The organism is Micromonospora sp. NPDC047521 (assembly GCF_055587305.1).
The window spans coordinates 1-50,499 of record NZ_JBVJGN010000025.1 but is presented as its reverse complement, the minus strand read 5'-3'; the positions used below and the strand labels follow the sequence as shown (position 1 = coordinate 50,499).

The window sequence follows — 50,499 nt, the reverse complement described above, 5'->3', positions numbered from 1 at the left end:
CCCACAAAACCCCCCCCCCCCCCCACACCCACCCCCCCCCCCCCCCCCGCCCCCCCCCCCCCCCCCCGGGCGGGGGGGGGGGGGCCGGCGGCGGCCGGGGGGGGGGGGGGGGGGCCCCCCCCCCCCCCCCCCCCCCCGCCGATCTGACCAGGGAGGATGGAACCCGTGCCACGCGGCGAACTGCGCATCTATCTCGGGGCGGCCCCCGGCGTCGGCAAGACGTACGCCATGTTGGAGGAGGCCCAGCGGCGGGCCGCGCGCGGCACCGACGTGGTGATCGGTTTCGTGGAGACCCACGGCCGTCAGCAGACCGCCGCGATGCTCGGCGACCTGGAGGAGGTGCCCCGTCGGGCGATGACCTACCGCGGCGCCGAGTTCACCGAGATGGACCTGGACGCGGTGCTGGCCCGCCGGCCGGAGGTTGCCGTGGTCGACGAGTTGGCGCACACGAACGTGCCCGGTTCCCGGCACGACAAGCGCTGGCAGGACGTCCAGGAGCTGCTCGACGCGGGGATCGACGTCCTGTCCACGGTCAACGTGCAGCACCTGGAGTCGGTGAACGACGTCGTCGCGCAGATCACCGGGACGACCCAGCGGGAAACCGTGCCGGACGAGATCGTCCGCGCCGCCGAGCAGGTGGAACTCGTCGACATGACCCCGGAGGCGCTGCGCCGCCGGATGGCGCACGGCAACATCTACCGCCCCGACAAGATCGACGCCGCGCTCGGCAACTACTTCCGGGTCGGCAACCTCACCGCGCTGCGTGAACTGGCGCTGCTCTGGCTGGCCGACAAGGTCGACGAGCAGCTCGACAGGTACCGCAGCCAGCAGGGCATCGCCGCCACCTGGGAGGCCCGGGAACGCGTCGTCGTGGCCCTGACCGGTGGGCCGGAGGGTGAGACGCTGATCAGGCGGGCGGCCCGGGTCGCGGCCCGCAGCAAGGGCGCCGACCTGCTCGCCGTGCACGTGGCCCGCAGCGACGGCCTGGCCGGCGCCGACCCGGCCCAACTCGCCCGCCAGCGGGTGCTTGTGGAGAGCCTGGGTGGCACGTACCACCAGGTGCTCGGCACCGACGTGCCGGCGGCGCTGCTGGACTTCGCCCAGGGCGTGAACGCCACCCAGCTGGTGCTCGGCGCCAGCCGGCGGGGCCGCCTCGCGCAGATCTTCGCCAGGGGAGTCGGGGTGACCACCACCGCGCTGTCCGGCTCGATCGACGTGCACCTGGTGACCCACAAGCAGGCCGGCAAGGGCCGCCGGGCGGCGGCAGTACCGGCGGCGCTGTCCCGACGTCGACGGCTGCTCGGCTTCGGCCTCGCGGTGCTGGGCATGCCGCTGCTCACCCTGCTGCTCAGGACCCTGCCCGACCTGACGCTCACCAACGACATCCTGCTGTTCCTCGCCGGAGTCGTCGGGGTCGCGCTTGTCGGCGGGGTGTGGCCGGCCCTGGTCGCCGCGCTCGGCGGAAGCCTGCTGCTCAACTGGTTCTTCACCCCGCCGTACCGGACGCTCACCATCGCCGAGGCCGACAACCTGCTCGCCCTGGCCGTCTTCGTCGGCGTGGCCCTCGCGGTGAGCTGGATCGTCGACGTGGCCGCCCGGCGTACCCGGGAGGCAGCGCGGGCCGCCGCCGACGCGCAGACCCTCGCCGCCGTCGCCGGTGGCGTCCTGCGCGGCGAACGTCCGCTACCGGCCCTGCTGGACCAGCTCCGGGAGACGTTCGGGCTGCGCGCGGTGAGTGTGCTGGAGCTGGCCGAGGAGGCCGGTGGTCGCCCAGAGCGGGCCCGCGAGGAGCACGCCTGGTGCGTCGTGGCAAGCGTCGGCGACCAGCCGGCCTGCACACCCGACGGCGGTGAGACGGCGGTACCCGTCGACGACCGGATCACCGTCGTGCTCAGCGGTCGACGGCTGGAGGCCGCCGACCGGCGGATCGTCGAGGCGTTCGCCGCCCAGGCCGCAGTCGCGCTGCGCCAGGAACGCCTCGCCGAGGAGGCCGCCACCGCGAGACCCCTCGCGGCGGCGGACCGGATGCGCACCGCGCTGCTCGCCGCGGTCAGCCACGACCTGCGTACGCCGCTCGCCTCGGCCAAGGCGGCGGTGACCAGCCTGCGCAGTCACGACATCGAGTTCGACGAGTCCGACCGTGAGGAGCTGCTGGAGACCGCCGAGGAGTCGCTGGACCGGCTCGCCCGGCTGGTCGGCAACCTGCTGGACATGAGCCGGCTCCAGGCGGGCGTCCTGGGCATCTCGGCGACGGCCATCGGCCTGGAGGACGCCGTACCCCTGGCGCTTGACGAACTTGGCCCGGCGGCCGCGACCGTCGCCACGGACATCCCGGCCGACCTGCCGGCCGCCACCGCCGACCCGGGCCTGCTGGAACGGGTGCTCGTCAACATCGTGGCAAACGCGCTGCGCTACAGCCCTCCCGACCAGCCACCGACGATCACCGCAAGCGCTCACGCCGGCCAGGTGGAGCTGCGCGTCATCGACCGGGGGCCGGGCATCCCGGAGGACCAGTGGGAGCACGTCTTCCTGCCGTTCCAGCGCCTCGGCGACCGCGACAACCAGACAGGTGTCGGTCTCGGGCTCGCCCTGTCCCGAGGGCTGGCCGAGGCGATGGGTGGCAGCATCACCCCGGAGACCACGCCCGGCGGTGGGCTCACCATGGTGCTGCGGCTGCCCGCTGCCGCGCAGACCAGCTCGGAGGGGCCGCAGGAATGACGCGCATCCTGGTCGTCGACGACGAACCGCAGATCCTGCGCGCCCTGCGGATCAACCTGCGTGCCCGCCGGTACGACGTGGAGGTCGCCGCGACAGGTGCCGCCGCGTTGAAGGCCGCCGCGAGCCACCCACCGGACCTGGTGGTGCTGGACCTCGGTCTGCCCGACATCGACGGCGTGGAGGTGATCCGGGGCCTGCGCGGCTGGACGACCGTGCCGATCATCGTGCTGTCCGGCCGGGCCGGCAGCGAGGACAAGGTGGCCGCGCTCGACGCCGGTGCGGACGACTACGTCACGAAGCCGTTCGGGGTGGAGGAGCTGCTGGCCCGCATCCGCGCCGTCACCCGGCGGCTCGGCGCGCCAAGCGAGGCCGTGCCCGCCCTGCGGATCGGCCGGCACACAGTCGACCTGGCCGACCACCGGGTGCTGCGCGACGACGGCGCCGAGGTCAAGCTGACCCCCACCCAGTGGAGTGTGCTGGAGAAACTGCTGCGGCACCCCGGCAAGCTGGTCAGCCAGCGCCAGCTCCTGCAGGACGTGTGGGGGCCGGAGTACCAGAACGAGACCAACTACCTGCGGCAGTACCTGGCCCAACTGCGGCGAAAGCTGGAGGACGACCCGGCCCGCCCCCGGCACCTCATCACCGAGCCGGGAATGGGCTACCGCTACCGGCCGTGACCCGTGGACACCCGTCGGCGGAGATTGAAGAATTTCTGTCGGCAGCGGCAGCTTCGGTAACCATCCTCGTCCGCGCCTGAGCGACGCGGGGCGCCGGGTCGAGCGGCGGTGCCACCAGCAGCGGGTCGACCTGGATCACGTCGATGCCGAGGGGGCGGAGCATGCCGCGCAACGCGGACTCGCACAGCTCCTCCCACAGCTGGTCCGCGCCCATCGCGGCGACCAGCAGGTCCGCTCGGGTGAAGGCGATGCCCACCCGCTGGCCCTGCGGCGAACGGCCGGTCCGCAGCGTCCGCACCAGCCGTCCCGGGATGTCGCGCACCGGAACGGCGTAGATGATCGGGGCCTCGGCCATGGTCGGGTCGGTCCTCTCCACTCGTGCCGCCCGTGCGGCGGCCGTCGGCAGGTGGCTCATGCGGCTCATGCGGCGGGCTCCGCCCACGCCGGTGCGCCGCCGCGCGTCGTGTCCAGATCGAGCGCGCGGAGGATGTGATTCGCCACCACCACCTCCACACCGGCGCGACGGCGCAGATCCGCCACGGCGCGGTGCAGCACGGTGATGCTGTCGGCGGAGAGTCGCACCACCGCGTCGACGTCGGCGGCGATCCACCACGCGGCGACGGCGCACGGCTCGTGCCGCAGGTACTCCACCAGGTGGCTGCCCGGCGCGGACGGGCCGAGCCGGACACTCACCAGCGCCTCGTGCCGCCGCTCCGGCCCGGCCGGGGTGGTGACGGGCTCGTCCGGGCCGCCGTCCGGATCGGCGCCGGCCGGAAGGTTCCCGCGTTCCCAGCGCGTCATCCGCCAAGGACTCATGGACCCATCGTCGCCAGCGGGCGGCGGCGCTGCGCCTGTCGATACGCCGTTTCGACGGGCCACTGCCGATTCTTGACGCCCTGTTCACACGGCTGCCGAACGGGCACACCGGCACGGCGGGTAACGTGCCAGACGGACCAAGATCGGCGTACGAGGAGGCTCGGTGCAGACGACGACTGTGGACATCCCGACCAGCGACGGGGTGGCGGACGCGTGCCTCACCCGGCCCGACGGCGACGGCCCGTTCCCTGGGGTGCTGCTCTTCATGGACGCCTTTGGGCCCCGACCGCGCCTCGTGGAGATGGCGGAGCGGATCGCCGCCCAGGGCTACCTGGTGCTGACGCCCCACCTGTTCTACCGGGCCGGCCGGGCACCCCTGTTCGACCTGTCCCGCCTCGGTGACCCGGACCAGCGCGGCGCGCTCTTCGCGAGGATCGGGCCGATGGCCCGCGCGTTGACCCCCGAGGCGATCAGCCGGGACACCGCCGCGTACCTCGACTTCCTGGCCGCCCGCGACGACGTCCGACCGGGCCCGGCCGCCATCACCGGCTACTGCCTCGGCGGTACGAACGCGCTACGGGCCATCGAGGCGCACCCGGACCGCATCGCGGCAGTCGCCAGCTTCCACGGGGGGCACCTCGTCACCGACGCGCCGGACAGCCCACACCTGGGTGTCGGCTCGATCACCGGCGAGGTGTACTTCGGGCACGCCGACGCGGACGCCTCGGCGACGCCCGAGCAGATCGCCACGCTGGAGAAGGCGCTCGACGCCGCGGGTGTGCGCTACCGCTCCGAGGTGTACGCGGGCGCCCACCACGGCTTCACGATGGCCGACACCCCCATGTACGACGAGCAGGCCACCGAGCGTCACTGGGCGGCGCTGTTCGACCTGCTGGGCCGTGCCCTGCCGGTCGACTGACATCGACCCGGGCCGCCCGTCAGCCGAGGTGGCCCGGGTCGTCCAGGTCGTCCCGAAGGCGGCCGGGCGTACGGGTGGTGACGCTGAAGGCGCCGTCGGACTCCATCCGCACCTCGCGGACCCTCGCGAGGTCGGCGATGCCCTGCTTGCGGAGCAGGGCGTGCAGTTCCTCGTTCGTGATCAGCTCCCGGCGCATGTTGTGGCGCAGGATCTGCCCGTCCCGCACCAGCACCAGCGACCCGGGCCGGATCAGTCGGGCCGCGGCCTGCCAGCGGTAGGCGATCGCGTTGAGCAGGTACGACCAACCGACGATCACCCCGACCAGCAGCACACCGTCGGTGATCGAGTTGTAGCCGCCGGACATGCCGTTCTGGGCGGCGTCCGCGAGCAGCACGATGACCAGCAGGTCGGTGACGCCTGTGGTGCCGCTCTCCCGCTTGAGGATGACCCGCAGCAGCGTGAAGAGCGCCAGGTACATGACGCTGCCCCGGACCACGATCTCCAGCAGCGGCGTGTCCGGGACGAACAGGGCTGTCCAGTCGGCCGCCCGACCGGCCATGCCTACCGGCCCCGCAGCAGCACCGGTCCGGCGTCGATGCGGGTGCGGAACAGCGCGTACGGGCGGCGCCGCAGGTCCTGGCCCCGCTGGTACTGCGCCTGCCGGTGCAGCTGGTTGGCGGTGACGTAGAGGTACCCGTCGGTCGCCACCGACATGGTGTCCGGCCAGAGCAGTCGGGGGTCGTGCACCAGGGTCTCGTACCCGCCGTCCGGCAGTCGCCGCAGCACCGCGTTGTGCTCGTACGAGGTGAGGTAGAGCCGCCCCGCGTCGTCGCTCTCCAACCCGTCCGAGGCGGTGCCCTTGTCGCCCTCGTCGACCACCGTCGCGGTGACCGTCTCCTGGGTGGCCGACGGGTCGGCCAGCGCCTCGGCGGAGACGCTGTACCAGTGCCGGGATGCCAGCGGGCAGTAGTACAGCCGGCTGCCGTCGGCCGAGATGGCGATGCCGTCGGAGCCCATGGAGACCGGCTTTGGCGGCCCGTCCGCCGGGCGTTCGAGGAACGGACGGCCCTCGACCACCGGGCGGAACGTCGTCAGCGGCTCCGCCTTGGTCGACGGGTGGTCGTGCAGCCGCCGCCAGGAGGCCCCGCTGGCCAGGTCCACCACGATGATCCCGTTCGGCCCGGCGTTCGCCGAGTCGGTGATGTACGCGACCCCCGACTCGCCGCGCCGCAGGTCGAAGCGGACGTCGTTGAGGTACGTCGTCGGCAGCGCCACGTCCGGCGGGAAGGTGATCACCTGGGCGACCGTGTCGGTGTCCAGGTCGACCCGGACCAGCTTCGGGCCACCCGGCTTCGTCGGCTGGAACATCGGGCTGCCGGTGTCCAGCACCCAGAGCCGGTCCGCCGGGTCGACCACGATGCTCTGCACCGACACGAACGCGCCCGCGTCGTCGTCACCCGACGGGTCGTTCCACGCCTGGTCGGGGAAGGGCACCTCCCGGCCGTCGCGCAGCTCGACGACCGTGGCCGGCACCTCGTCGCCCCACTTGGGGAAGTTGACGAAGATCCGACCGGAGTGCGAGACGCTCACCCCGGTCGGCATCGGGCCGGTGAAGGTGTGCACCAGCTCCAGCTCGCCTACCGGCTCGTCGCCTACCGGCCCGTTCATGACGTCCGTCCCACGGTGCTCATCGTCCCGCCCCCTGCCGGTCGGCTGCCGTCCTTGGGCGGACTATTCCCGCCCCGACGTCCGATATGCCTCCGGTCAGCTCGCGTCGGGCGCGGTGGCGTACGCGGCGGGCCGGCCGGGGACCTCGACGTCCACGGCGAGCAGCGCGCCGTCCGCCTCGCCCGGGGCGTCCAGGCCCACTCGGGCGGTGCCGATGAAGAGTCGGCGCAGGTCGGGGCCGCCGAGGCAGATGCCGGCCGGCTGGGTGGCAGGTAGCCGGATCTCCCGGTCGAGGGTGCCGTCGGGCCGGTAGCGGCGTACCGCCGAGCCACCCCACAGCGCGACCCAGAGGTGACCCGCCGCGTCGACAGTCATCCCGTCGGGGCCGCCGTCGGCCGGGGAGAGCCGCACGAACGGTTCCCGCCCGTGCAGGGCGCCGGTGGCGGGGTCGACGGTGAACCGGTCGATCTCGCCGCGTGGTGTGTCGGCCAGGTACATGGTGGTGCCGGGGGCGTCGAACGCCGGCCCGTTCGGGATGGTCAGCCCGGTCACCGCGGGCACCGGCTCGGCGCCCGGGGTCAGCCGGTACAGCGTGCCTCCGCCGGGCACCGCGGCGTACGTCATGCTGCCGGCCCAGAAGCGGCCGTGCCTGTCGGCGACCGCGTCGTTCATCCGGGTCGGCTCGGGCGCGTCACCGACGAGGTCGGCGACCGGTCGGGGGTCGCCGGCGGCGGGCAGCACCGTGACGCCGGTCCCGGCGGCGGCCAGCCATTCGCCCGGGCGGTCGGCCACCGGGGCGACGGCACCGAGCGGGACGTCGAGGCGGCGCAGCTCGCGCAGTGTGCCGGGGGCGTCGCCGTCGGTCTCCAGCAGGCGCCCGGCGAGCAGGTCGACCAGGACCAGCCGGTCGTCGACCCAGCGCAGCCCCTCGCCCAGCTCAAGCCTGTCGGTGCTCCAGACGGTCGGCTCGGTCAGCTCCATGGTGCTCCTCCAAAGGGGATCGTCAGCGGACCGTACCGCCGGGGCCGTGGTCGAGCAGCCCCAGTTCGGCACGGTCGGGCAGGCCCTCCCAGTCGCCCCTCGTGGCGACCGCGAACGCGCCTGTGGTGACCGCGCGGTCCAGTCGCGCCGGGCCGTCGAGGCCGTCCAACCAGCCGGAGAGCAGGCCGGCCACGAACGCGTCACCGGCGCCGACGGTGTCCACCACGGGCACCGTCCGGGCCGGCCGGTGCACCTCGCCGGTCCCGCTGTGGCTGGTCGCCCCGTCCGCGCCGTGCTTCACGACGACCTCGCGGACACCTGCCGAGAGCAGCGCCGCCACCGGGTCGGCGGCGTCGGTGAGCACGGCGAGTTCGTCGTCGGAGGCGACGACCAGGTCGATCGAGGGCAGCAACGGTCGTAGCGCGGCGGCGGCCTCGGTGACCGACCAGAGCCGACTGCGGTGGTTGACGTCCAGACAGACGGTGCCGCCGGCCGCCCGGGCACGCCGCACGGCCTGCGCCACCGCCGCGTACGGCTCGGCGCCCAGCGCGCAGGTGATGCCCGTGACGTGCAGCAGCCGGGGTGGCGCGTCGAGCGCGTCGAAGGCGTGGGTGACGTCGGACGGGCGCAGCCGGGAGCCTGCGGAGCCGGCGCGGTGGTAGGTGACCCGGTTGATGTCGGCGACCCGGGCCTCGAAGAGGATCAGCCCGGTGGGCGCGGCCGGGTCGACCCGGGCCCAGGTCAGGTCGACGCCCTCGGCGCGCAGCGTACGACGGACCAGCTCACCGGGCTCGTCCGCGCCTGTCACCCCGACCCAGGCCGCCCGGTGGCCGAGCCGGGCCAGGCCGATGGCCACAGTCGACTCGGACCCGGCGACGGAGATCCCGGCGGTGCCGCCCAGCCGCAGCGGCCCGGTGGTGCGGAAGGCAGCCATCGTCTCGCCGAGGGTGAGCAGGTCGGTCACTGCCGTACCGCCGCGAGGAAGGCCGCGGCGCGCTCGCGCAGCGCCGCCTGGTCGCCGCCGCGGACGGCGTCGCCGAGCAGCGGGGAACCGACGCCCACCGCCACCGCCCCCCGATCCAGGTAGCGCCGTGCGCCGTCCGCGTCGACCCCGCCGACCGGCACGAAGGCGGTGCCGGGGAACGGGTCGCGCAGCGCGCCGAGGTAGTCGGGGCCGCCGAGGGAGGCCGGGAAGAGCTTGACGGCGGCGGCTCCACCGCTCGTCGCCTGCACCACCTCGGTGGGGGTGAGTGCGCCGGCGAGCACCGGCAGCCCGAGACGGCCGCCCTCGGCGAGGCTCGGCGCGAGCGCCGGGGTGACCAGGAATCCGGCGCCCGCGTCGGCCGCCGCCCGGGCGTCCTCGGCGCTGAGCACGGTGCCGGCGCCCAAGGCGTAGTCGGCCCCGAGGGCCGTCCGGGCGCGCCGGATGACGCCGAGCGCGTCGGTGCTGGTCAGGGAGACCTCGACAAGCGCCACGCCGCTCTCGGCGAGGGTGAGCACGGCGGTCAGGGCGGCGGCCGGGTCCGGGCCGCGCACGATGGCGAGCAGTCGATGGGTACGCAGCTCGTCGAGCAGGTTCATCCGGGTGTCCTCAGTAGAAGCGGTGGGCGGAGATGACGAGTCGCCAGGCGACCTCACCGGTGGGCGGGACGATCGCCGCGTCGGCGGGGCCGGCGTCGGCCAGGTCGAAGGCGGCGCCGAGCATCGGCTCGATCCCGAGGCTGCGGTAGGGGGCGTCGGCCGGCCAGCCGCCCAGGTTGCGCCAGAGGGCGGTGCCGCGGGGCTGGCCGTCGCACTCCAGCTCCAGGGTCAGCCGGTCGGCCTCGTCGACCACCTGGACGCGGGGGCAGTCGAGCAGCACCGCGCCGACAGCAGTGCCGTCGTCCGCGCCGAGGGTGTCCAGGGTCAGGCCGGCCGGGGACGGCCACGGCCCGGTGAGCCACGGGGCGCCGGCCGGCCAGGTGCCCGGTGGCAGCAGCGCGGCGGCCTCCGGGTGCAGCCGGGTCGGGGTGCCGGCGGGCGCGACGAGGCGAGCCGCGGGGGAGAGGCCGAACAGGGCGTGCGCGGCCCACACGAACCGGTACCCCGGGTCTGCGGACAGCCGGTAGTCGGCGACCACCACGCCGTCGGAGTCGCTGATCCGGCGGGTCAGGACGAACGTCGGCCGCTTGATGACGACGACGCCGGGGCCGGTGCTGCGCCAGGGGCGTGACCACACCTCGCCGTGGTCGGGGAGGCCACGCACGGTGGGCAGGCACTCCTCCAGACCGCCGGCGTCGACGAACGTGTCGTCGGGGCGTACCTCGTTGCGGCCGGGCTGCGGGCCGCGCCAGAGCCACTGGCGGTCGCCGCCGCGCAGGCTCGTCCACCGGCCGCCGTGCGCGGCGTCGTACGCCACGCGCAACGGCACCGCCTCCGCACCGGTCACCATTCGGCGAACGACCCGTCGGCGTGCTGCCACACCGGGTTGCGCCAGGCGTGCGGGGTCTGCGCGGCCTCGCGGACCGCCGCCTCGTCCACGGTGATGCCCAGCCCGGGCCTGTCGAAGCGGACGATGTGACCGTCGACGAACCGGAACGGCTCCCGGTCGACGAGGTAGTCCAGCAACTCGGAACCCACGTTGTAGTGGATGCCGATGCTCTGCTCCTGGATCAGGAAGTTCGGCGTCGCGAAGGCCACCTGGAGGCTGGCCGCCAGGGAGATGGGGCCGAGCGGGCAGTGCGGGGCGAGCAGCGCGCCGTACGTCTCGGCAAGCGCGGCGATCCGGCGGACCTCGGAGATCCCACCGGCGTGGGACAGGTCCGGCTGGACCACGGCGACCCCCGCCTGCAACGGGGTGAGGAACTCGGAGCGGCCGTAGAGGCGTTCGCCGGTGGCCACCGGGATCGGCGTGCTGGCGACGATGTCGTGCAGGTGGTGGGCCTGGTCGGGCAGGACCGGCTCCTCCACGAAGAACGGGCGCAGCGGTGCCAGCTCGGGCAGGATCCGGCGTACGGCGGCCAGCCCGGCCCGGCCGTGGAAGTCCAGCGCGATGTCCCGGTCGGGGCCGAGGACCTCCCGGGCGGCGGCGACCCGACCGACGACCGCGTCGACCTCGGCGGAGGTGGGGATCGGCGAGAGTCGCCCGCAGGCGTTCATCTTGACGCCGGTGAGGCCGGCGGCGACCTGCGCGGCAGCGGCGTCGGCCACCTCGTCGGGCTCGTCCCCGCCGATCCACGAGTAGATCCGCACCTTGTCGCGTACCGGCCCACCGAGCAGGGCGTGCACCGGCGCGCCGTACGCCTGTCCGGCGATGTCCCAGAGTGCCTGGTCGAGGCCGGCGACGGCGCTGGCGAGGATCGGGCCGCCCCGGTAGAAGCCGCCCTTGGTGAGCACCTGCCAGTGCTGCTCGATGCGCAGCGGGTCCGCGCCGATCAGGTATTCGGAGAGCACCTCGACGGCGCTGCGCACCACCTCGGCGCGCCCCTCCACCACCGGTTCACCCCACCCGACGAGTCCGTCGTCGGTCTCCACCCGGCAGAACAACCACCGTGGCGCGACAAGGAAGGTCTCGATCCTCGTGATCTTCACTGGCTGCCCCTTCGTCCCCGTGCCTTCTCGACGTCGCGGACGGCCTTGTCCAGCAACTCGCGCATCGCGGTCTCGGCCGCCGACTCGTCCCGCTCGCGCAGCGCGTCGACCACCGCGCGGTGACTCGGCACCGGGTCGTCGTGCGCGGCGCCGCCGTGCACCAGCCGGTCCCGCTCGGCGAGCCCGGTCTCCATCACCACCTCCATCCGTTCCAGCAACTCGTTGTGCGTGGCGGCGAGCAGCGCGCGGTGGAAGGCGAGGTCGGCGGCGACGGCGGCGGCCGGGTCGCCGTCCGCCTCGGCCATCTCGGCGAGCGCCCGGTCGAGCGCGGCCACGTCGTCGTCTGTGGCGCGGCTGGCGGCCAGCCGGGCGGCGGCGGGTTCGATGATGGCGCGTACCTCGTGCAGTTGGTCGAGCAGCCGCTGGTCGGCGCCCTCGGCGAACTGCCAGCGGATCACGTCGCCGTCGAGCAGGTTCCAGTCGGCGCGGGGGCGGACGAAGGTGCCGCGTTTCTGCCGCGCGTCGACGATGCCCTTGGCCGAGAGGACCTTCAGCGCCTCGCGGAGCGCCGTCAGGCTGACGTCGAACTCCTCCTGCAACGCGACGATGTTCAGTGTCGCGCCGGCGGGGATCTCACCGGTGAGGATGCGACGGGCGATCGCTTCGACTGTCTGCCCGTGGACGCCGCGGCGTGCGTACTGTGCCAATGCTCTCCTGGCCTTCTCGCTGGTCGGTATCGATCTCTCAGGCCGAGGCTTTCACCGCGGTCCATCCACCGTCCACCACGAGGCTCGCGCCGGTGACGTAGGAGGCGTCCGGGGAGGCGAGGAAGGCGACGGCTGCGGCCACCTCGTCGGGCGTGCCGAAGCGCTTCGCCACCGTCTCGGCGACACTGCGCCCGCGGTCCTCTTCGGACACGTCGGCCCAGGCGGCGGTGAGGATCGGGCCGGGCAGCACTGTGTTGACCCGCACCTGCGGGCCGTACTCGACGGCGAGCTGACGGCCGAGCGCGACCAGGCCGCCCTTGGCTGCGGCGTACGCCGGCCGGCCGGGCAACCCGACGAGCGCGTGCACCGAAGAGATCAGCACCACCGCGCCCGCGCGCTCGCGCAGGTCGTCGAGGCAGGCGCGGACGCCGAGGAAGGTGCCGGTGAGGCTGACGCCGAGCTGGTGGTCCCAGGACCGCCTGCTGGTCTCGTGGGCCGGGGCGACCTGCACGGCGTACGCGGTGCTGACGAGGATGTCGACAGGGCCGAGGCTCGCCCGTACGGCGGTGACGGCGGCAGCCCAGTCGGCCTCGTCGCTGACATCGCCCATTACGGACAGTGCTCGGTCGCCGCGTCGGGTCAGTTCCTCGGCCAGCGGGGCCGGGTCGGCCACGTCGAGTAGTGCGACGGCGGCGCCTTCGGCGGCGAGCCGCCGGGCGATGGCCGCGCCGATCCCGCCCATCGCGCCGGTGACCAGCGCGTTCTTGCCCTCAAGCCGGCGCATAGGCTGATCCACGTGACCCTCGCCTTGATCTCGTCTAATCATTAATTACGAAGATATCTTGACAGCCGGCGGCGGCCGATGCAACCTTCTCGTCACAGCATTCACATGGACGACACATCGCGCGGTGACGCTGCGTGTCGTAAAGGAAGGGATACCTCCGTGAGCGACTTCGACCCCGGTCGCCGGCGATTCCTTGGCCACCTCGGGCTCGCCGGCCTGGGCGCGCTCGGCGCCAGCTCGTTCCTCAGCGCGTGCGCCAGCTCCGCCAGCGGACCGACGACGGGCAACGGCTCGGGCGCGGTCACCATCCAGTCGAACCTCTCCTCGCCGCAGGCCAAGGCGGCGATGGAGAAGCTGATCGCGAACTTCAACGCGCAGGGCAAGGGCAAGGCGAGCCTCAACACGATCGCCTCGGAGACCTTCCGCACCCAGCTGCCGACGTACCTCACCTCGGCCAACCCGCCGGACCTCTACACCTGGTACGCGGGCTCGGTCGCCAACGACTACGCCAGCAGGAACCTGCTGCTGGACGTCTCCGAGGTCTGGAAGTCGATGGGCGACTACCCCCAGTCGCTGCGCACCCTCTCCACCGACGGCAGCGGCAAGCAGGTCTTCGTGCCGATGAACAACTACTGGTGGGGCTTCTTCTACCGCAAGTCCAACTTCGCCAAGTGGGGAGTGCAGGAGCCGAAGACCTGGACCGACTTCCTGGCGCTGTGCGAGACGCTGAAGAGCAAGGGCGTCCCGCCGATCGGCATCGGCCTCGGCGACACCCCGTGGGTGGCGTCGGCCTGGTTCGACTACCTCAACATCCGGATCAACGGCGCGCCGTTCCACCGCGAGCTGCTCGCCGGCAAGCAGCGCTTCGACGATCCGAAGATCAAGGCGGTCTTCACCCGCTGGCGCGAGGCCCTGCCCTACTTCGACCCGAAGGGCAAGGCGTACCCGTTCCAGGAGGCGACCACCGCCCTGCTGGCGGGCAAGACCGGCATGTTCCTGATCGGCACGTTCTTCGCCGACGCCGCCCCGAAGGACGCCCTCGGTGACCTGGACTTCTTCAGGTTCCCGATCATCGACCCGGCGGTGCCGCTGGCCGAGGAGGCGCCCACCGACGGCTTCTTCGCCAGTGCCAAGACCGCCAACCCGACAGGTACGAAGGCGCTGCTCACCTACCTGGCCGGCGTCGAGGCCCAGGAGGCGTACGTCAAGGCCAGCTCCGGCATCGTGCTGCCGGCCAACCCGAAGGCCAAGGCGTCCGACTCGCCGTTGGTGGCCAAGGGCAAGGCGATGCTCGACGAGGCCAAGGAGCTGACCCAGTTCTTCAACCGCGACTCCAGCGACGCGCTCCAGCCGACCGCGGACACCGCGCTCACCAAGTTCCTCGACAAGCCGGACCAGATCGACGCGATCCTGCGGGAGTGGCAGGCCGGCGCCGAGAAGGTCTTCAAGGGCTGACGTGACAGCAACGATCTCCACGACTTCGGTCACCCCCACCCGGCGGCGGCGACGGTCGGCCCGACTGTCGCCGCTGCTTGTGGCGTTCGTCCTGGTGCCGTTCCTGGTCGAGAGCATCTGGGTGTTCTGGCCGGCGCTGCAGGGCTTCTGGTTCTCGCTCACCCGCTGGGACGGCATGTCACCGCCGGCCTTCGTGGGCACCGACAACTACGTCGAGCTGGCCGGTGACGCCACCTTCCGGGGCGCGCTCGTCAACACGGTGATCTGGCTGGTGCTCTTTGGCGGCCTCTCCGTGCTGGGCGGCTTCGGCATGGCGCTGGTCCTGCAGAAGGAGCGGCGCGGGGTCGGCTTCTACCGGGCCGCGCTGTTCACCCCCGTGGTGTTCTCGCTCGTGGTGACCGCGCTGGTCTGGCGGGTCTTCTACCAGCCCGACGGCATCGCCGACACGCTGCTGCGGGCCGTCGGCCTGGAGCAGCTGATCCGGCCGTGGCTCGCCGATCCGCAGACCGCCCTGTACGCGGTGATCCTGCCGGCCCTGTGGCGGCAGATCGGCTACGTGATGGTGCTGTTCCTGGCCGGGTTGAAGGCGATCGACCCGGCGCTGCACGAGGCGGCGCGGATGGACGGCGCCAACTCCTGGCAGCGGCTGCGGCACGTCACCATTCCCCAGCTCAGGGGGGTCAACGCGGTGGTCCTGTCGGTCATCGTGATCGACTCGCTGCGCTCGTTCGACATCGTCTGGTCGCTGACCAAGGGCGGCCCGTACCACTCGTCGGAGCTGCTCAGCACCTACATGTACTCGACAGCGTTCCAGAGCCTGCGGCTGGGCTACGCCTCCGCCATCGCCGTCGTGATCTTCGTGCTCGCGCTTGCCGTCATCCTCGGCTACCTGGTCCGCGCGTTCCGGGAGGAGGCGTGATGAACAAGCTCCGTACCGGGGCCTTCCACACCTGCATGGTCCTGCTCTCGCTGCTCTGGCTCGGGCCGGTGATCTGGGTCGTGCTGATGTCCACCCGGTCGTTCGACGACATCGCCGCGCACGGCGTGGGCAGCCTGCCCCGATCGTTCACGCTCGACACCTACCGGCAGGCGTGGACCGACGGCGGTGAGCTGCGCGCGCTGATCAACAGCATGCTGGTCACAGTCCCGTCGGTGCTGTTGAGCCTGGGGCTGGCCGCGATGGCCGCGTTCGCGTTGAGTCGCTTCCGGATCCCCGGTCGGCGGACCATCCTGCTGCTGATGCTCGCCGGCAACCTGCTGCCACCGCAGATCCTGCTGATCCCGGTGGCCAAGTTCAGCGAGCTGACCGGCCTGTACGACACGCTCTGGGCACTGATCGCGGTGCAGGTCGGCTTCGGGCTCGGCTTCTACACATTCGTCCTGCACGGCTTCATGCGGGACCTGCCGGGCGAGATCCAGGAGGCGGCCACCATCGACGGGGCCGGCACGGCGCAGATCTTCACCCGGGTGATGCTGCCGCTGACCCGTCCCGCGCTTGCCGCTCTCGGCGCGCTGTCCTTCACCTGGATCTTCAACGACCTGCTCTGGGCGATCACCGTGCTGCGGACCGACGACCACATGCCTGTCACCCCGGCGCTGCTCGGCCTCCAGGGCCAGTTCGTGTCGTCGTGGAACGTCATCGCCGCCGGCACTGTCATCGCGGCAGTCCCCACCGTCGCGGTGTTCCTGCGCTTCCAGCGGCACTTCGTCTCCGGCCTGGCGCTCGGAGCGGTCAAGTGACCGGGCGGCGGTGGACGCTGCGCGGCGCGCACACGGAGTACACGGTGACCGTGCCGGCGCACGGCCGCTGGCTGGAACTCGTCGCGTGGGGGCCGTACGGCGTCTCCGACGGGCCGTCGCCTGTCGCCTACGACGGCCCGGTCCCGTTCCTCACCCCCGGCGACGCGGCCCCCGTCGAGTACGCCACCGACGCGGACCGCCCGTTCACCGGCGCGGACCTGGTGGTGGACACCGCGAACGGGCAGCGCCGGGTGGGCTTCACCCACACCGGCGTACGTGCCGGCGCCGACGGGCGGGAGCTGGCCGTCGACTTCGCCGACGCGGTGACCGGGCTGCGTGCCACGGTGCACTACCTGGTGCCCGCCGGCACGGACGTGGTGCAGCGCTGGGTCGAGCTGACGAACGACGGCACCGGCCCGCTGCGGGTGGTCCGGGCCGGTTCGGGTGGTTTCTGCGTACCGACGCCGCACGGCGCGCTGCTCAGCCACCAGTGGGGGCAGTGGGCGCAGGAGTTCCAGCTCTCCCACGTCGAGCTGGGCCACGGCACGTTCACCATCGGCAGCTCCCAGGGCGTACCCGGGCATCTGCACGTGCCCTGGCTGGCCGTGCGGGACGCCGCCGACCCGGCCGGCGCGGCCTGGGGGATGGCCCTGGCCTGGACCGGCTCGTGGGAGATCAGCGCCGAGCGGGACACCGGCGGCCTGACCCGGGTCCGGGCCGGCCGCCACCTGGTCGACGGCCCGCTGGAGTTGGCCGCCGGCGAGCGCCTCGCCCTGCCGGCGGTCACCGGGGCGTACAGCCCGGACGGCCTGGACGGGCTGGCCCGGGTCTGGCACACCCACCAGCGGCTGCTCGCCGGGGACCGGCTCACCCCGCGTCCGGTGCTCTACAACTCCTGGGAGGCGACCTACTTCGCCGTCGAGGCGCAGAGCCAGTTGGCGCTGGCCCGGGTCGCCGCCGAGCTGGGAGTGGAGACGTTCGTGGTGGACGACGGCTGGTTCGTCGGCCGTGACGACGACACCGCCGGGCTGGGGGACTGGACGCCCGACCCGGCGAAGTTCCCGGCCGGGTTCGACGCGTTCATCGCCGATGTCCGCGCCCTCGGGCTGAACTTCGGGCTCTGGGTCGAGCCGGAGTGCGTCAACCCGAAGTCGGCCCTCTACGCGGAACACCCGGAGTGGGTCTACTCCGTCGACGGCCGGCCGCTCACCCCGGTCCGCAACCAGTACCTGCTCGACCTGGGCCGGCCCGAGGTGGCCGAGTTCGTGCACTCCACAGTCGACGGTCTGCTGCGCCGGTACGACATCGACTATCTGAAGTGGGACTTCAACCGGCCGCGTACCGAGCCGGGACGCCCGGGCGGCATCGGTCCGCTCGACCTGGACGGCGCGCACGTGGCCAACCTGCACCGGATCTACGAGCGGCTGCGCCACGACCACCCGGGCGTGCTCATCGAGGCGTGTGCCGGTGGTGGTGCGCGTACCGACCTGGCCATGGCCGCCCGCGCGGACGTCTTCTGGCCCAGCGACAACACCGGCCCACTGGACCGGCTGGCCATCCAGTACGGCTTCCTGCACGCCAACGCCCCGCACCTGCTCAGCTCCTGGGTCACCGACGCGCCAGGCCTGTTCGATCCCCGCCCGCGGACGCTCGCGTTCCGGTTCGTGCTCGCGATGACCGGCGTACTCGGCATCGGCGCGGACATCCGCGCGTGGACCCCCGCCGAGCGGGCCGAGGCGGCCGGCTGGATCGCCCGCTACAAGGAGATCCGGGACGTCGTCACGACCGGCGAGGTGCACCTCATCGGTGGCCCCGACCAGGCGCGCTGCGCTGTGCAGTACACCTCGCCCGACGAGCGTCGGGTGGTCGTCCTGGCCTGGCACACCGGTCGGCTCGACGGTGCCGGCCTGCTCCCGTCCCGGCCGGTGCGGCTGCCGCTGCGCGGGCTCGACCCGACCGCCCGCTACCGCGACGGCGAGCGGCACTACTCCGGCAGCCACCTCGCCGCCGTCGGCCTGCCCGTGCAGTGGAGCCCGACCCACGACGCCGACCTCATCGTGCTGCACCGCGACTGAGGCCGGAGCACCACCTCCCCCACCCCCGAAGGGACAGGAGTACCTCCATGCGCCTGAACCGACAGCTGACCGCAGCCCTGGCCGTTCTCGGCCTGGGCCTGGCCAGCCCTCTGCCGGCCATGGCCGGTCCACCCCCTGCCGGCCCACCCGGCCACGGCCCCGGCCGCCCCGGCCACACCCCGGCCGCCACCGGCGCCGAGGACCAGGGCGCGCCCACGTTCCACGACAGTGGGCTCGCCCCGACGCCCTACCAGGGCTGGAACACGTACTTCGGCCTCGGTGGCGATCCCACCGAGGCCGAGGTGCGGTCGGTCACCGACTTCATGGTCCACAGTGGCCTCCGGGACGCCGGCTACACCTACGTCTGGATCGACGGCAACTGGGCCGCGCCCACCCCGCGCAACGAGGCAGGTCAGCTCGTCGCCGACCCCGCGCGCTTCCCGGGCGGGATGGCCGCGCTTGCCGCGTACATCCACAGCAGGGGCATGAAGGCAGGCATCTACACCGACGCCGGGCCGTACCTGCCGGGGCAGTGCGGGCTCGGCAGCAACGGCCACTACGCCGCGGACGTCGCCCAGTTCGCCGGCTGGGGCTTCGACGCGCTCAAGGCCGACTGGCTGTGCGGGCGGGCCGCCGGCCTGGACCCGGAGGCCACCTTCCGGGAGCTGGCCGAGGCGGTACGCCTGTCACCCCGACCGATGCTGCTGAACATCTGCAACCCGGTCAGCTCCGACTGGGGTGGCGGCCCGTACACCCCGGAGCAGCTCTCCACCTGGAGCTACACGTACGCGCCCACCATCGCCGACTCCTGGCGGACGTACACCGACGTGGGTCTGACCGACCCGACGCCGCAGTGGGCGTACCAGTGGGTGCTGCGCAACATGGACGTCAACGCGTACCACCCGGCGGCCACCGGGCCGGGGCACTACAACGACCCGGACTACCTGCTGCCGATGCGTCCGCTGCCGGACGGCGGGTACGAGCTGAGCCTTGACGAGTCGAAGACGCAGCTCGGCATGTGGGCCATCATGGCCGCGCCGCTGGTGATCGGCTCCGACCCGCGTGGCCTGCCGACCGAGATGATCTCGGCGCTGACCAACCCGGAGGTCATCGCGGTCGACCAGGACCCGCTGGTCCGCCAGGGCGTCAAGGTCGCCGACACCGGCACCGACGCGCAGGTCTGGAGCAAGGTGCTCGCCGGCTCCGGCAAACGGGCCGTCGCGCTGCTCAACAGGCACGACACCGCCCAGCAGATCACCGTCACCTTCGCCGACGTCGCGCTCGGCGGCCCGGTCCGGGTCCGTGACCTGTGGGCCCGGGCCGACGTGGACGCCCAGCCCGGCACCGCCGGAGTCCAGCCGTTCACCGGCTCGTACACAGTCGAGGTGCCCGCGCACGGGGTGGCCATGCTCGCCCTGACCGGCACCGACCAGGTCGCCGGGGCGAACCTCGGCGGCACCGCGAGCGCCAGCCCGGCGCTGGTCCGGGTGGACGACACGCACGCCACCGCCTTCGTCCGCGACGCGCAGGGCGCGCTGGCGGTCAACACCCGCACGGGTACGACGTGGGGCACCGGCTGGACCTCGCTCGGCGGCCCGGTCGGCGGCCGCATCCTCGGTCAGCCGGCGGCGTACGGTTCGCCCGACGGGCGGATCGACGTCTTCGTCCGGGGCACGGACAACGCGGCCTGGCAGCGCAGCTTCGTCGCCGGGAAGTGGGGACCGTGGCGCAGCCTCGGCGGCACGCTCACCGACGCGCCAACTGTTGCCTGGGCGAGCCCGACACAGTGGACGCTCGTCGCCCGTGGCGCGGACGGCAAGCTCTGGTCGCGTACGCCCACCGGCGGCTGGACCGGCGTCGGCGCGCCCGACGACCGGCCGTTCTACGGCCGGCCGAGCGCTGTCGTCGACGACGCGGGCGTGCTGCACGTGGCCGTCCGCAGCCGTGCCGACGAGGTGTGGTGGCGCAGCCGGACCGGCACCACCTGGTCGGCCTGGGCCAACCTGGGCGGCACCACAAGTGGCAGCCCGACGCTGCTCGCCACGTCCGGCCGGGTCTACCTGTTCGCGTTGGCAGCCGACAACCGGCTGTGGCAGCGCAACCTGGTCGACGGCGCGGGGGGCGGCTGGTTCCGGCGCGGTGAGTTCGCCACCGACGCGTTCCGGGGCGCGCCGGGAGCCGCCGCCGGCGCCAACGGCAGCGCGTGGCTGGCGGTACGCGGCGTGGACGACCGGGTGCACCAGATCGTCCTCTGATCCGACAGGTGGCGGGCTGTCGACCGGCGGCCCGCCACCGCACCAATCCGGCCCGCCGGCGCGCACCGACCAAGATCCGCGCACCTTCTGGGATCTCGCTGCCTCGCGTCGTCGGGAGCCGGCATGTTCCCGGAGGGTGCGCCATCGCGGGTCCGGCGCGTGGCGTCAGGCGCGGCGGATCAGGCCCGGGCCGGCGGTGATGTCGATGTCGGCGCTCTCGACGTCGTGCCCGGCCTCGCAGCGGAGCACCGCCCGGACCGGCTCACCGCAGTCGTGGTGACGCGCGATGATGGCGGGGCCCGCGTCGTCGGCGCTCCAGGTGTCGCCCCAGTTGCGCAGCGCGGTGATGACGGGCAGCAGTTCGCGGCCCTTGCGGGTGAGTTGGTACTCGTGCCGGGTGCGCTGGCCCGGCTCCCGGTACGGGATCCGTTCGAGCAGGCCGGCGGCGACCATCTCCTTGAGCCGGGCCGCCATGGCGGGCTCGCCGATGCCGACCCTGCGGACGAACTCGTCGAAGCGGCGTGTGCCGAGCAGCGCGTCCCGCATGATCAGGATCGTCGACCGGCTGCCCACGACGTCCATCGCCCGTGCCACCGAGCAGTTCGTCATCGACCAGGATTCGCGGTCTTCGCGGAGGTCCTCCATGCCGTCCAGCGTACCTGGCTTGCGTCGGAGCTAGCCAGGTGATTCACTGGGCGGCTGCTGGCTTGCTTTAGCCAAAGTCAGCGGACCTCCTACCTCGAGGACGCCCCGTGACCACCGACACCACCGCGCCGGCCGCAGCCGGACCGCCAGTCACCGCCCGCTCGCCCCTTCGCGGCTCCCGGCCGGTGACTCTGCTCGCCATGTGCCTGGGCGCGATGATCACGTTTCTCCAGATCACCGCCACGGTCTCCGCCCTGACCACCATCCAGCGCGACCTCCGGGTCGACCCGACGACCGTGATCTGGATCCCCAGCGCCTACACCCTGGTCGTGGCGAGCGTGGTGCTGTCCGCCGCCACCCTGGGCAACCGCTACGGGCGCAGGCGGGTGTTCGGCGCCGGTGTCGTCGCCATGATCATCGGCGGCGCCGTCGTGGCCGGCGCCCCCACCGTCGCCTGGGTGATCGCCGGGCAGCTGGTCGCCGGCCTCGGCGGCGCGCTGATCCTGCCGAACAGCCTGGCGATCCTGGGCGCCACATTCACCGACCCGCACCGCCGCACCGAGGTCATCACCGCCTGGTCGGCCGCCTCCGGCGTCGGGCTCGCCGTCGGCCCGCTCATCGCCGGTGCGCTGCTGCGGCACCACCAGTGGCACAGCGTCTACGTGTCGACAATCGTCCTGGGCGTTGTCACCCTCGTCGTCACCGCCGTCGGGGTGGCCGAGTCCCGGCCGAGCGCGGGCCGGCTCGACCTGCCCGGCCTGCTGCTCGGCACCGTCGCCATCGCCGCCGCCGTCTACGCCATGATCCAGGGCGGACGGGACGGCTACACAAGCCCCGTCGTGGCGACCACCTGGGTCGTCTCGGCGGCTGCGCTCGTCGCGTTCGTGCTCGTCGAGCTGCGGACCAGCGCGCCGATGCTCGACGTACGGCTACTCCGGTCGCCGTCGTTCAGCGCCGTCATGGTGGTCGCCGCGGTATCGCTGTTCGGCTTCACAGGTGTGGCGATCCTGCTGGTCCTCTTCCACGAACGTGCCCAGGCGCTCAGCCCGCTGGACACCGGCTGGCGGATGCTCGTGCTCTTCGGCACGTACGCGCTCGTGGCGTTCGCCGCCGGGCGGACGATCCGCCGTACCGGATTCAAGGCGCCGCTCACCCTCGGCCTGGTCCTCGGCGCGGTGGCCAGCTTCGGGCTGGCAGCCCAGGGGCCGACCACGACGTTCGCGCACCGGTGGGCGCTGTTCGTGCTGTTCGGTGCCGCCTCCGCCCTGGTGGTGGCCCCGGCCACGGCGGCGGCGATGGCAAGCGTCGCGCCCGCCCAGGCCGGCATGGCCTCCGGCGCGGTCAACGCGGCCCGCCAGGTGGGCTCCGTGCTCGGCTCGTCCCTGCTGGGCACCCTGCTCACCACCACGATGCTTGCCGACCTGCCCGACCGCCTCGCCGCACACCAGGTCGGCGAACCCACCCGCACCGCCGTGCGGACGGCGGTGGCCGCCGGCGCGACAGGCGACCAGCCGCTGCCCGATCCGGTCCGGTCGGCGATCGCCGAGGCCATGACCTCAGGTGTTCAGGCAGGTCTGCGGGTCAACGGGATCGTCTTCCTGGTCACCGCCGTCCTCGCGCTCACCCTCATCCGCAACCGGCCGCACCAGCACTAGGCTCACCCGCCGATGGCGTCCAACTCCTCGATCACGTCGGCCGGAAGCTTCAGGTCGGCCGCGGCCATGTTGTCCCGCAGGTGCGCCACGCTCGACGTGCCGGGGATCAGCACTGTGGTGGGGGAGCGCTGGAGCAGCCAGGCGAGGGCGACCTGCTGCGGCGAGGCGTCGAGCCGGGCGGCGACGTCGTTGAGTGTGTCGGACTGCAACGGCGTGAACCCGCCGAGCGGAAAGAACGCGGCGAACGCGATGTTCTCCGCGGCGCACCTGTCGACCAGGGCGTCGTCCTGCCGGTTGGCCAGGTTGTAGAGGTTCTGCACGGTCACCACGGGCGCGATGGCCTGTGCCTCGGTGAGCTGGTCGGGCGTGACGTTGCTGAGCCCGAGGTGCCGGATCAGCCCCTCCTGCCGCAGTTCGGCGAGGGCGCCGAACTGCTCGGAGAGGGGATCGTCGCCGGTGCCCTCCGCCACACCGACCCGCAGGTTGACCACGTCGAGGACGTCCAGGCCCAGGTGCTTGAGGTTGTCCCGGACCTGGGCCTTCAGTTCGTCCGGCTCCAGCGCCGGGATCCACGACGCGTCGGCGCCGCGTCGCGCGCCGACCTTGGTGACCAGGTGCAGATCCTCGGGGTACGGGTGCAGGGCCTCGCGGATCAGCTCGTTGACCACCACCGGCCCGTAGAAGTCGCTGGTGTCGATGTGCCGGATGCCCCTGTCGACCGCCTCCCGCAGCACGGCGAGGGCCCCGTCGCGGTCGAGGGGCGGACCGAAGACGCCCGGGCCGGCCAACTGCATCGCCCCGTAGCCCATCCGGCTCAGGGTGAGGCCACCGGCAAGGGTCAGGGCGCCGCCGGGCAGGTTCTCGCTCATGTCGTCCTCTATCCGTATTCGGAGTTGGTATGCGTCTCCGAACGACTGTGCGCGGCACCCGGCCGGCGCGGCAGGGCGAGCTGTTCCTGGTAGTGACACGACCAGTCACCGGCTGGCGAAGCGGCATACCGTCGGTGGCATGGACGCGACGAACCCGCTCGGCGACTTCCTGCGTGCCCGCCGGGAGCAGACCAGGCCCGAGGACGTCGGGCTCGGCCCCGGCGTGGGCCTGCGCCGGGTGCCCGGTCTACGCCGCGAGGAGGTGGCGATGCTGGCCGGCATCAGCGCCGACTACTACCTCCGGTTGGAGCAGGGCCGCGAGCGGCACCCTTCGGTGCAGGTCCTCGATGCCCTCGCCGGGGTGCTGCGACTGGACCCGGAGGCGACCGCGTACATGATCGGGCTGAGCCGTGCGCGGTCGCGGCGGGCGGCCCGACCGGCCGCCGATCGGGTGCCGGCCAGCATCCTGCACCTGCTGCGGCAGCTCGACATGCCTGCCTTCGTGCAGAACCGCTACCTCGACATCCTGGCCTCGAACCCGATGGCGAGGGCACTGTCTCCGAATCTCGCGCCGGGGTCCAACCGGCTCCGCGCGGTGTTCCTGGACCCGGCTGAGCGGGAGCTGTTCCGCGACTGGCGGCAGGCGATGCAGAAAGTGGTGGGGCAGATGCGCGCCGACTCGGGCGGGGCTGCCGACGACCCACGGTTGACGGCGCTGGTGGGTGAGTTGTCACTGAAGAGCGATTGCTTCCGCCAGCTGTGGGCGCGGCACGAGGTGCGTCGGCGGGAGGGCGTGGTCAGCCGGCTGCGCCATCCCGAGGTGGGTGACCTCGACCTGTACTGCGACAAGCTCGCTGTCGCCGGCGCCGACGGGCAGCTCCTGGTGATCTACCACGCCGAGGCCGGTACGGAGTCGGCGCGTTCGCTGGCCCTGCTCGGCTCGATCGCCGCGAGCACGCGGGACGACGTCCCGGACAGCGTCCGGCCCGGCGATCCGGCCCCTCTCTATCCCTCGGAGTGAGCAGTGCGGATGTGCTCGTAGCGCCTGCGCATGGTCTCGCCGGCGGCCGGACCGGCGGTGAAGTCGAAGTCACTGTCGTCGAGCGAACAGCGTCATCAGGGTTGCGGATCGCGCCGTGAGCGCGGGCGGTTGACGCCGGAAGTTTGTGAGTGCACACTTACAAACATGCGATCGACAGCCGAAGCCCGCCGGGTCACCGTCCTGAACGCCGCCGTCTCGGCGTTCGCGCGCACCGGTTTCCACGCCACCCCGGTCACCGCCGTGGCGGGGGCCGCCGGCATCTCCGAGGCGTACGTGTTCCGGCTCTTCTCCGGCAAGCTCGGGTTGTTCGTGGCGGCCGCCGAGGCGTGCTTCGAGCGCATCGCCGCCGCGATCGAGGCGGGGGCGGAGCGCGCCTCGGGCGCCAGCCCCGAGGAGGTCCTGGACGCGATGGGCGGCGCGTACGCGGAGTTGATCGCCGACCGTGACCTCCTGCTCTTCCAGGTGCAGGCGCAGGCCGTCACCGACATTCCCGAGGTCGCCGAGGCGGTGCGGGCGGGCTACCGGCGGGTGGCGACAGTCGTGCGGGAACGGGCCGGTGCCGGTGATGCGCAGGTCCAGCGGTTCTTCGCGTACGGCCAGCTCTGTCATCTCATCGTGACCGCGGGCCTGGAGCAGGTCTCCGAGCCGTGGGCGCGCGCGCTGACCGCCGGCATCCGCCACCCCTGACCGCACATCCCGACAAGGGCCGCTTCTGCGGCCCATTTTTTCACAGTCGAAAGTGTGTGAGTGCACACTTACAAACAAGGAGATCCCGATGACGACCGACGCGATGATCACCGAAGTCGTACTTCCCGGCGTGGTGGAGCCCGACGGGCTCCGACTGCACCGACGCCCGATGCCCGCACCCCGGCGCGGGCAGGCGCTCGTCCAGATCGAGGCCACCGGCATCTCGTTCGCCGAGCAGCAGATGCGCCGCGACCTCTACCCCGGCCAGCCGAGGTTTCCGTTCGTGCCCGGGTACGACCTGGTCGGCACGGTCCGTTCCGTCGGGCCGGACGCCGACGGCTCACTTGTCGGTACCCGGGTCGCGGCGGTCACCAAGACCGGCGCCTGGGCCTCACACGCGGTCGTCGACGTGGACGACCTCACCCCCGTACCCCCGGATCTGGACCCCGCCGCGGCCGAGACCGTCGTCGTCAACGGGGTGACCGCCTGGCAGATGCTCAGCGGCGCCGACCTGCGGGCCGGGCAGACCATCCTCGTGCACGGGGCGAACGGCGGCGTCGGGACGGTGCTCGTCCAACTCGGACGCCACCTCGGCCTGCGGGTCATCGGCACCGCCGCCGCCCGGCATCACGCCGCGCTGCGCGACCTCGGCGTCGAACCGCTGGACTACCGCGACCCGGCCACCCCCGCGCGCATCCGCGAACTGTCACCGGACGGCGTCGACGCGGTCTTCGACCCGGTCGGCGGCCCCGGCGTCCGCACCTCGTACGGGCTGCTCGCCCCCGGTGGCACGTTGGTCGTCTACGGCAACGCAGCCGCCCTCGGCTCGGCCCGGTCCGTCGTGTGGGTCTTCGCGAAACTGCTGACCCGCCTCTACACGTGGAACACCCTGCCGAACGGTCACCGGGCCGGTTTCTACAACTTCTGGGCCGGTCGCCTGACCCGCCCGGCGGCGTTCCGACGTCGGCTGCGCACCGACCTCGGTATCGTGCTCGACCTGCTCCGGCAGGGAGTGCTCGTGCCGCAGATCGCCGCCCGGTATCCGCTCACCGAGGTGTCCGCGGCGCTGGTGTTCGCCGAGGCGCGCAGCCGGGCCGGCAAGGTCGTGCTGGAGCCCTGATCTCCGGCTATGTCGAGGGCATTGGTGGCTCGGGCGGGTTTCCGCGGGCAGGGATGCTGTCCCGCTGGGGACCCTCGTCCTCGCGGGTCAGCCCCATCGCCTGGTCGGTCGTCATCAGGTGCCCGCCTACGTGCTCTGGGCCCTCAATGCTAGTGAGGTTTAGCTGCAAAAAAGCTACCGGCCGGCTCCTTCGGGCGGAGCGGTCAGGGCGGTGGCCAGGATGTCGGGCGCGCGCCTGCGGTTGGACGGGTCGGCGGCCGTAGCCATCGCCCACTCGGCCGCCTCGGCCGGCGCCGTGGGTGGCACCACCAGCAGGTCGACCTGGACGTCCTGGACCGTGTTGGCGACCAGCACGGCGGGGTCGAGGGTGTCGAACCAACCGATGCGCACGACGTTCCGCCCGACGGTCATCCGATGGGGCTGGCTGTCCCAGGCGCGGATGTTGAGCATGAGGTGCCGGATCCGGCCGTGTCGCTCGACCAGGGCGAGGACGAGCCCGGGAAGTTCGGCCGCCGCATCCCAGGATCGGGGCCACCAGCCGCCATCGAGCACGGTCCGGCTCCGGGCGGAGGCGAGGACGAGCCGAGGTGCGGTCAGTGTGGATGTGGTGGTCGAGCCGTCGTGTCGTCCGGTGACGGACATGGCGGGATCAGCCTTCCTGAAGGGACGGTGGTGGGGGCCGGTTGGCTCCGGACGGCTGCGGTGCTGATGCGGCGGGCAGGGGTCGATCGGCAGGTGGCCTCGCCGAACGCCGGCTGCGCAACCTCAGCTGGAGAATCCGGGCGGTGCCGGGGAGAGCGACGAGCAGCACGCCGATCACGGCCGCGAGCAACAACGCCACGCCTGTCGGCAGGGCCGCGTGCGCCCCGAGGAACGTAACCTCGGCACGCTGCCCGTTCTGGAGTACGAAGATCAGGAGCAGCAGGAGAACGACCGCGAACACCACGGCGACGATCCACAGGTCCCCGATCCGCGAACGCCGCACCGCGGGCGGGCGGGGCTTCGGGCGAGCATCGGCGGGGCCGTCGTTGCCGTTGATGGTGGAAGCTGGGACGTGCCTGTCGCGGGGTGCGGTCATGACGAGCCGCCGCCTTCCGATGGGGGTACCCCGGGGAGCCGACCGTGTGCGTGCGTCAGCGTGAGCGGAGCGAGGGGTGAGCCAGCGACGCGCTGTCGGGGGCCGACGTGCCAGTGCGGAAGGGGCCGGCCAACGGTGCCACGGGGAGTCGGCGACCGGGCCGATGGGTGTACGGCGGCGAGTACCGCAAGCGTACGCCTGCACGGCCGGCACCGCTGGGCAGGCACTTTCCGGTGCGCCGCGGGCGGCTGCCGATGCAGCCCGCACCGAAAGGGCGTACGGTGGACATGTCGCCCGGGGCCTCCGGTGGCCGCAGATGCCGTCGCCACCAACCCGTCAGGGCGTTACCGATCGTCATCCCCATCGCCGCGACGTGCTGGTCGTACTGGTTCATCGCCGACCACGTCCCCGCCGTCGGATTCACCGGTCACCGCACATTCGGATTCGCCGCGATGGCCGGTGGTGGGATCCGACCCGCGCGTGCACACCGTTCACGCGCACGACCGCACGCCCAACCAGGGGGAGCACCAGATGAGAATCGCCCGACACAGGATCGTCAGCGCACTTCGCGACCGGGGCCAGCAGGCCCGGGCCGACTGGGTCGAGCGGGAGCTGCCGGAGCGGGTCGACCCGGCCAAGCACTCCGGGCTGCTCGCCACCCTGCACCTCGACCCGGCCGACCTCGCCGACGCGCCGTCCCCGTGAGGGTGGCGCTTCTCGGCCCGATCGCCTGGCGTACGCCCCCGCACCACTACGGCCCGTGGGAGCAGGTCACCGGCCTGCTCGCCGAGGGGCTGGTCAGTCGAGGTGTGGACGTGACCCTCTTCGCGACCCTTGACTCCGTCACCTCCGCCCAGCTCGACGGCGTGAGCCCCCGGGGGTACGCGGACGCTCCCGACATGGACGGGCGGGTGTGGGAGGCGATGCACGTCTCCCACGCACTGGCCCGCTCCGCGCAGTTCGACCTCGTGCACAGCCACCTCGACTGGCTGCCGCTGGCCTTCGCGGAGCACTGCCGCGCTCCGCTGCTCACCACCGTGCACGGCTTCTCCGGCGCGGGGATCCTGCCCGCGTACGCCCGGGCCCGCTCGTCCTACGTGTCCATCTCCGACGCGGACCGGGCTCCGGATCTGGACTACGTCGCGACCGTGCACCACGGCGTCGACGTGAGCGGGCTGCCGTTCACCGGTGAGGCCGGCCCCGGGCTGGCCGCCTTCGGCCGGATCCACCCCGACAAGGGCACCCACACCGCCATCGAGATCGCCCGCCGCGCCGGCCGTTCCCTGACCATCTGCGGCATCGTCCAGGACGAGCGGTACTTCGCCGAGCAGGTGGCCCCGCACATCGACGGCGACCAGGTCGTCTTCCTCGGCTCGGTCGGGCCGCGACGGCGGGCCGAGGTGCTCGGCGCAAGCGCGGCACTGCTGCACCCGATCGCCTTCGACGAGCCGTTCGGCCTGTCGGTGGTGGAGTCGATGGTCTGCGGCACCCCTGTCGTCGCGTACGCGCGCGGCTCGATGCCTGAGGTCGTCGACGAAGGGGTGACGGGATTCCTCGTCGACACGGTCGAGCAGGCCGTCGACGCGGTGACCCGGGCCGCCGCCCTCGACCGGACCGACTGCCGGGCGCGGGCTCAGCAGCGCTTCAGCGCCTACCGGATGGTCACCGACTACCTCGCCGTCTACGACCGGCTCGTCCACGGCTGAACCGCCCCGAATCCGTTGCGCCGGCCACACACGCTGGCCGGCGTGCGCCCTCACCGCGTGAGGCCGCCCCCGTCCCCGGGTGGCGGCCGACAACCGGAAGGCCCGACGTTCGATGCCCAGCTACGGATTCCTCAGCACCCACCCACCGACACGGTGTGGACTGGCCACCTTCAACTCCGCCCTCGCCGCCCAGCTCACCGCCGACGGCACCCACGGTGGCATCGTCCGGGTCACCGACCACGGCGACGACCAGCGGCCGGGGCCAGGGGTCGTGCACACGTGGTCGGCGCGTACCCCGGCGGGCTGGCGGGACGCCGCGGCCGTCCTGAACACCTTCGACGTGGCAATCGTCCAGCACGAGTACGGCATCTATCCGGGCAACGACGGCGAGGACGTCCTGCCGTTGCTGCGCCGGCTCACCGCGCCGAGCATCGTGGTCCTGCACACCGTGCTCCGCGAGCCCTCCGCCCGGCAGAAGTCCCTGTTGGAGCGGATCGTCGCCACCGCCGGGGCGGTGGTCACGATGACCGACACCGCCCGGGACCGGCTGCTCGTCGGCTACGCCGTGCCGCCGGGCAAGGTGACTGTGATTCCGCACGGCGCCGCCGAACTCTCCGGCGTACCCGTCGACAGGCGTGCCCGCCCGCACCTGCTGACCTGGGGACTGATCGGCCCCGGCAAGGGCATCGAGTGGTCGTTGCGGGCCCTCGCGCGGTTGCAGGATCTGGAGCCGAGCCCCACCTACACGGTGGCGGGCCGCACCCACCCGAAGGTGATCGAACACCACGGTGAGACGTACCGGGCGGGACTGCACCAGCTCGGCGCCCAGTTGGGCGTCTCGCACGCCGTCGACTACCAGGACGTCTACCACGACCAGGAGTCTCTGGGACGGTTGATCCGCTCCGCCGATGTGGTCGTGCTGCCGTACGACTCCCGTGAGCAGGTCACCTCAGGCGTGCTCATCGAGGCGGTGGCCGCCGGGGTGCCCGTCGTGGCCACGGCGTTCCCGCACGCCGTCGAGCTGCTCACCGGCGGACCAGGGCTGGTCGTACCTCACCAGAACCCTGCGGCGTTGGCCAAGGCGGTCCGGCGGATCCTCACCGAACCGGGCCTGAGCGCGCGGCTGGCCGGCCGCGTCCGGCCGCTTGCGGCACACCTGCGCTGGCCGGCGGTGGCGGCCCGCTACGGCACCCTGGCCGAGCAGCTCGTCGAGGTCCGCCCGCCCGCGGTCAGCGCGGCGTCGGTGTGACCGCGACCATCGGCGACCCGGCCGTCCGGCGCTGGTCGACGGCGCCCGCGCCGAGTTTCGCGCACCTGGACCGGATGACCGACGACACCGGCCTGTTCGAGCACGCCCGGCACGCCATCGTCCGCCGCGAGCACGGCTACTGCACCGACGACGTGGCCCGTGGGCTGGTCGTGGTCAGCCGCGAGCCGGAACCGACCGAGGAGGTGCTTCGGCTCGCGGAGCGCTACCTCGCGTTCCTGACCCATGCCCAGGACGCCGGTGGCGCCTTCCACAACCGACTGGGGTACGACAGGCGCTGGACCGACGAACCAGGGGTCGGCGACTGGTGGGGCCGTGCACTGTGGGGGCTGGGGACCGCCGTCTCGCACAGCCCTGCCTCGTGGGTGCGGGAGGAGGCGCTCGTCGCCTTCAGCCGCGGCGCCACCCGGCGCTCCCCGGCACCACACGCGATGGCCTTCGCCGGGCTCGGCGCGGCCGAGGTGCTGCGCCGGCACCCTGGGCACGTCACCGCGGCCGCCCTGCTGGCGGACGCGGCCAGCGCCGTCGGCCCGGTGGGGGACGACCCGCGCTGGCCCTGGCCGCGCCAGCAGCTGACGTACGCCAACCCGGCCCTCGCCGAGGTCGTCATCGCCGCCAGTCAGCTGCGTCACGGTGGCCCACCAGTCGACGACGGCCTGCGGATGTTGAGCTGGCTGCGGGGCGTCCAACTCCGCGACGGACGCCTGTCGGTCGTGCCCGCCGGAGGTTGGCGGCGTGGGGCCGTCCGGCTGCACCACGACCAGCAGCCGATCGAGGTGGCCGCGCTCGCCGACGCCTGCGCCACCGCCGCCACGATCACCGGTGATCCCGAGTGGGAGACCGGGATACGGCAGGCCGTCGGGTGGTTCCTCGGCGACAACGACATCGGCACGCCGATGTGGGATCCGGCGACCGGCGGCGGCTACGACGGGCTGACCGCACACGGACCGAACCTCAACCAGGGGGCCGAGTCCACCCTGGCGCTCATCTCCACACTCCAACACGCGCGGCGGTGGTCGTGACCGGAATCCGCGCCGTACGGCGGGACGTCGTCCTCACCCCTGATCCACGCCGGGTCATCGTCAAGCTCTTCGTCCCGGGTGAGGACGCCGCGGTGGTCCGTACCCGCGCGCGAGCGCTGATCGACCGGGTGGCGCACCTCGACGACGAGGAGACCGGCCGGCTGTTACGGGACACCGTCGACAGGTTCGGGGCCCGGCACCGCGACCTGGTCGGCACGTTCCACCACCACTACGACCTCGTGCGGCATCGCGCGTCCGGTGCCCCGGATCTCTCGCCGACCAGCCGGCTCCTGGTCGGTGCGTACTTCACCCACGAGTACGCCGTCGAGTCGGCCGCCCTGTGCAACCCGTCGATGGTGCCCCACCCCGACCAGACCGGGCTGGTCGACGGGCAACTGCGTGTCGCGGTCAGCCTGCGCCAGATCGGCGAGGGTCACGTGTCGTCCATCGGGTTCGCCACGGCGGTGCTCGGCCCCGGACACCTGCTGACCGTCGCCGACCGGTCCGGTCCGCTGGCGGTGGGGCAGCGGCTCGGCGTACGGCATCGCCGGGACCTGCTCGTCGCCGGCCTGGGCGAGGAGGACTGCGACAACGAGGTCACCGCCACCGTGCTGGACGCCCTGCCCGACCGGTACGACGAGGCGACCTTCGAGCGGGTGCTCGGCCAGCTGCCGCCGGATCTGCTGTCCCGCAGCACCGGCCTGAGCACCCTCGAACAGGTACGCCGTACCAGTGCCGCCAGCTACGCCACGGTGTTCCCCGCCGACTCGGCCCTGCACGAACGGGTGCTGTGGCCGACCACCCCGGCGGAGAGCAACGGCATGGAGGACGCCCGGTTCGTCAGGTTCGTCGACGACTCGGGGCCGGTGTACCGGGCGACCTACACCGCCTACGACGGCCGGGGCATCGCCACCCGGGCGCTGGCCAGCACCGACCTGCGCCGTTTCGAGATGACCCCGATGCGCGGCCCGGGTGCCCGTAACAAGGGCATCGCGTTGTTTCCCCGTACCGTCGGCGGCCGGCACCTGGCTCTGTGCCGTGCTGACGGCGAGACCATCGGTCTTACCGAGTTGGACGGCGAGAACCGCTGGCGGTCACCGGTCGGGCTGCACGGACCCCGCGACAGTTGGGAGCTGATCCAGGTCGGCAACTGCGGTTCTCCCATCGAGACGGATGCCGGCTGGCTGGTGCTTACCCACGGTGTGGGGCCGATGCGTCGGTACGCGATCGGTGCGCTCCTGCTCGATCTGCACCGGCCGGAGCGGGTCGTCGCGCACCTTCCCGGGGTGCTGCTGTCACCCGACGAGACCGACCGGGACGGGTACGTGCCCAACGTCGTCTACTCCTGCGGGGGGCTCGTCCACGATGGCGAGTTGTGGTTGCCGTACGGCGCGAGCGACACCCGTGTCGGTTTCGCCTCCGTGCCTGTGGCAGCCCTCGTCGCCGCGATGGTGGAGTCGCCACCGGCGGGCGGTTGAGGCCGGTTGACGGTGGTGCCCCGGCGGCCGGTTTGTCACCGGCCGCCGGGGCCTACCGGTCAGGAGTCGGACGTCCGGCGTCGGTAGAGGAGCAGCAGGGCGGCGCCGACGGCGACGGCGACGCTGCCGATCCCGGTGAGGACGGGCAGCAGGGTGCCACCGCCGCTGCCGCCGGTCACGGGCAGTGCGGTGCGGGTGGGCCTGACCGTGGGCTGCCCGGTCGGCGTGCCGGTGGGCTGCCCGGTCGGGGTGCCGGTCGGCTGCCCGGTCGGGGTGCCTGTGGGTGTGCCGGTCGGGGTGCCGGTGGGCGTGCCCGTGGGTGTGCCGGTCGGGGTTCCGGTGGGCGTGCCGGTGGGCTGGGTGGGCGTACCTGTCGGCTGGAGACAGACGGGGGCGTTGATGGTGTTGGTGTCGAGGGTGACGGCGCCGGTCTGGGCCAGCGCGCGTCCCTGGAGGGTGGCGCCCGTGTTCATGGTGATCGAGGTCTGGGCCAGGATGTTGCCCATGAACCGGGTGCCGGTGCCGATCGTGGCCGAGCTGCCGACCTGCCAGTAGACGTTGCAGGGCGAGGCGCCGTTGATGAACACGACGCTGCTGTTGGAGGCCGTGATCAGGGTGGACTCGATCTGGAAGATGAACACCGCCGCCGGGTCGCCCTGACTGTTGAGCGTCAGCGTCCCGGTCAGCTGTGCCGCGCCGAGCCGGTAGACCCCGGGGATCAGCGTGGTGCCGCCCAGCTCCGCGGGCAGGTTGGTGAACGGGGTGCGACCGGCCGCGTCGTTGTACGCGGTGGTCAGATCGTTCTTGGCCTGGAGTGCGACGGCGTCGCCCAGGTGGATCTCTCCGGCCACGATTCCGGGCGGGAAGCCGGGCGCGGTGTTGCCGGGGCTGACGCCGAGGCTCTGGGCGAGGAAGCTCGGCCCGGTGTTGGTGGCGGTGGAGCCGGCCAGTACGGAGAAGTTCGCAGCCGTTCCCAGGCCCACCGGTGCTTCGGCCGCGCTCGCGCCGGTGCCGCTGACGAGCAGCACGGCGACGGCCGTGCCGCTGGCGGCGATGGCCGCCAGCGCGGACAGGGCCGCTCGTCGCGGATGGCGGATCAGTTTGCGTGTCACGATGTGCCCTTTCGCGAAGGCATCTCACCAGACGCCTGTCGTGCGGCAATCAACCGCACGAAAACCCCATTTACAACAAACCGGACTTTTGCACATTTGGCCGACCGGAGTTGGCGTAATGCCTGAGATGCCTGGGGCGAATGGGACGACGGAGGTGACCAGAAGCCCGTTGCGCGGATTCCGGCCCGGGCAGGGCAGGATGGGGAAGGACAGGGGGAGGTGGAGCGTGGTCGACGCCGGCAACGCGGTGCGGTCGTTGCACCTCCACGCACCCCGTGGCGGGCCGGACGACCTGTCCCTGTTGATCACCGGAGCCGCGTCGGCGATCAACGCCACCGAGATCGTGGTCTACCTGGCCGACTACACGCAGTCCCTGCTCGTGCCGCTGCTCGGCGCGGGCCTCGCGCGGGACGAGCAGCCGATCGAGACGACGCTCGCCGGTCGGGCGTTCACCACCCTCGACATCCAGCGGGCCCCCGACAATCCCGACCGGATCTGGGTCCCACTGCTGCTGGGCTGTGAACGGATGGGCGTGCTCGAGGTCGTCACGCCGGCCGCCGCTGACCGCGCCATGGAGGGTCCCGCCTGGGAGGTGGCGGTCACCGTCGCCCAGCTCCTGGTGAACCGCCGGCTCTACGGCGACGTTGTCGAACGGATGCGCCGTCGGCTCCCGATGCAGGTCGCCGCCGAGATCGTGTGGGGGCTGCTGCCGCCGCTGACCTTCGCGACCGACGACATGGTGGTCACCGCCATCCTGGAGCCCTGTTACGACGTCGGCGGGGACATCTTCGACTACGCGTTGAACGGCGACGTGCTCAGCGTCGGGCTGTTCGACACCTGTGGGCACGGCATCAAGGCGAGCACCCTGGCCTCGCTGGTGGTCAGCGCGTACCGCAACGCCCGCCGGTGCGGCCTCGACCTGGTCGACACCGCGATCAGCATCGACAGGTGGGTGCGTTCCGAGCATCCGAACCTCTTCGCCACCGGGCTGCTCGCCGAGTTGGACCGGACCACCGGGCGACTACGGATGATCAACGCTGGTCATCCCGGGGCGATGTTGCTCCGCGACGGCAAGGCCATCCGGGAGCTGCCGGGGCCCACCGCGTTGCCGCTCGGCCTGGGTCACCTGTCCGGCCGGCGCCCTCGGGTGCACGTGGAGGACCTGCACCCCGGTGACCGGATCCTCGCGTACACCGACGGCATCACCGATGCGCGGAGTGTCGAGGGCGAGCAGTTCGGGCTGGACCGGCTCGTCGACTTCGTCAACCGCGCCCTCAACGACGGTCTGCCCAGCCCGGAGACGATGCGCCGGCTGGTGCGTGCCGTCGTTGCCTACCAGGACGACGAGCTGGACGACGACGCCACCGCGGTGTTCCTGGAGTGGAGGCCGCCGCACACCCCGCTGGCCCACCTCCGTGATCTCAGCGCGCTGACCATCGGGTCCCCGTAGCGAGTGGGATTTTGCACCCCAGTGCACTTGCCTGCGTGCCTGGGGCTGTCTAGCGTCAGGCCATGGCTCCCTCCTGGACGTTCGCCGTCGCCCGCGCGGACCTCGGCCGGTGCACGCTCGTCGACGGCACGACCGCCGATCCGTCCGAGGGGGAGGCCCTCCTGCGGGTCGACCGCGTCGGCCTCACCGCCAACAACGTGACCTACGCGGTGCTCGGCGACGCGATGCGCTACTGGGAATTCTTCCCACCCGGTCCGCGCGGACTCGCGCCGGAGTGGGGGCTTCCCCCGCTCTGGGGCTTCGCCGAGGTGGTCGCGTCGACAGTCGCGGGCGTCGAGGTGGGCCAGCGGGTGTACGGATACCTGCCGCCCGCCGGCCACCTGCTGGTGCGGCCGGACCGGGTGGACGCGTCCGGATTCCGCGACGCGAGCTTGCACCGGGCCGAGCTGCCCTCGCCGTACAACGCGTACCGCTCGACAGGCGGTGACCCGGCGTACCGGCCGGACCAGGAGGACCTGCTGATCCTGTTCCGACCGCTGTTCTTCACCTCGTTCATGCTTGCCGACCAGGTCGTCGACAACGGCTTCTACGGCGCGGAGTCGCTGCTGCTGTCGTCGGCGTCGAGCAAGACCGCGTACGCCGCCGCCTCCGAACTGCACGGCCGTGGCCCGCGCCTGGTCGGGCTCACCTCACCCGGCAACCTCGCGTTCACCAGGTCGCTCGGCTGCTACGACCAGGTCGTCGCGTACGACGACATCGGCACGCTCGACGCCGTCCCGACCGTCTACCTCGACCTGTCCGGAGCACCGTCGACCCGCGCCGCTCTGCGCCAGCACCTCGGTGACCACCTGGTCCGGGACATCGCCGTGGGGCTGACCAACCAGACGCCGAACGCCGAGGCCGCCGAGGAGGTGTTCTTCGCGCCCGTCCAGATGCGCAAACGCAGTCGGGACTGGGGGCGCGACGGTCTCGACAAGCGGTTCACCGAGGCGTGGCGACGGTTCACCGCAGTGGTGGACGGGTGGCTCGACGTCCAGGTCGGCACCGGGCCGGAGGCCCTACGGGACGCGTGGCTCGACGTCCTCGCCGGCCGTACGCCGCCACGGGTGGGTCACGTCGTGCAGTTCTGACGACCAGCCGTCACGGGACGATCGCGTCGACGTACCCGCCGTCGACGCGGACGGCGGCGCCGGTGGTGGCGGAGGCGAGCGGCGAGGCCAGGTACGTGACCATGTTGGCGATCTCCTCGGGCTCGATCAGCCGCTGGAGCAGCGACTGCGGCCGGTGCAGCCGCATGAACTCCCGCTGCGCCTCCTCCCACGGGAGGCTGTCGCCCACGAGTTCGGCGACGAAGTCCTCGACGCCGCCGGTGTGGGTCGGCCCGGCGAGCACCGAGTTGACCGTCACGCCGGTGCCGGCGGCGGCCTTCGCGAAGCCACGGGAGACGCCGAGCAGGGCTGTCTTCGAGACGCCGTAATGGATCATCTCGGTCGGGGTGACGACTGCCGAGTCACTGCCGATGAACTGCACCCGCCCCCAGCCGCGTTCCATCATGGCGGGCAGGTACGCGCGGGTCAGCCGGACGCCGGCCAGCACGTTCACCTCGAAGTAGCGACGCCACTCGTCGTCGGAGATCTCCAGCGCGGGGGTCGGCCCGAAGATGCCGAGATTGTTGACCAGGATGTCGACGGTGGGCAGCAGGTCGAGGGTCCGCGCCGCCCCCTCGTCGGTGGAGACGTCCGCGTCCACCTCGACCACGTCCGCGCCGGGGACCTCCCCGCGCAACGCGTCCGCCGCGCGTGTGACGCTTGCGGCGGTACGCCCGTTGACCGCCACCCGCGCGCCGGCGCGGGCGAGGCCGGCGGCGATCGCCGCTCCGATCCCCTGGGTCGACCCGGTGACCAGCGCGGTCCTGCCGGAGAGATCGATGTGCAGGGTCATTCGTCGTCCTGTTCCTAGAAGGCGCTGTTGTCGGAGAGGTGGTGTCGCAGTGCTGCCAACGACCGGGTGATGAGCCGGGAGACGTGCATCTGCGAGACGCCGATCCGGTCGGCGATCTGGGCCTGGGTCAGGTTGCCGTGGAAGCGCAGGCTCAGGATCTCCTGCTCGCGCTCCGGCAGCGTCGCGAGGGCGGGACCCAGAGCGACGCGGATCTCGACGACGTCGAACTCGTGGTCGTCGCCACCGAGGGTGTCCCCGAGTTCCCGGTTGCCGTCGGCGCCCATCGGCGTGGACAGCGACGTGGCCCGGTAGGCGCGTGCGCCCTCCAGCCCTTCCAGGACGGTCTCCTCGGTCACGTCGAGGTAGGACGCGATGTCCGCCACCGTGGGCAGGCGGCCGAGGGTGTGGGTGAGGGTGCTGTTGGCAGCGCTGATCGAGATGCGCAGCTCCTGGAGGCGGCGGGGCACCCGCACGGCCCAGGTGCGGTCCCGGAAGTACCGCTTGATCTCGCCGATGATCGTTGGGATGGCGTACCCGCTGAAGTCGACGCCCCGGGTGGGGTCGAAGTTGTCCACGGCCTTGATGAGCCCGACCGCGGCGGTCTGGATCAGGTCGTCGTCGGGCGCGCCGCGTCCGGCGTAGCGCCGCGCCAGGTGTCGGGCGAGCGGCAGCCACGCCTCGATGGTGCGGTCCCGCAGTGCCGGGCGGCGTGGGTCGTCGGAAGGGGTCGCCGCCAGGGAGGCCAGGAGGTCGTCCGGGGTCTGGCTGGTGCTCCGCTGGCCGACGCGTGTGCTGATCGTCGATCCGAAGGTGGTGGACATCAGGTGGTCCCTCCCGCACGTGCCCGTCGATCGTGTCGACCGGAGGATCTCCGAACCGGCTGTCGCCGGGGCGCACGGACGGGCAGATGCGCTGTCGCAAGGCCACGAACACGGGCCTCACCACCGCGTCATGTCGTTCACTTAACGACCCCGACACTACCCAAAATATTGAGTTATTACTAGCCGAAAGTACGATGTCGCGCTGGTGGGACGGCCCACATCCCCCAGCGGGGCTGTGTGGTCAGTCGCGGTGATCCGCGTCGTCGCCGGTGGCGCTGATCGGCCCGGCCGGCGTCACCGCGAACGGATGGCGGAGCCGTCGCATGGCCTCCTCGCTGCCGTCGACTGTCACCGCCGACCCGTCGGCCCCGTCGCCGTTCGACGTGGCGAGAAACAACGCGGGCCGATCGTGGTCATTCGAAGTCATGCAAGATTCCTGTCTTCCGCGAAGGGAGTGTGTGTCCGGGGCCCGGCAACTCGCCGCACGACCTGGTGACGAACCGGTGTGCGCACCGGCGCCCGATCAGGGTGTCTCGTTCACGGGCGAGCGCCCGGCGACACCGACACACCGCACCATACCCGTCGTCGGCACCGTCATGCGTCGCCGGAGGAACCCGACGGCCGATCCGGGGTCGCACCCGACCCACGGCGACCCGGAGAATTTCGTAATCCGCCCGGCCCGCGCGCGTCTCCGATCAGGGGGCGGTCGACACGCACCACGCCCACCCCCGACGATGAGCGCAGAAGGAGTGAGACCCATGCCGTCAGCCGGTCGGCACCTACCCGACGTCGGGTCGGTCGTCGCCGCCCGCCAGGGCGACCAGCGCGCTCTCGACGACGTCGTAGCGGCCTCGCTCCCGCTGGTCTACAACATCGTCGGGCGTGCGCTGCGCGGTCACGCCGACGTCGACGACGTGGTCCAGGAGACGTTGGTACGGGTGATCAGGCACCTGCCCGGGCTCAACGACCCGGCCGCGTTCCGGTCCTGGCTGGTGGCAATCGCCATCCGCCAGGTGCGCGACTGGGAGCAGCGCAGACGTGTCGCGCTCAGCCGCGACGCCGGGCTCGACGCGATCCACAACGTGCCCGACCCGGGCGCCGACTTCGCGGCGACGACGATCCTCCGGCTGGGCCTCACCGACCAGCGGCGTGAGGTCGCCGAGGCGACCCGCTGGCTCGACCCGGACGATCAGGAGCTGCTCTCGCTCTGGTGGCTGGAGGAGACAGGCGAACTCGACCGGACCGAGGTCGCCGACGCGCTCGGGCTCTCCCCGGGGCACGTCGCGGTGCGGGTGCACCGGATGAAGGACCAGATCCAGACGGCGCGCGCCGTGGTCCGTGCGCTACGGGCGCGCCCCGGCTGCCCGGACCTGCGTACCGTGACCGACGAGTGGGACGGCGTCCCCAATCCACTGTGGCGCAAACGGCTGGCCCGGCACGTGCGGGACTGCGCGGCCTGCGGACGGCTGGGCACGAGCCTCCTGCCGATCGACCGGCTGCTCGCCGGCCTGCCGATGCTGCCGCTGCCGGCCGGACTGGGTGCGCACCTGCCGGGTGCCGCCCCGCCCCTGCACGCGTCGCCGGTCGCCGCGTACCAGACCCCGGATCCGACGACCGGGGGCGCCGCCGGAACGGCGCCGGCCGGTGGGGTACCCACCGACGGCGACGGCGGGAACGCGCTTGTCAACCTCGCGCTGAACCGCCCCCGCGGCCTGCTCCCGGCGCTCGCCGTCGGGGCCACCGCCGTCGTCCTCGCCATCACCACGCTTGTGGTGGTCCGGCCGGACGACCCGCCCGCGCCGTCGTGGGCCGCTCCGCCGTCCGCGGCACCCACCGCCGCCGTCACCCCGGGCGCCACGCCCACGCCGGGCGCGCGGCCGTCGTCACGGGCACCTGTCGCGCCGGCGGTCAGCTCGGCGCGCAAGGGCGTCGGGGTGTGGGCCTTCGACGGGGTCAGCCGGGCGCTTGCCGGTTCGAAGGCCGGCTGGTACTACACCTGGGGCACCGAGCATCAGGGCATCACCACCCCACCGGGCGTGACCTTCGTACCGATGATCCGGGGCGCGGAGAACGTCACCGCGCCCGAGTTGGCGCGGGCCCGGGCGGCCGGGCCGTACCTGCTCACGTTCAACGAGCCGGACCTGCCCGACCAGTCCAACCTGACAGTGGAGCAGGCACTGGATCTGTGGCCGCGGTTGATGGCCACGGGCAGCAGGCTGGGCAGCCCGGCCGTGGCCTGGGGCGGTGACGATCCGCAGGGCTGGCTTGGTCGTTTCATGTCCGGCGCGCAGGCCCGTGGGCACCGGGTCGACTTCGTCACCCTGCACTGGTTCGGCGCCGACTTCACCACCGGCACGGCCGTCGACCAGCTCCGGCGGTATCTCCAGGACGTGTACCAGCGGTACCGCAAGCCGATCTGGCTCACCGAGTTCGCGCTTATCCGCTTCGGTGGTGGCGGCCAGCAGTTCCCCAGCCAGGAGCAGCAGGCCGCCTTCCTCACGGCGGCCACCACCATGTTGGGTCAACTCCCGTACGTGCAGCGCTACGCCTGGTTCGGTCTGCCCGCCACCGACAAGGACCGGTCCGGGTTGTTCCGCAGTGGAGCCGACGTGACAGCGGTCGGGCGCGCCTTCCAGGCGGCACGGTGACCGTTCCTTGGCGGGTCGCCGGCGCCGTCGCGACCCTGGTGGTGACGGCGCGTTGACACCGGCCACCGCTGTGGTCCGGCGGTCCGCGAGTTCGCCCGACGTACGCTGGCCGGCGGCGGTTCGTCCGTCGGCCACATAGGGTGAGCGGGATCATCGGCGTGGGGAGGCTGTTGTGGATCTGTCGTTGTCGGTCCGTCCGGGCCGCGGCTGCACCGTGCTCGAGGTGCGCGGCGAGTTGGACATGGCGACGTCCCCGCAGCTGCGCGAGGGGCTGCAACGGCTTGTCGACGCCGGTGACCGTCAGGTGGTCGTGGACCTGGCCCGGGTGGGTTTCATGGACTCCAGCGCGCTGGGCATGCTCGTGGTGATGTTCAAGGCGCTTCGGGAGGCCGGCGGCCGGCTGAGCCTCGCCTCGGCGCAGCCCGCCGTGCAGAACGTCCTGACCGTCACATCTGTGGACCGGGTCATCCGCGTCTATGAGAGTGCGGAGGCGGCCGAAGCCGATGTGGCGGACGACCCGGCAGGCAGGTGATCAGTCGGGCAGTGCGAGGCTGGCGCGCGCCTGGTCGGCGCCGGCACTGGTACGCCGGTCCTCGCTGTGTCCGCCGTACCAGTCGAGGATGAACAGGGTGGCGTCATCGGCGAGGGTCGGTCCGCTGACCTCGAGCACCGCGTCGGCCAATGCCCGGACGGCCTCGCGCGGGTGCAGACCGCCTGTCGACCGCAACACGTCCGGCAGATCCAGGCTGGCGGCGTTGCGTTCCCGTACGCCGTCGGTCACCACGACCAGGCGGTCGCCGGGTCGTAGCGTGATCTCGCCCGCGCGGTAGTCGGCCTCGGCGAACATCCCCAGGGGGAAGCCTGCCGGCAGCGGCAGTGCCTCGGTGCCCCCGTCGCGCATCAGCATCGGCGGCACGTGCCCGGCGTTGAGCAGTGCGCACACCCCGGTGCGGAGGTCGAGGCGACCGAGGACCGCGGTGATGTAGCTGCCGGGCGCCGGGGCGTTGTCCGCCAGGTCGGCGTTCGCGGCGTCGGCCTGCTCCGCCAGACCAACTCCGCGGCGGCGGCTGTTGCGCAGGCTGCCCACGCCCAGGGTGGCCGTCAGCGCGCTGGCCACCCCGTGGCCCATCGCGTCGGTGACGCTGAAGTGCAGCACGTCGCGGGCGAGGCTGTAGTCGAAGGTGTCGCCGCCGATGCTGGCGGCCGGTTCGAGCCAGCCGGACAGGGTGAACGCACTTCCCTCGCACGTGAACGAGCCGGGCAGCAGGCGGCGCTGAATCTCCCCGGACAGGGTGAACGGGGTCGTGCGTTGCCCCCACTCGAACAGGTCGGTGTGCCGCCGGTTGGTGATCACCACGAACGCCAACGCGTGCGCCGTACGGCCGATCTCCTCGAGCGTGGGCGCGGTGGGTTCGTCCGGCAGGATCATCTCGAGCAGGCCGATCGCCTCACCGCGGTCGGTCACCGGCGCCAACACCACCCACCCGTCGGGTTGCGGGACGACCTGCGTCGTCTGGGTCCGGAGCGCCTGCTCGGCGGGGCCGCCGTCGAACGGCATCACCATGGCGACCTCGTCAGCGGCGCGGCGTCCCTCGCCGGTGCCGTCGGGCGGCACGTGGGCCAACCGGACCAGCGCCCGACCGCTGAGGTCCGCGATCAGGAACGCGACGCTGTGCGCCCCCAGCGCCGCGCCGAGCACCCGGGTGACCGCCTCAACCGCCTCGACAGGCGATGCGTTCTCCGCTGCTTCCAGGACATCAGCCATGATCCACCCTCGACCACTTTCCACTGGTGAAGCCTACGAGACCTGGACGATCACCGCCGGGTACGACGACCAGAGTCCCTGACCGCCGCCCGTGCCGTGTTAGCGCGAACTGCTTTCGCCGAGCCGCCACGGCCGTTCCTGCTGACTGGGCCCGGATCGGCATGTTATCGATAACCTGCTATGTTTGCCCGGGGAGCGAAGGGCACGCTCCCGGTCACCTGAGCCTGCCGGCGAAGACGCGTCGAGGGACGCCGACCCTCCACCGCCTACCGGTCGGTGACCAGTCCGGGCCACTCCGTCGATGCCGGCGACCCCCCTTGGCCGCCGGACGACGTCGCTTCGGCCGCATGCCCAGCTTCCGACGCCCGCCGCAGGCAGCAGTCCTCGGCGTGACCCGGCATCCGGGTCCAGGTGGCCGCAGGCGACAGGCACCGCACCCCACCACCGGCACCTGCCAATCGCAAGGAGTCACGCAATGCCGAAACGAAGGCACCTCCTCACATCCCTCGCGGCCGCGGCGGTCCTGCTCGCGGCCACCGCCGGCGGCGCGCTGAACGGCGGCATCCGCGAGGCGGTGGCGGCGACGAACGGCACCCTCGCGGCGACCGCCGGCTGCGGGAAGGCCCCCACGCTGACCAGCGGCACGCGCACGATCCAGAGCAGCGGACAGAGCCGTACCTACAACCTGCGGATCCCCGACGGGTACGACCGCAACCACCCGTACCGCCTGGTCTTCGCCTTCCACTGGCTGAACGGCTCGGCCAACAACGTCACCTCGGCGGGCTACTACGGGCTCCAGCCGCTGTCGAACAACAGCACGATCTTCGTGGCGCCGCAGGGTCTCAACGCCGGCTGGGCCAACACCAACGGTCGGGACCTGACCCTCTTCGACGACATCTCCCGGCAGATCGAGAACGACCTCTGCGTGGACACGACCCAGCGTTTCGCCCTGGGCTGGAGCTACGGCGGAGCCATGAGCTACGCGGTGGCCTGCGCCCGGCCCGACATCATCCGCGCGGTGACAGTCCTCTCCGGCGCAAACCTCAGCGGGTGCAACGGCGGTACGCAGCCGGTTGCCTACTTCGGCATCCACGGCATCTACGACAGCGTGCTGAACATCTCCCAGGGCCGGCAGCTGCGCGACACGTTCGTCAGGAACAACGGCTGCACCGCACAGAGCCCGCGCGAGCCGAGCCGGGGCAGCCTGACCCACATCACCACGACCTACTCGGGCTGCCGGGCCGGTTACCCCGTGCAGTGGGCGGCGTTCGACGGCGACCACACGCCCAGCCCGGTCGACGGGTCCGGCAGCCCCAACGACTCGCGGACCTGGACCTCGGGGGAGATCTGGAGGTTCTTCAGCCAGTTCCAGTCGACCACGCCTCCGACGACCCCGCCGCCCACCACTCCGCCGCCCACGACCCCGCCGCCGACGGGTGAGCCGGGCAGCTGCGCCGCCACCTACCGGACGATCAACACCTGGCCCGGGGGCTTCCAGGGTGAGGTGACCGTGGCCAACACCACCGCCACGACCCTGAACGGCTGGACCGTGGGTCTGACACTGGCCGGCGGCCAGGCCATCAGCAGCCTCTGGAGCGGAACCAACACGGGCACCACCGGCAGCGTCACCGTCCGCAACGCCGCGTACAACGGCAACCTGGCGCCGAACGCCTCGACGACGTTCGGCTTCACCGCCACCGGCGACGGCGCGACCTCACCGGGCAACGTCACCTGCACGAGCCCCTGAGCCAGGCGGGATCAGGGCCCGGAGCCAACCGGCTCCGGGCCCTGCGCGCCGCCTCTCAGCTCATCGTGGCCAGAAGGTCCCGGCAGACCCGCTCGCACGCCCGGCACGCCTCGGCGCAGACCCGGCAGTGCTCGTGCTTGTCCGCGTGCGCGGCGCATTCGTCCCCACACGACCTGCAGGCGGTGGCACACGCCTCCAGCAGGCTTCGGCTGACGTTCGCGTCGTAGCCTGTGTGCCGGGACAGCACCCGTGCGGTGGTGGTGCAGATGTCGGCGCAGTCCAGGTCCGTCCGTACGCACCTGGTCAACTCGGCGACCATGTCCTCGCTCAGGCAGGCGTCGGCGCACGCGGTGCAGGCCTGGGCGCAGTCGTTGAGCGCGTCGATCGCAGCCGCCAGCTTCGCGCGGTCCAGGTTGATCGACGCGGGGTACGTCTCCAGCATCCGCATGGTGATGTCAGGCATCAGGGAGGCCTCTCTCTCGACTCCCGCTGCCGTACCCGAACCGCCCCGACACACACCGCCAGGTGTGCGAAAGCGTCCTCATGCTGCCGAAAAGGGGTGTTTGGTGTTGCTGCCGGGCGGGCACGTCGTCGACAAACGCCGATGAGAGGAGCGACGATGCCGACCCGGAAGGACATGCCCGGCACCCTGAAGCGATCGCCCAAGAAGGCACAGGACACCTACGCGGAGGCGCACGACTCGGCAGTCGACTCGTACGGTGAGGGCGAACGCGCCCACCGTACGGCGTTCGCCGCCGTCAAGCACTCCTTCGAGAAGGTCGGCGACCACTGGGAGCCGAAGAGCCGGAAGGGGCCGAGCGACAAGAAGGCCGCAGGCGGCCGGGGCTCCTCGGGCAGGACGGCAGGTGGGGTCGACGCGAACGCCAGCAAGGAACACCTGATGGACGTGGCGAGGCGGCTCGAGATTCGAGGTCGGTCACGGATGACGAAGGCCGACCTCGTCGAGGCGATCCAGAAGGCCAACAGGAGCAGCACCCGCAAGGCGCGCGGGAGCTAGCACGGCGGTCAGTGCGGCACCGACGCCGACTGCACCCACCGGTCCACGTCCGCCTCGGTCACCGTCGAGGAAACGGTCCACCCGCACCGGCCACTCCTGGCCCGGCCCGTACGGCATCCGCGCACCCCACGGGTCGGCGATCCGATCCACCGTGACGCCCTCCCTCCGGCGACTGCACAGGCCCGTACGCGGTCCTGCCGTCCGCGACGAAAACCCGGCAGGTGTACGTCGCCGGCCTGGACTGACGATCAGTGTCGTCGTCCCCGCCGATGATGCGACATCTTCGGTGGCATCGGTGTGCCGGGTGGTCGGTCGCGAGTCAGGTGCCTTCGGACGACCTGCGTGAATGCCTTGGCAGCGGCGTGTGCCTCCGCTACCGTCATGGGAACGCTCCCACGCACTTAGATACGTCAATGTGATCAGGAGGAAACACGTCGTGGCTATCCTCTCCCACCGGCGCCGCAGATCAACGGCCATCAGTATGTCGGCTATCGCCGGTATCGCCGCCGCCGGCGTCTGCTTCGCCGTCGGCGGCGCGTCCGCCGGCACGGTGTCCGGCTCGCTCTACCGCGACCCGAGTTCGGCAGTCGTCCGCTGGGTCGCCGCCAACCCCGGCGACTCGCGTGCCGCAGTCATCCGCGACAAGATCGCGAGTCAGCCGCAGGCACGCTGGTTCGCCAACTTCAACCCGTCGACCGTGCAGTCCGAGGTCTCCGGGTTCATCGGCGCCGCCAACGCGGCCCAGCAGATCCCCGTGCTGGCGGTGTACGAGATCACCAACCGGGACTGCGGTGGCGCCAGCGCCGGTGGAGCCCCTGACCTCAACCAGTACCAGACCTGGGTGTCGAACTTCGCCAGAGGGCTGGGCAACCGGACGGTCCTGATCATCCTGGAGACCGACTCGCTCGCCCTCCAGACGTGCCTGAGCGGAGCCGAACTCAACGCGCGCAATCAGGCGATCTCGACGGCCACCCAGACCATCAAGTCGGCCAACCCCAACGCCAAGGTGTACCTCGACGGCGGCCACTCCACCTGGAACAGCGCCAGTGAGACGGCCAACCGGCTCCGGGCAGCCGGCGTGCAGTACGCCGACGGCTTCTTCACAAACGTGTCGAACTACAACTCCACCTCCGGTGAGGCGAACTTCGGCCGCTCGGTCATCTCCGCCCTGAACGGCATGGGCATCTCGGGCAAGCGCCAGATCATCGACACCAGCCGCAATGGCGGCGCCAGCGGGGACTGGTGCGGCGACGACAACACCGACAGGCGCATCGGGACGTACCCGACTACCAACACCGGCGACAGCAACATCGACGCGTACCTCTGGGTGAAACCGCCGGGGGAGGCGGACGGCTGCCACTACACGGCCGGGTCCTTCCAGCCCGACCTGGCCTACAGCCTGGCCAACGGCGCGCCCAACCCGCCCACCACCGCACCGCCGACCACCACGCCGCCGACCACCACGCCGCCGACCACCACGCCTCCGACGACGACGCCTCCGACGACCACCCCACCGACCACCCCTCCGAACAGCTCGCCGCCGGCCGGTGACGGCTGCTACGCGGAGGTGGCGCTCAACCAGTGGGCCGAGGGCTTCACAGCGAACGTGACGGTCACCGCCGGCAAGTCGGACATCAACGGCTGGACCGTGACGATCGAACTGCCCGCCGGGGCCGCAGTCACCGGCACCTGGAACGCCCAGGCCACCGGCAGCAGCGGAACCGTCCGGTTCACCAACGTGGGCTACAACGGTCGGATCCTCGGCCGGCAGTCCACCACCTTCGGCTTCCAGGGCACCGGCAGGGGCCCGGGCGTGTTGGCGAACTGCGTGACCTCCTGACCCATCTGATGCCGCGGCCCGGCGTGGAGACCACTCTCCGCGCCGGGCCCGTCTCCGTCCTGCATGCGGGCCGGGCCTTCCCAGGACTCTCGGTGGCCTCGACGGCGTCAAGAGCCGTGTTGAAAGACTCTGCCGGTACCCCTTTTCGCAGAAACTCCGTGAAACCGGCGCGCTGATGTTTGCTGAGGCCAGGTCGGGTACGTCTTCGGCCGGCGGCGGAACGGGACCCTCATCCCCGAAGCCCGAACTGGACGAACCGGCGCTCGCGCAGGGGATCCGTGACCTCCACCGTGTCGGTCACGTCCGGTGCCGGCGGACCGGCGCTACCCTCGGCTGGTGTCGGCCGTCGGCCGTGTTCTCGCGAGCCGGCAGGAGGACACTTCGCTCATGCTCAATGGCAACTGGCTCCTGCTGACGCGAGTCGCCGGGAACACCGGCCCTCGTGGTGGGACGCGTACGGCGTTGGGGAGATGATTGTGCGGTAAGTCGGTCCACGGCGGACACCACCCGTCGGCTGCTCCTGCCGGACCTGGCGGTGGGCAGCGACGGAGGCAGCCGGCCCTGACGAATTCCGTTGTATGCAGAACGGTGTTGTGCCGTAACCAGACTGGCGGCTGATGCCGTGGCGAGCTCGTCGGTGTACCCGACGGCGTCGGTCGACGTCTTGGTCGGCACGCTGCGACGCCGGCGGACCCGCGACTGCCTGCGCTGCGTCTTCCTCCTACGACCGGGCGGATCGAGCCGCCGGTCGTCGTCGATCGTCGCGAGGCGTATGTCTTTGACCGCTACGCGCTCACTCCTCCCATGCCGGGTCGCGCCGTCTGGAAAGCGGTATCCAGAAAGGCCGACGCCGAGCAGACCCAACGCGTGACGTTAAACCTCCACACCTGGCGAGGAGACCTCGCCGCCCTGCACAAGCAGTTCCATGACTGGCCCAATGACGGGACCTGGAGGAACTGGTGGCGGTAACGCGCGACGGTGCGATCATTCAGATCCTCCGGCGAGGCTAACGAAGGGATGCAGATGCCTGTCGAGTACCGGTTGACGCTGGCGGGCGACATCCCACTCGAGCAGGTGGCGGAACTGGCCGCTCCCGGAGCAGTCGAGACGTCCACGGCGTCCGGCGGCAGGATGCTCAGTGCCGACCTGAACGACGAGCACGGGTACGTCGTGGACATCACCGGCGGCCGACGCGGCTACTGCAGCGCCGAGGACGACGGTGATGCTCTGTGGAAGTGGGAGCCGGAGGCCTACGTCGATGTCAGCTTCTACATGCGTAAGGACGCCCTGGTCGACAGGGGTAAACCCCAGATGCTGGCGACTGTGGCCAGGATCCTCGCCGGCACGGCCGAGGATGCGGCCCTGACTCTCAACGGCGACGTGCTGATGCTGACGCGCGTCGCGGGCAGCCTTCGAAAGCACAACACCGACGGCTGGAACGACGAAGACTACGACACAACTTTCAACCCCTGACGGGCGTACGTCTGTCAGCGGCATGGCGACTGCCTGCGGGTAACCAAAGGCTCGCAAGGCCCCATGATCACCGCAGATCGGGCCGCTTCGAAGGGCCTGGAGCCAGAGGTGTGGCGGATCAGCTGAACCGTCACGGGTTGAGCCTGCTCTACCGTGACCACATGCCTCAGACGTTCGAGGTCGACCGAGTCGACCGGATAGCGGACATCCTCTTCGGCGTCGCTACAGCCAAGGGACTGATCGGCTATGGCCCCCTCGCAAAGAGGGTGGACACAAGGCCGGACTTCCTGAGCCAGCCGCTCGACAAGGTCTCCCGTCGAGCGTTCGACAAGGGTGAGCCGCTGTGGAGCGCGTTAGTCGTCTCCCATAGCACCGACCGACCGAGTTCGGGCTTCTACGGCCTGGCGCGAAAAATGCGGCCCGAGTACGTCTCGCTCAGTGATGACGAGTTGTGGGAGCAGGAATGCGAGCGCTGTTACAAAGCGGCCTCCTAACCCGTAATCCTGCAGAGGTAACCGCATCGGCTATGGCCGGTGGCCCGGTCGCGTCTGATGTCGCAGCATCTCCCGCGCGAGGGATCGCGCGCAGCGCTCCCTCGTGGTCACTGTCTGCAGGACGGGTGGTCGGATCGACCACCTTGGCGGCGAACAGCGACTGCTTCGGCGTACCTCGTCGGCGCCGACGGCACGTCCACTTGCGTCGAACCTTCAACCAGAGACACGACACTACAAGCATGCGACCCGTCATGTCTGCGGCGGGTAACATCCGCGCTCGGTAAGGGCGCCTGCCTTACCCTCCCTGCGTGGAACTATCCCTGGACTCTGCGTTCGCAATCTTTGACGCCCAGGACTCCGGGTGCGTCTCCTACGGCGTCGAGGCGTCCGGGCGCCGCTGGTTCGTCAAGACAGGCACCACCGCACCAAGTCGCCGCGCGTTGCTGCGGGCCGCCCGGTTCCACGCTGCGGTCCAGCACCCGGCGATCGTGCGCCCCGAGCACGTCCTCGACGGGCCGACGTTGGTCTACCCGTCGTATGACGGCAGCGTGCTGAACCACGCAACCGTTCACGGTTCGGACCGCGGCGCACTGCACCGGTTTCAGCAACTTCCCCTGCCCGACGTTGAAACAGCCATCGACACCATCCTCGACGCACACCTGGCCGTAACCGCCGCCGCATATGTCGCGGTCGACCTTTACGACGGCTGCTTCCTCTACGACTTCCACGCCCGCCGACCCCGCCTGATCGACCTCGACGAGTACCGGCCCGGGCCGTTCACCCTCGGCACAGACCGCCTCCCTGGATCCCGCCGCTACATGGCTCCCGAAGAATTCGTCCGCGGCGCCGTCATCGACCAGCGCACCACCGTTTACACCCTCGGCCGCACCATCCACCACCTCCTCGACTCCACACCCGGCTGGCGCGGCTCCCACCACCAGATGCAGGTAGCCGTAAACGCCACCGCCACGACACCTGCCGACCGATACCCCAACGTGGCAGCACTCACCGCCGCCTGGCGCACCACCCTGCCGAGCCCGTAGCCCGTAGCCCGGAGCGCGCATCGCGATCTTCGATGATGTGCGTGGTGTGTGCTCTCCAGCGGATGCCAACCGGGGTCAACCGGTACCAACGCGGGTAACGGCGGCCGACCGCGGTCGCGGGTCTGTCAAACGAACGGTGTAACTCGGGTTGTTGACGGCTACTTGCGGCCTGCGGACAGGCGTCCTTCGAAGGCGATGTCGAAGGCGTTCAGG

At 71.8% G+C, this 50,499-nt stretch carries 48 protein-coding genes; 27 read left to right on the top strand and 21 right to left on the bottom strand.

Annotation, left to right across the window (positions count from 1 at the left end):
• The first annotated feature begins 165 nt into the window (after nt 1-165).
• Nucleotides 166-2,718 carry a sensor histidine kinase gene (locus ACZ6N8_RS30540; RefSeq protein WP_466014446.1) on the top strand — a complete coding sequence of 851 codons (2,553 nt, stop codon included), beginning with the start codon at nt 166-168 and terminating at the stop codon, nt 2,716-2,718.
• Nucleotides 2,715-3,395 carry a response regulator gene (locus tag ACZ6N8_RS30535; RefSeq protein ID WP_354816600.1) on the top strand — a complete coding sequence of 227 codons (681 nt, stop codon included), beginning with the start codon at nt 2,715-2,717 and terminating at the stop codon, nt 3,393-3,395. Before ACZ6N8_RS30540 ends, ACZ6N8_RS30535 begins: the two co-directional genes overlap by 4 nt.
• On the opposite strand, the gene ACZ6N8_RS30530 is transcribed toward ACZ6N8_RS30535, so the two are convergent.
• Together ACZ6N8_RS30530 and ACZ6N8_RS30525 are read right to left on the bottom strand one after the other, a co-directional pair.
• Nucleotides 3,358-3,819: an SAV_915 family protein gene (locus ACZ6N8_RS30530; RefSeq protein WP_466014444.1), complete on the bottom strand. Its 462-nt coding sequence runs from the start codon at nt 3,817-3,819 to the stop codon at nt 3,358-3,360. The two genes, ACZ6N8_RS30535 and ACZ6N8_RS30530, sit on opposite strands and share 38 nt — an antisense overlap.
• On the bottom strand, nt 3,816-4,211 hold the full coding sequence (locus tag ACZ6N8_RS30525) for a hypothetical protein (protein ID WP_466014442.1): 396 nt from the start codon (nt 4,209-4,211) through the stop codon (nt 3,816-3,818). The genes ACZ6N8_RS30530 and ACZ6N8_RS30525 overlap by 4 nt, the downstream gene beginning before the upstream one ends.
• 163 nt (nt 4,212-4,374) lie before the next feature.
• On the opposite strand from ACZ6N8_RS30525, the gene ACZ6N8_RS30520 reads away from it, so the two are divergent.
• A complete protein-coding gene (locus tag ACZ6N8_RS30520; RefSeq protein WP_466014440.1) occupies nt 4,375-5,130 on the top strand; it encodes a dienelactone hydrolase family protein in 756 nt (251 codons plus the stop codon).
• Between the two features lie 19 nt (nt 5,131-5,149).
• Here the strand turns inward: ACZ6N8_RS30520 and ACZ6N8_RS30515 are convergent, their stop codons facing one another.
• The 9 genes from ACZ6N8_RS30515 to ACZ6N8_RS30475 all read right to left on the bottom strand — a co-directional run bounded on the left by ACZ6N8_RS30515 (nt 5,150) and on the right by ACZ6N8_RS30475 (nt 12,840).
• Nucleotides 5,150-5,689 carry a DUF421 domain-containing protein gene (locus ACZ6N8_RS30515; RefSeq protein ID WP_466014438.1) on the bottom strand — a complete coding sequence of 180 codons (540 nt, stop codon included), beginning with the start codon at nt 5,687-5,689 and terminating at the stop codon, nt 5,150-5,152.
• A 2-nt stretch (nt 5,690-5,691) separates the two neighbouring features.
• Nucleotides 5,692-6,798, bottom strand: a complete 1,107-nt coding sequence (locus ACZ6N8_RS30510; RefSeq protein ID WP_466014436.1) for an L-dopachrome tautomerase-related protein — start codon at nt 6,796-6,798, stop codon at nt 5,692-5,694.
• A 96-nt stretch (nt 6,799-6,894) separates the two neighbouring features.
• A complete protein-coding gene (locus ACZ6N8_RS30505) occupies nt 6,895-7,779 on the bottom strand; it encodes an SMP-30/gluconolactonase/LRE family protein (RefSeq protein WP_466014434.1) in 885 nt (294 codons plus the stop codon).
• Nucleotides 7,780-7,801: 22 nt separating this feature from the next.
• Nucleotides 7,802-8,743 (bottom strand): sugar kinase, encoded by a 942-nt coding sequence (locus ACZ6N8_RS30500; RefSeq protein ID WP_466014432.1) that lies wholly within the window; start codon nt 8,741-8,743, stop codon nt 7,802-7,804.
• Nucleotides 8,740-9,360 carry a bifunctional 4-hydroxy-2-oxoglutarate aldolase/2-dehydro-3-deoxy-phosphogluconate aldolase gene (locus tag ACZ6N8_RS30495; RefSeq protein WP_466014430.1) on the bottom strand — a complete coding sequence of 207 codons (621 nt, stop codon included), beginning with the start codon at nt 9,358-9,360 and terminating at the stop codon, nt 8,740-8,742. Before ACZ6N8_RS30495 ends, ACZ6N8_RS30500 begins: the two co-directional genes overlap by 4 nt.
• A gap of 10 nt (nt 9,361-9,370) precedes the next feature.
• Complete coding sequence (locus tag ACZ6N8_RS30490) at nt 9,371-10,210, bottom strand: aldose epimerase family protein (RefSeq protein WP_466014428.1); 840 nt, start codon at nt 10,208-10,210, stop codon at nt 9,371-9,373.
• Entirely contained in the window at nt 10,204-11,349 is a 1,146-nt protein-coding gene (gene dgoD, locus ACZ6N8_RS30485) for a galactonate dehydratase (RefSeq protein ID WP_466014426.1), read from the bottom strand. The genes ACZ6N8_RS30490 and dgoD overlap by 7 nt, the downstream gene beginning before the upstream one ends.
• Nucleotides 11,346-12,056 (bottom strand): FadR/GntR family transcriptional regulator, encoded by a 711-nt coding sequence (locus ACZ6N8_RS30480; RefSeq protein ID WP_364368696.1) that lies wholly within the window; start codon nt 12,054-12,056, stop codon nt 11,346-11,348. Before ACZ6N8_RS30480 ends, dgoD begins: the two co-directional genes overlap by 4 nt.
• A gap of 37 nt (nt 12,057-12,093) precedes the next feature.
• Entirely contained in the window at nt 12,094-12,840 is a 747-nt protein-coding gene (locus ACZ6N8_RS30475) for an SDR family NAD(P)-dependent oxidoreductase (RefSeq protein ID WP_466014424.1), read from the bottom strand.
• A gap of 159 nt (nt 12,841-12,999) precedes the next feature.
• Here ACZ6N8_RS30475 and ACZ6N8_RS30470 point away from each other — a divergent pair, with 159 nt between their 5' ends.
• From ACZ6N8_RS30470 to ACZ6N8_RS30450, 5 genes are read left to right on the top strand one after another with little or no spacing between them, the layout of a single operon-like run.
• Entirely contained in the window at nt 13,000-14,295 is a 1,296-nt protein-coding gene (locus ACZ6N8_RS30470; RefSeq protein WP_466014422.1) for an ABC transporter substrate-binding protein, read from the top strand.
• A 1-nt stretch (nt 14,296) separates the two neighbouring features.
• Nucleotides 14,297-15,214 carry a carbohydrate ABC transporter permease gene (locus tag ACZ6N8_RS30465; protein ID WP_466014420.1) on the top strand — a complete coding sequence of 306 codons (918 nt, stop codon included), beginning with the start codon at nt 14,297-14,299 and terminating at the stop codon, nt 15,212-15,214.
• Nucleotides 15,214-16,035: a carbohydrate ABC transporter permease gene (locus ACZ6N8_RS30460; protein ID WP_364368684.1), complete on the top strand. Its 822-nt coding sequence runs from the start codon at nt 15,214-15,216 to the stop codon at nt 16,033-16,035. The genes ACZ6N8_RS30465 and ACZ6N8_RS30460 overlap by 1 nt, the downstream gene beginning before the upstream one ends.
• A complete protein-coding gene (locus ACZ6N8_RS30455; RefSeq protein WP_466014417.1) occupies nt 16,032-18,110 on the top strand; it encodes an alpha-galactosidase in 2,079 nt (692 codons plus the stop codon). Before ACZ6N8_RS30460 ends, ACZ6N8_RS30455 begins: the two co-directional genes overlap by 4 nt.
• 47 nt (nt 18,111-18,157) lie before the next feature.
• A complete protein-coding gene (locus ACZ6N8_RS30450; protein ID WP_466014415.1) occupies nt 18,158-20,365 on the top strand; it encodes a DUF8189 domain-containing protein in 2,208 nt (735 codons plus the stop codon).
• A 165-nt stretch (nt 20,366-20,530) separates the two neighbouring features.
• On the opposite strand, the gene ACZ6N8_RS30445 is transcribed toward ACZ6N8_RS30450, so the two are convergent.
• Nucleotides 20,531-21,010, bottom strand: a complete 480-nt coding sequence (locus ACZ6N8_RS30445) for a winged helix-turn-helix transcriptional regulator (RefSeq protein WP_466014413.1) — start codon at nt 21,008-21,010, stop codon at nt 20,531-20,533.
• Between the two features lie 107 nt (nt 21,011-21,117).
• Here ACZ6N8_RS30445 and ACZ6N8_RS30440 point away from each other — a divergent pair, with 107 nt between their 5' ends.
• On the top strand, nt 21,118-22,665 hold the full coding sequence (locus ACZ6N8_RS30440) for an MFS transporter (RefSeq protein WP_466014411.1): 1,548 nt from the start codon (nt 21,118-21,120) through the stop codon (nt 22,663-22,665).
• A 2-nt stretch (nt 22,666-22,667) separates the two neighbouring features.
• On the opposite strand, the gene ACZ6N8_RS30435 is transcribed toward ACZ6N8_RS30440, so the two are convergent.
• Nucleotides 22,668-23,534 (bottom strand): oxidoreductase, encoded by an 867-nt coding sequence (locus tag ACZ6N8_RS30435; protein WP_466014409.1) that lies wholly within the window; start codon nt 23,532-23,534, stop codon nt 22,668-22,670.
• A gap of 139 nt (nt 23,535-23,673) precedes the next feature.
• On the opposite strand from ACZ6N8_RS30435, the gene ACZ6N8_RS30430 reads away from it, so the two are divergent.
• From ACZ6N8_RS30430 to ACZ6N8_RS30420, 3 genes are all read left to right on the top strand, one after another.
• Complete coding sequence (locus ACZ6N8_RS30430; RefSeq protein ID WP_466014408.1) at nt 23,674-24,555, top strand: helix-turn-helix domain-containing protein; 882 nt, start codon at nt 23,674-23,676, stop codon at nt 24,553-24,555.
• 165 nt (nt 24,556-24,720) lie between these two features.
• Nucleotides 24,721-25,263: a TetR/AcrR family transcriptional regulator gene (locus ACZ6N8_RS30425; protein ID WP_466014407.1), complete on the top strand. Its 543-nt coding sequence runs from the start codon at nt 24,721-24,723 to the stop codon at nt 25,261-25,263.
• 88 nt (nt 25,264-25,351) lie between these two features.
• Nucleotides 25,352-26,383, top strand: coding sequence for a medium chain dehydrogenase/reductase family protein (locus ACZ6N8_RS30420; protein ID WP_466014405.1), 1,032 nt, complete (start codon nt 25,352-25,354; stop codon nt 26,381-26,383).
• 174 nt (nt 26,384-26,557) lie between these two features.
• On the opposite strand, the gene ACZ6N8_RS30415 is transcribed toward ACZ6N8_RS30420, so the two are convergent.
• Both ACZ6N8_RS30415 and ACZ6N8_RS30410 read right to left on the bottom strand, forming a co-directional pair.
• Entirely contained in the window at nt 26,558-27,025 is a 468-nt protein-coding gene (locus ACZ6N8_RS30415; protein WP_466014403.1) for a DUF5994 family protein, read from the bottom strand.
• Nucleotides 27,026-27,032: 7 nt separating this feature from the next.
• Complete coding sequence (locus ACZ6N8_RS30410) at nt 27,033-27,461, bottom strand: lipopolysaccharide assembly protein LapA domain-containing protein (protein ID WP_466014401.1); 429 nt, start codon at nt 27,459-27,461, stop codon at nt 27,033-27,035.
• A gap of 531 nt (nt 27,462-27,992) precedes the next feature.
• On the opposite strand from ACZ6N8_RS30410, the gene ACZ6N8_RS30405 reads away from it, so the two are divergent.
• The 5 genes from ACZ6N8_RS30405 to ACZ6N8_RS30385 all read left to right on the top strand — a co-directional run bounded on the left by ACZ6N8_RS30405 (nt 27,993) and on the right by ACZ6N8_RS30385 (nt 32,934).
• Nucleotides 27,993-28,166 carry a hypothetical protein gene (locus ACZ6N8_RS30405; RefSeq protein ID WP_167517360.1) on the top strand — a complete coding sequence of 58 codons (174 nt, stop codon included), beginning with the start codon at nt 27,993-27,995 and terminating at the stop codon, nt 28,164-28,166.
• The gene (locus ACZ6N8_RS30400; RefSeq protein WP_466014399.1) at nt 28,163-29,167 is read left to right on the top strand and encodes a glycosyltransferase family 4 protein; all 1,005 of its coding nucleotides are present in this window, start codon (nt 28,163-28,165) and stop codon (nt 29,165-29,167) included. The genes ACZ6N8_RS30405 and ACZ6N8_RS30400 overlap by 4 nt, the downstream gene beginning before the upstream one ends.
• 112 nt (nt 29,168-29,279) lie before the next feature.
• Nucleotides 29,280-30,416 carry a glycosyltransferase gene (locus ACZ6N8_RS30395; RefSeq protein ID WP_466014397.1) on the top strand — a complete coding sequence of 379 codons (1,137 nt, stop codon included), beginning with the start codon at nt 29,280-29,282 and terminating at the stop codon, nt 30,414-30,416.
• 74 nt (nt 30,417-30,490) lie between these two features.
• Nucleotides 30,491-31,456, top strand: coding sequence for a glycosyltransferase (locus tag ACZ6N8_RS30390; protein ID WP_466014448.1), 966 nt, complete (start codon nt 30,491-30,493; stop codon nt 31,454-31,456).
• A complete protein-coding gene (locus ACZ6N8_RS30385; protein WP_466014395.1) occupies nt 31,453-32,934 on the top strand; it encodes a glycoside hydrolase family 130 protein in 1,482 nt (493 codons plus the stop codon). The genes ACZ6N8_RS30390 and ACZ6N8_RS30385 overlap by 4 nt, the downstream gene beginning before the upstream one ends.
• Nucleotides 32,935-32,993: 59 nt before the next feature.
• Here ACZ6N8_RS30385 and ACZ6N8_RS30380 read toward each other — a convergent pair whose 3' ends face one another.
• Nucleotides 32,994-34,046 (bottom strand): ice-binding family protein, encoded by a 1,053-nt coding sequence (locus ACZ6N8_RS30380; protein ID WP_466014394.1) that lies wholly within the window; start codon nt 34,044-34,046, stop codon nt 32,994-32,996.
• Nucleotides 34,047-34,245: 199 nt separating this feature from the next.
• Here ACZ6N8_RS30380 and ACZ6N8_RS30375 point away from each other — a divergent pair, with 199 nt between their 5' ends.
• Both ACZ6N8_RS30375 and ACZ6N8_RS30370 read left to right on the top strand, forming a co-directional pair.
• Entirely contained in the window at nt 34,246-35,496 is a 1,251-nt protein-coding gene (locus ACZ6N8_RS30375; RefSeq protein ID WP_466014392.1) for a PP2C family protein-serine/threonine phosphatase, read from the top strand.
• Between the two features lie 62 nt (nt 35,497-35,558).
• Nucleotides 35,559-36,626, top strand: coding sequence for a DUF2855 family protein (locus tag ACZ6N8_RS30370; protein WP_466014390.1), 1,068 nt, complete (start codon nt 35,559-35,561; stop codon nt 36,624-36,626).
• A 10-nt stretch (nt 36,627-36,636) separates the two neighbouring features.
• Here ACZ6N8_RS30370 and ACZ6N8_RS30365 read toward each other — a convergent pair whose 3' ends face one another.
• The 3 genes from ACZ6N8_RS30365 to ACZ6N8_RS30355 form a co-directional block, all read right to left on the bottom strand.
• Nucleotides 36,637-37,437 (bottom strand): SDR family NAD(P)-dependent oxidoreductase, encoded by an 801-nt coding sequence (locus ACZ6N8_RS30365; protein WP_466014388.1) that lies wholly within the window; start codon nt 37,435-37,437, stop codon nt 36,637-36,639.
• A gap of 14 nt (nt 37,438-37,451) precedes the next feature.
• Nucleotides 37,452-38,258 (bottom strand): RNA polymerase sigma factor SigF, encoded by an 807-nt coding sequence (locus ACZ6N8_RS30360; RefSeq protein WP_466014387.1) that lies wholly within the window; start codon nt 38,256-38,258, stop codon nt 37,452-37,454.
• A gap of 241 nt (nt 38,259-38,499) precedes the next feature.
• Nucleotides 38,500-38,685 (bottom strand): hypothetical protein, encoded by a 186-nt coding sequence (locus tag ACZ6N8_RS30355; protein ID WP_466014385.1) that lies wholly within the window; start codon nt 38,683-38,685, stop codon nt 38,500-38,502.
• A 331-nt stretch (nt 38,686-39,016) separates the two neighbouring features.
• On the opposite strand from ACZ6N8_RS30355, the gene ACZ6N8_RS30350 reads away from it, so the two are divergent.
• On the top strand, nt 39,017-40,906 hold the full coding sequence (locus ACZ6N8_RS30350) for a sigma-70 family RNA polymerase sigma factor (protein WP_466014383.1): 1,890 nt from the start codon (nt 39,017-39,019) through the stop codon (nt 40,904-40,906).
• A 172-nt stretch (nt 40,907-41,078) separates the two neighbouring features.
• Nucleotides 41,079-41,438 (top strand): STAS domain-containing protein, encoded by a 360-nt coding sequence (locus ACZ6N8_RS30345; RefSeq protein ID WP_466014381.1) that lies wholly within the window; start codon nt 41,079-41,081, stop codon nt 41,436-41,438.
• On the opposite strand, the gene ACZ6N8_RS30340 is transcribed toward ACZ6N8_RS30345, so the two are convergent.
• Entirely contained in the window at nt 41,439-42,671 is a 1,233-nt protein-coding gene (locus ACZ6N8_RS30340) for a PP2C family protein-serine/threonine phosphatase (protein WP_466014380.1), read from the bottom strand. It abuts the gene before it with no gap.
• 475 nt (nt 42,672-43,146) lie between these two features.
• Here ACZ6N8_RS30340 and ACZ6N8_RS30335 point away from each other — a divergent pair, with 475 nt between their 5' ends.
• A complete protein-coding gene (locus ACZ6N8_RS30335; protein ID WP_466014378.1) occupies nt 43,147-44,418 on the top strand; it encodes a CE1 family esterase in 1,272 nt (423 codons plus the stop codon).
• Nucleotides 44,419-44,473: 55 nt separating this feature from the next.
• On the opposite strand, the gene ACZ6N8_RS30330 is transcribed toward ACZ6N8_RS30335, so the two are convergent.
• Entirely contained in the window at nt 44,474-44,881 is a 408-nt protein-coding gene (locus ACZ6N8_RS30330) for a four-helix bundle copper-binding protein (protein ID WP_466014376.1), read from the bottom strand.
• Between the two features lie 156 nt (nt 44,882-45,037).
• Here ACZ6N8_RS30330 and ACZ6N8_RS30325 point away from each other — a divergent pair, with 156 nt between their 5' ends.
• The 5 genes from ACZ6N8_RS30325 (at nt 45,038) to ACZ6N8_RS30305 (ending at nt 50,286) form a co-directional block, all read left to right on the top strand.
• The gene (locus ACZ6N8_RS30325; RefSeq protein ID WP_466014374.1) at nt 45,038-45,436 is read left to right on the top strand and encodes a ChaB family protein; all 399 of its coding nucleotides are present in this window, start codon (nt 45,038-45,040) and stop codon (nt 45,434-45,436) included.
• A gap of 481 nt (nt 45,437-45,917) precedes the next feature.
• The gene (locus tag ACZ6N8_RS30320; RefSeq protein ID WP_466014372.1) at nt 45,918-47,276 is read left to right on the top strand and encodes a glycoside hydrolase family 6 protein; all 1,359 of its coding nucleotides are present in this window, start codon (nt 45,918-45,920) and stop codon (nt 47,274-47,276) included.
• Between the two features lie 1,023 nt (nt 47,277-48,299).
• Complete coding sequence (locus tag ACZ6N8_RS30315; RefSeq protein ID WP_466014370.1) at nt 48,300-48,749, top strand: SitI3 family protein; 450 nt, start codon at nt 48,300-48,302, stop codon at nt 48,747-48,749.
• A 161-nt stretch (nt 48,750-48,910) separates the two neighbouring features.
• A complete protein-coding gene (locus ACZ6N8_RS30310; RefSeq protein ID WP_466014368.1) occupies nt 48,911-49,243 on the top strand; it encodes a hypothetical protein in 333 nt (110 codons plus the stop codon).
• 308 nt (nt 49,244-49,551) lie between these two features.
• Nucleotides 49,552-50,286: a protein kinase family protein gene (locus ACZ6N8_RS30305; RefSeq protein ID WP_466014366.1), complete on the top strand. Its 735-nt coding sequence runs from the start codon at nt 49,552-49,554 to the stop codon at nt 50,284-50,286.
• Nucleotides 50,287-50,499: the final 213 nt, after the last annotated feature.

Coding starts and splice junctions, on each gene's coding strand:
- ACZ6N8_RS30390 (WP_466014448.1), top strand. CDS start 30,491: ATGACCGACGACACCGGCCTGTTCGAGCACGCCCGGCACGCCATCGTC.
- ACZ6N8_RS30535 (WP_354816600.1), top strand. CDS start 2,715: ATGACGCGCATCCTGGTCGTCGACGACGAACCGCAGATCCTGCGCGCC.
- ACZ6N8_RS30320 (WP_466014372.1), top strand. CDS start 45,918: ATGTCGGCTATCGCCGGTATCGCCGCCGCCGGCGTCTGCTTCGCCGTC.
- ACZ6N8_RS30525 (WP_466014442.1), bottom strand. CDS start 4,211: ATGAGTCCTTGGCGGATGACGCGCTGGGAACGCGGGAACCTTCCGGCC.
- ACZ6N8_RS30370 (WP_466014390.1), top strand. CDS start 35,559: ATGGCTCCCTCCTGGACGTTCGCCGTCGCCCGCGCGGACCTCGGCCGG.
- ACZ6N8_RS30365 (WP_466014388.1), bottom strand. CDS start 37,437: ATGACCCTGCACATCGATCTCTCCGGCAGGACCGCGCTGGTCACCGGG.
- ACZ6N8_RS30310 (WP_466014368.1), top strand. CDS start 48,911: ATGCCTCAGACGTTCGAGGTCGACCGAGTCGACCGGATAGCGGACATC.
- ACZ6N8_RS30460 (WP_364368684.1), top strand. CDS start 15,214: ATGAACAAGCTCCGTACCGGGGCCTTCCACACCTGCATGGTCCTGCTC.
- ACZ6N8_RS30375 (WP_466014392.1), top strand. CDS start 34,246: ATGGGGAAGGACAGGGGGAGGTGGAGCGTGGTCGACGCCGGCAACGCG.
- ACZ6N8_RS30340 (WP_466014380.1), bottom strand. CDS start 42,671: ATGGCTGATGTCCTGGAAGCAGCGGAGAACGCATCGCCTGTCGAGGCG.
- ACZ6N8_RS30445 (WP_466014413.1), bottom strand. CDS start 21,010: ATGGAGGACCTCCGCGAAGACCGCGAATCCTGGTCGATGACGAACTGC.
- ACZ6N8_RS30435 (WP_466014409.1), bottom strand. CDS start 23,534: ATGAGCGAGAACCTGCCCGGCGGCGCCCTGACCCTTGCCGGTGGCCTC.
- ACZ6N8_RS30415 (WP_466014403.1), bottom strand. CDS start 27,025: ATGTCCGTCACCGGACGACACGACGGCTCGACCACCACATCCACACTG.
- ACZ6N8_RS30530 (WP_466014444.1), bottom strand. CDS start 3,819: ATGAGCCGCATGAGCCACCTGCCGACGGCCGCCGCACGGGCGGCACGA.
- ACZ6N8_RS30450 (WP_466014415.1), top strand. CDS start 18,158: ATGCGCCTGAACCGACAGCTGACCGCAGCCCTGGCCGTTCTCGGCCTG.
- ACZ6N8_RS30495 (WP_466014430.1), bottom strand. CDS start 9,360: ATGAACCTGCTCGACGAGCTGCGTACCCATCGACTGCTCGCCATCGTG.
- ACZ6N8_RS30515 (WP_466014438.1), bottom strand. CDS start 5,689: ATGGCCGGTCGGGCGGCCGACTGGACAGCCCTGTTCGTCCCGGACACG.
- ACZ6N8_RS30325 (WP_466014374.1), top strand. CDS start 45,038: ATGCCGACCCGGAAGGACATGCCCGGCACCCTGAAGCGATCGCCCAAG.
- ACZ6N8_RS30315 (WP_466014370.1), top strand. CDS start 48,300: ATGCCTGTCGAGTACCGGTTGACGCTGGCGGGCGACATCCCACTCGAG.
- ACZ6N8_RS30355 (WP_466014385.1), bottom strand. CDS start 38,685: ATGACTTCGAATGACCACGATCGGCCCGCGTTGTTTCTCGCCACGTCG.
- ACZ6N8_RS30510 (WP_466014436.1), bottom strand. CDS start 6,798: ATGAACGGGCCGGTAGGCGACGAGCCGGTAGGCGAGCTGGAGCTGGTG.
- ACZ6N8_RS30410 (WP_466014401.1), bottom strand. CDS start 27,461: ATGACCGCACCCCGCGACAGGCACGTCCCAGCTTCCACCATCAACGGC.
- ACZ6N8_RS30505 (WP_466014434.1), bottom strand. CDS start 7,779: ATGGAGCTGACCGAGCCGACCGTCTGGAGCACCGACAGGCTTGAGCTG.
- ACZ6N8_RS30430 (WP_466014408.1), top strand. CDS start 23,674: ATGGACGCGACGAACCCGCTCGGCGACTTCCTGCGTGCCCGCCGGGAG.
- ACZ6N8_RS30420 (WP_466014405.1), top strand. CDS start 25,352: ATGACGACCGACGCGATGATCACCGAAGTCGTACTTCCCGGCGTGGTG.
- ACZ6N8_RS30425 (WP_466014407.1), top strand. CDS start 24,721: ATGCGATCGACAGCCGAAGCCCGCCGGGTCACCGTCCTGAACGCCGCC.
- ACZ6N8_RS30405 (WP_167517360.1), top strand. CDS start 27,993: ATGAGAATCGCCCGACACAGGATCGTCAGCGCACTTCGCGACCGGGGC.
- ACZ6N8_RS30350 (WP_466014383.1), top strand. CDS start 39,017: ATGCCGTCAGCCGGTCGGCACCTACCCGACGTCGGGTCGGTCGTCGCC.
- ACZ6N8_RS30395 (WP_466014397.1), top strand. CDS start 29,280: ATGCCCAGCTACGGATTCCTCAGCACCCACCCACCGACACGGTGTGGA.
- ACZ6N8_RS30475 (WP_466014424.1), bottom strand. CDS start 12,840: ATGCGCCGGCTTGAGGGCAAGAACGCGCTGGTCACCGGCGCGATGGGC.
- ACZ6N8_RS30490 (WP_466014428.1), bottom strand. CDS start 10,210: ATGGTGACCGGTGCGGAGGCGGTGCCGTTGCGCGTGGCGTACGACGCC.
- ACZ6N8_RS30360 (WP_466014387.1), bottom strand. CDS start 38,258: ATGTCCACCACCTTCGGATCGACGATCAGCACACGCGTCGGCCAGCGG.
- ACZ6N8_RS30335 (WP_466014378.1), top strand. CDS start 43,147: ATGCCGAAACGAAGGCACCTCCTCACATCCCTCGCGGCCGCGGCGGTC.
- ACZ6N8_RS30330 (WP_466014376.1), bottom strand. CDS start 44,881: ATGCCTGACATCACCATGCGGATGCTGGAGACGTACCCCGCGTCGATC.